The sequence below is a fragment of the Janthinobacterium sp. genome, assembly GCF_009923995.1.
In the GTDB taxonomy this organism is placed as follows: domain Bacteria; phylum Pseudomonadota; class Gammaproteobacteria; order Burkholderiales; family Burkholderiaceae_D; genus Janthinobacterium.
This window is the reverse complement of the sequence record NZ_RFSK01000051.1, coordinates 1-43,316: the sequence shown is the minus strand read 5'-3', so window position 1 is coordinate 43,316 and position 43,316 is coordinate 1. Positions and strand designations below refer to the sequence as shown.

General features: G+C 67.7%; 36 protein-coding genes and 1 pseudogene. 13 read left to right on the top strand and 24 right to left on the bottom strand.

The annotated features are described in order from the left end of the window. From EBS11_RS21495 to EBS11_RS21475, 5 genes and pseudogenes are all read right to left on the bottom strand, one after another. Window positions 1–207: pseudogene (locus EBS11_RS21495) on the bottom strand (hypothetical protein); the annotation flags it as partial. Between the two features lie 2 nt (window positions 208–209). Further along, window positions 210–1,787 carry an MBOAT family protein gene (locus tag EBS11_RS21490; RefSeq protein ID WP_290606222.1) on the bottom strand — a complete coding sequence of 526 codons (1,578 nt, stop codon included), beginning with the start codon at window positions 1,785–1,787 and terminating at the stop codon, window positions 210–212. Next, entirely contained in the window at window positions 1,777–2,862 is a 1,086-nt protein-coding gene (locus EBS11_RS21485; protein ID WP_290606220.1) for a glycosyltransferase family 4 protein, read from the bottom strand. Before EBS11_RS21485 ends, EBS11_RS21490 begins: the two co-directional genes overlap by 11 nt. A gap of 36 nt (window positions 2,863–2,898) precedes the next feature. Next, window positions 2,899–4,368, bottom strand: coding sequence for a lipopolysaccharide biosynthesis protein (locus tag EBS11_RS21480; protein WP_290606218.1), 1,470 nt, complete (start codon window positions 4,366–4,368; stop codon window positions 2,899–2,901). Between the two features lie 18 nt (window positions 4,369–4,386). Beyond that, window positions 4,387–6,471: a glycosyltransferase gene (locus tag EBS11_RS21475; protein ID WP_290606216.1), complete on the bottom strand. Its 2,085-nt coding sequence runs from the start codon at window positions 6,469–6,471 to the stop codon at window positions 4,387–4,389. 174 nt (window positions 6,472–6,645) lie between these two features. Between EBS11_RS21475 and EBS11_RS21470 the strand changes: the two genes are divergently transcribed. Next, a complete protein-coding gene (locus EBS11_RS21470) occupies window positions 6,646–7,944 on the top strand; it encodes a putative O-glycosylation ligase, exosortase A system-associated (RefSeq protein ID WP_290606215.1) in 1,299 nt (432 codons plus the stop codon). Continuing rightward, on the top strand, window positions 7,941–8,879 hold the full coding sequence (locus EBS11_RS21465) for a polysaccharide deacetylase family protein (protein ID WP_290606214.1): 939 nt from the start codon (window positions 7,941–7,943) through the stop codon (window positions 8,877–8,879). The genes EBS11_RS21470 and EBS11_RS21465 overlap by 4 nt, the downstream gene beginning before the upstream one ends. Here the strand turns inward: EBS11_RS21465 and EBS11_RS21460 are convergent. From EBS11_RS21460 to EBS11_RS21450, 3 genes are read right to left on the bottom strand one after another with little or no spacing between them, the layout of a single operon-like run. Beyond that, window positions 8,788–10,887 carry an asparagine synthase-related protein gene (locus tag EBS11_RS21460; protein WP_290606212.1) on the bottom strand — a complete coding sequence of 700 codons (2,100 nt, stop codon included), beginning with the start codon at window positions 10,885–10,887 and terminating at the stop codon, window positions 8,788–8,790. The two genes, EBS11_RS21465 and EBS11_RS21460, sit on opposite strands and share 92 nt — an antisense overlap. Beyond that, window positions 10,884–12,107, bottom strand: a complete 1,224-nt coding sequence (locus tag EBS11_RS21455; protein WP_290606231.1) for a pyridoxal-dependent decarboxylase, exosortase A system-associated — start codon at window positions 12,105–12,107, stop codon at window positions 10,884–10,886. Before EBS11_RS21455 ends, EBS11_RS21460 begins: the two co-directional genes overlap by 4 nt. 26 nt (window positions 12,108–12,133) lie before the next feature. Then, entirely contained in the window at window positions 12,134–13,735 is a 1,602-nt protein-coding gene (locus EBS11_RS21450; RefSeq protein ID WP_290606210.1) for an acyl-CoA ligase (AMP-forming), exosortase A system-associated, read from the bottom strand. 196 nt (window positions 13,736–13,931) lie between these two features. On the opposite strand from EBS11_RS21450, the gene EBS11_RS21445 reads away from it, so the two are divergent. The 6 genes from EBS11_RS21445 to EBS11_RS21420 are packed head-to-tail and all read left to right on the top strand — an operon-like array spanning window position 13,932 to window position 18,707. Then, window positions 13,932–14,696, top strand: coding sequence for a hypothetical protein (locus EBS11_RS21445; RefSeq protein ID WP_290606228.1), 765 nt, complete (start codon window positions 13,932–13,934; stop codon window positions 14,694–14,696). Further along, entirely contained in the window at window positions 14,675–14,920 is a 246-nt protein-coding gene (locus EBS11_RS21440) for a phosphopantetheine-binding protein (RefSeq protein WP_290606208.1), read from the top strand. Before EBS11_RS21445 ends, EBS11_RS21440 begins: the two co-directional genes overlap by 22 nt. Further along, on the top strand, window positions 14,917–15,777 hold the full coding sequence (locus EBS11_RS21435) for a hydrolase 2, exosortase A system-associated (RefSeq protein WP_290606206.1): 861 nt from the start codon (window positions 14,917–14,919) through the stop codon (window positions 15,775–15,777). Before EBS11_RS21440 ends, EBS11_RS21435 begins: the two co-directional genes overlap by 4 nt. Further along, window positions 15,774–16,655: a hydrolase 1, exosortase A system-associated gene (locus EBS11_RS21430; RefSeq protein ID WP_290606204.1), complete on the top strand. Its 882-nt coding sequence runs from the start codon at window positions 15,774–15,776 to the stop codon at window positions 16,653–16,655. Before EBS11_RS21435 ends, EBS11_RS21430 begins: the two co-directional genes overlap by 4 nt. A gap of 55 nt (window positions 16,656–16,710) precedes the next feature. Continuing rightward, window positions 16,711–17,976: a glycosyltransferase gene (locus EBS11_RS21425; protein ID WP_290606202.1), complete on the top strand. Its 1,266-nt coding sequence runs from the start codon at window positions 16,711–16,713 to the stop codon at window positions 17,974–17,976. Then, on the top strand, window positions 17,973–18,707 hold the full coding sequence (locus EBS11_RS21420) for an ABC transporter permease (protein ID WP_290606200.1): 735 nt from the start codon (window positions 17,973–17,975) through the stop codon (window positions 18,705–18,707). Before EBS11_RS21425 ends, EBS11_RS21420 begins: the two co-directional genes overlap by 4 nt. Here the strand turns inward: EBS11_RS21420 and EBS11_RS21415 are convergent. From EBS11_RS21415 to EBS11_RS21365, 11 genes are all read right to left on the bottom strand, one after another. Next, window positions 18,694–19,431, bottom strand: coding sequence for a hypothetical protein (locus EBS11_RS21415; RefSeq protein WP_290606198.1), 738 nt, complete (start codon window positions 19,429–19,431; stop codon window positions 18,694–18,696). The genes EBS11_RS21420 and EBS11_RS21415 overlap by 14 nt on opposite strands. 138 nt (window positions 19,432–19,569) lie before the next feature. After that, a complete protein-coding gene (locus tag EBS11_RS21410; protein ID WP_290606196.1) occupies window positions 19,570–20,007 on the bottom strand; it encodes a DUF6678 family protein in 438 nt (145 codons plus the stop codon). Window positions 20,008–20,015: 8 nt separating this feature from the next. Then, window positions 20,016–21,251 carry a formate-dependent phosphoribosylglycinamide formyltransferase gene (gene purT / locus EBS11_RS21405; protein ID WP_290606194.1) on the bottom strand — a complete coding sequence of 412 codons (1,236 nt, stop codon included), beginning with the start codon at window positions 21,249–21,251 and terminating at the stop codon, window positions 20,016–20,018. 111 nt (window positions 21,252–21,362) lie between these two features. Next, window positions 21,363–21,863, bottom strand: coding sequence for a VOC family protein (locus EBS11_RS21400; protein WP_290606226.1), 501 nt, complete (start codon window positions 21,861–21,863; stop codon window positions 21,363–21,365). Between the two features lie 76 nt (window positions 21,864–21,939). Beyond that, window positions 21,940–23,358 (bottom strand): TolC family protein, encoded by a 1,419-nt coding sequence (locus EBS11_RS21395; RefSeq protein ID WP_290606192.1) that lies wholly within the window; start codon window positions 23,356–23,358, stop codon window positions 21,940–21,942. Then, window positions 23,348–24,691, bottom strand: coding sequence for an HlyD family type I secretion periplasmic adaptor subunit (locus EBS11_RS21390; protein ID WP_290606190.1), 1,344 nt, complete (start codon window positions 24,689–24,691; stop codon window positions 23,348–23,350). The genes EBS11_RS21395 and EBS11_RS21390 overlap by 11 nt, the downstream gene beginning before the upstream one ends. Further along, window positions 24,688–26,877, bottom strand: coding sequence for a type I secretion system permease/ATPase (locus EBS11_RS21385; protein ID WP_290606188.1), 2,190 nt, complete (start codon window positions 26,875–26,877; stop codon window positions 24,688–24,690). Before EBS11_RS21385 ends, EBS11_RS21390 begins: the two co-directional genes overlap by 4 nt. Before the next feature lie 100 nt (window positions 26,878–26,977). Next, complete coding sequence (locus tag EBS11_RS21380) at window positions 26,978–30,001, bottom strand: calcium-binding protein (protein ID WP_290606186.1); 3,024 nt, start codon at window positions 29,999–30,001, stop codon at window positions 26,978–26,980. Window positions 30,002–30,359: 358 nt separating this feature from the next. Further along, window positions 30,360–30,899: a hypothetical protein gene (locus EBS11_RS21375; protein ID WP_290606180.1), complete on the bottom strand. Its 540-nt coding sequence runs from the start codon at window positions 30,897–30,899 to the stop codon at window positions 30,360–30,362. 90 nt (window positions 30,900–30,989) lie between these two features. Next, window positions 30,990–32,570 (bottom strand): methyl-accepting chemotaxis protein, encoded by a 1,581-nt coding sequence (locus tag EBS11_RS21370; protein WP_290606175.1) that lies wholly within the window; start codon window positions 32,568–32,570, stop codon window positions 30,990–30,992. A gap of 250 nt (window positions 32,571–32,820) precedes the next feature. Further along, window positions 32,821–33,270 (bottom strand): hotdog fold thioesterase, encoded by a 450-nt coding sequence (locus EBS11_RS21365; protein WP_290606171.1) that lies wholly within the window; start codon window positions 33,268–33,270, stop codon window positions 32,821–32,823. Window positions 33,271–33,403: 133 nt separating this feature from the next. Here EBS11_RS21365 and lpxO point away from each other — a divergent pair, with 133 nt between their 5' ends. From lpxO to fdx, 5 genes are all read left to right on the top strand, one after another. Then, window positions 33,404–34,303: a lipid A hydroxylase LpxO gene (lpxO, locus tag EBS11_RS21360; RefSeq protein WP_290606169.1), complete on the top strand. Its 900-nt coding sequence runs from the start codon at window positions 33,404–33,406 to the stop codon at window positions 34,301–34,303. A 133-nt stretch (window positions 34,304–34,436) separates the two neighbouring features. Continuing rightward, complete coding sequence (locus EBS11_RS21355) at window positions 34,437–34,892, top strand: MarR family winged helix-turn-helix transcriptional regulator (RefSeq protein WP_290606167.1); 456 nt, start codon at window positions 34,437–34,439, stop codon at window positions 34,890–34,892. Window positions 34,893–35,163: 271 nt separating this feature from the next. Beyond that, the gene (locus EBS11_RS21350) at window positions 35,164–37,485 is read left to right on the top strand and encodes a glucose/quinate/shikimate family membrane-bound PQQ-dependent dehydrogenase (RefSeq protein WP_290606224.1); all 2,322 of its coding nucleotides are present in this window, start codon (window positions 35,164–35,166) and stop codon (window positions 37,483–37,485) included. Between the two features lie 139 nt (window positions 37,486–37,624). Continuing rightward, window positions 37,625–38,014, top strand: coding sequence for a DUF6331 family protein (locus tag EBS11_RS21345; RefSeq protein ID WP_290606165.1), 390 nt, complete (start codon window positions 37,625–37,627; stop codon window positions 38,012–38,014). 79 nt (window positions 38,015–38,093) lie between these two features. Continuing rightward, window positions 38,094–38,432 carry an ISC system 2Fe-2S type ferredoxin gene (gene fdx, locus EBS11_RS21340; RefSeq protein ID WP_290606163.1) on the top strand — a complete coding sequence of 113 codons (339 nt, stop codon included), beginning with the start codon at window positions 38,094–38,096 and terminating at the stop codon, window positions 38,430–38,432. 424 nt (window positions 38,433–38,856) lie between these two features. Here the strand turns inward: fdx and EBS11_RS21335 are convergent, their stop codons facing one another. The 5 genes from EBS11_RS21335 to EBS11_RS21315 form a co-directional block, all read right to left on the bottom strand. Continuing rightward, the gene (locus EBS11_RS21335; RefSeq protein WP_290606161.1) at window positions 38,857–39,825 is read right to left on the bottom strand and encodes a hypothetical protein; all 969 of its coding nucleotides are present in this window, start codon (window positions 39,823–39,825) and stop codon (window positions 38,857–38,859) included. A gap of 672 nt (window positions 39,826–40,497) precedes the next feature. Then, complete coding sequence (locus EBS11_RS21330; protein WP_290606156.1) at window positions 40,498–41,067, bottom strand: DUF1439 domain-containing protein; 570 nt, start codon at window positions 41,065–41,067, stop codon at window positions 40,498–40,500. 212 nt (window positions 41,068–41,279) lie between these two features. Beyond that, complete coding sequence (locus EBS11_RS21325) at window positions 41,280–42,209, bottom strand: hypothetical protein (protein WP_290606155.1); 930 nt, start codon at window positions 42,207–42,209, stop codon at window positions 41,280–41,282. Window positions 42,210–42,248: 39 nt separating this feature from the next. Next, window positions 42,249–42,692 carry a hemerythrin domain-containing protein gene (locus tag EBS11_RS21320; protein ID WP_290606153.1) on the bottom strand — a complete coding sequence of 148 codons (444 nt, stop codon included), beginning with the start codon at window positions 42,690–42,692 and terminating at the stop codon, window positions 42,249–42,251. A gap of 116 nt (window positions 42,693–42,808) precedes the next feature. Then, window positions 42,809–43,316: helix-turn-helix domain-containing protein (locus EBS11_RS21315; RefSeq protein WP_290606151.1), on the bottom strand; the 508-nt coding region annotated here is incomplete at its 5' end.

Here is a 43,316-nt window from a genome sequence, read left to right as displayed (position 1 = left end):
GACGGCGGGCCGGTAGCGCGCCACGGCATAGGTCTTGGCCCAGGCACCGAGCTTTTCATTGAGCTGGCGCGGGCGCTGCACCAGGGGGCTGTCCCACTGGTGCAGCAGGTAGGGATCGACCTGGTAGTTGAGGAACGAGACGGCGCCCAGCGCGAGGCCGATGCAGGCGAGAAAGCCGGCGAGGTAGCGGCGGGCGGCGGCGTCCATGGTCAGAACTGGAAATAGAGGAATTCGGTGACCCGGTTCATGCCGAAGACGCAGGCGACGAACAGCGCGGCCAGGCCCACGCTCCAGCGGCGCGTGGGACGCCAGCTGACGTTCCAGCGTCCGGCAGGCTGAAAGATTCTTTCAATGGCAGGCTCGTAGAGAAAGAATATTTCTTGCGTGTTCGGCGCCCTGAAGGCCAGCAGCATGGCGCCCAGCAGCACGGGCAAGCCCGGCCCCACCAGTTCGATCCAGCGGATGCCGTCGAAGGCGGGATGCAGGCCCCACTGCGCCAGGGTGGCGCCGTGGCTGGCCAGGCCGCGCGGCAGGCTGATGCCGTTCGCCCCCACGAGCGCGCCCGCGATGTCCCAAGCCGTGGCCACGTCGGGCGCGCGGAAAAAGATCCAGGCGAGCATGACGGCAAGAAAGGTCAGCAAGCCCGGCCACCAGCGCAGCCAGCGGTACCCCGGCGCCGTGCCGAAGAACCTTTGCCACGCCTGCTGCAGCACCAGGTACAGGCCGTGCAGGCCGCCCCAGATGACGAAGGTCCAGCCGGCGCCGTGCCACAGGCCGCCCAGCAGCATGGTCAGCATCAGGTTGCGGTAGCGCATGGCCTCGCCGCGCCGGCTGCCGCCCAGGGGAATGTACAGATAGTCGCGCAGGAAGCGCGACAAGGTCATGTGCCAGCGGCGCCAGAAGTCCGCGATATTGGCCGCCTTGTACGGCGAATTGAAGTTCAGCGGCAATTTCACGCCGAACAGGCGCGACAGGCCGATGGCCATGTCCGAATAGCCGGAAAAGTCGAAATACAGCTGGAAGGTGTAGGCCAGCACGCCGATCCATGCCTCGATCAGCGTGGGCGCGGCGTCGGCCGCGAAGACGGGGATGGCCAGCGGCGACAGGTTGTCGGCGATCAGCACCTTCTTGGCCAGGCCGATGGTGAAGATGGACAGGCCGACGGCGAAATTGGCCGCGCGCGGGCGCGCGTTGGCGGGGTCGGCGAACTGCGGCATCATGTCGCGGTGGTGCAGCACGGGACCGGCGATCAGGTGGGGGAAATAGCTGACGAACAGCAGGTAATGGAGGAAGCGGTATTCGCGCACCTCGCCCCGGTAGCAATCGACGAGGAAGGCGATCTGCGTGAAGGTGAAGAACGAAATACCGATCGGCAAGATGATGTCGAGGCCATGCCACGGCAGGCTGGCAGCGCCAGCACCGGCGGCCGTCGCTACGGCATGGACGCTGTCGATGAAGAAATTGGCATACTTGTAGTACGCGAGCAGGCCCAGGTTCAGCGCCAGAGCCGCCACCAGCACGCGCTTGCGGGCCGCGCCCGCGCGGGCACCGATCAGGCGCCCGGCGGCATAATTGACGCAGATCGAGGCCAGCAGCAGCGGCAGGTAGCGCGCATCCCACCACGCATAGAAGAACAGGGAGGCGCCGCCCAGCCAGGCGGCCGGTGCCAGGCGGCGCCAGCTGGCGGCCGCACGGGCGCCGGCGGGCGCCCAGCGGTCCAGCAGGAAGTAGCCGACCAGCACGATGGGCAGGAAGGCGAACAGGAAGGCGAAGGAATTAAACAGCATGGCGGCTCCTTGCCGGGTGCGCGGCCGTGGCGGCGTGCGCCTGGCCGTAGCACTCGGCGATCTGCGCCGCCACGCGCTCCCACGTAAAACGCTCCACCAAGGCCCGCACCCGCGCCCGTTCCGGGGCCAGCGCCAGCAGCCCGGTGATGGCCAGGCGCTGCGCGGGGCCGTCGTCCCAGCGCACCTTGCGCAGCGCAAAGGCGGAATCGGGCAAGTCCAGCGCGCTTTGCGATGTCATGACGACGGGCGTGCCGGCCGCCAGCGCTTCGAGCACGCTCAGGGGAAATACTTCACCCTGGCTGGGCAAGGCCGCCACGGCCGCCGCATGGTAGGCGCTGGCCAGCAGCGGGTCGGCGTGGTCCAGCGCGCCCAGCCAGCGCACGTGGGGCAAGTCCAGCAGCTGCTGCAGGTAGGCTTGCTGCTCGCGCGGCGCGGCGCCGATCAGCACCACGGGCACGCCGCTGCCGGCCAGCGCCTGCGCCAGCCCCAGCTGGTTTTTATAGGGTGAAATGCTGCCCACCATCAGCACGAAGGGCACGGCGATGCCCGTCTCGCGCCGGAACAGGTCGCCGTTGGCCGTGAAGAAATGCGGATTGATCCCGTTCGGCAGGACACGGATGGCCTCGCCCGCCAGGCCGAAGCCGTGCACGAGGGCATCGCGCTCGGCCTCGCCCAGGGCGATGACACGCGTGGCCAGGTGCAGGGCGCGCCGCGTCTGCGCGTAGCTCGTCTGCACCATCCACTCCGTCAGCCGTCCCGCCAGCCGGTCGGCCAGCCGGGCGCGCCAGGCACTGCCCCGGTTCCAGCTGGGCGCCAGCAGCGGCGACAGCACCACGGGCACGCCCAGTTCGCTGGCCGTCTCCAGGATGCGGTAGGTGCCGTTGCTCGCCGAAAACACGTGCAGCACGTCGAAATCGGCCAGCCGCTCGTGGTTGGCGTCCACCAGCTGCACCGCCAGGGGCCGCGCCGGGTTGGCCGGCAGCCGGTTCAGGGCGGCCACGGTTTCGCGCACCTGCACCTGCAAGCCGCCGTCGCGCTGGAACAGCATGGGATAGGACAAGATACCGACACGCATGGTCTTCCTTTCTGGCCGCCGCGCCCGCGCAAGCCGTCAGTACTGCGACTTGACGGCCAGCCAGCGGCCCAGCAGCTTGCGTTGCACGAACTGAAACTCCACGGCGATTTCGTGTTTCAACAGAAAAATCCCGGCGATCCAGCACAGCAGGGTCGCCAGCGCCGTGCCTGCCAGCGCCAGCAGCGGGATGGCATGCGGCATGTCGGCCGGCATCCACAGCAGCATGCACAGCGGCGGCGGACTGCTGATGGCGCACAGGGCCAGGCTCTTGCGCAGGACGGGCAGCAGGATGCGCCAGTCGAGACCGCTGAAGCGCCGCAGGCAGCGGTAGATCAGCCAGCTGCGCAACAGCGTGCTGAAGACCACGGCCCAGGCCACGGCCACCAGGCCGAAGGGCGCCGCCAGCAGCAGCGCCGCCACCTTCAGGCCGCCCGCCCACGCATCGAGCCCCGCCTGCACGCGCATCCGGCCCGTCGCCACGAACAGGTAGCGGGCCATGCTGAACATGCTATACACGGCCGAGGACAGGCACATGATGCGTATCAAGGGCGTACACGCGCTCCATTGGGGTCCGTACAACACTTTGACGAGGGGCAAGGCCATGCAGGCGAGAAACAGGAAAAACGGCCAGGCCAGCGCCGTCATGTAGCTGACCGTGCGCAGGTAGACGGGTCCCGCCCCGCCCTCCTCGCGGTCGCGCGCCGCGAACAGGGGAAACACCACGGGCGAGATGGCACTCGTGATGGCCTGGTTGAAAATGCTCAGCATGCTTTGCGTCTTGCCGAACAGGGCCAGGCTCTCGATATCGATCATCTTGCCGATCACCAGGTCCGGCGCCACCACGCCCGCCTCGTCCACCAGCCCGCCCCCCGTCGCATAGGCGCCGAAGGAGACGATGGCCCGCACGCCCCGCCGTCCCGGCAGCCACGGCAGTTCGCGGGGACGCACGACCAGGCTCGTCAGCAGCGAGGCGGTGGAGCCGGCCAGCACGGCCGCCACCAGGCTCATGTAACTGTGGCCCAGCAGCGCCATGCTCACCCCCACCAGCAGGTTGGTGACGCTGTTGGCCGCGTTGATCGCATAGATGGCGCGAAAGCGCAGTTGCCGCCGCAGGAGGGGCAAGGTCAGCGCGCTGAACGGAATCAGCAGGAAGTTGATCGACAGCAGCTGCAGCACCAGGTGCAGGCGCGGCTCGTCGTAGAAGCGGGCCAGCGGGCCGCTGGCGGCCAGCACCAGCGCCGCCAGCAGCCAGGCCACCACCAGGCTCGTCGTCAGGGCGGCGCGCAGTTTCTCCGTCGTCAGCACCTTTTCCTGGATCAGGTACTGGCCCACGCCGAAATCGCGCACCACCTGGGCCATGGCCACCAGCACGGCGCCCAGCGAATACACGCCCACCTCGGCCGGCGTCAGCAGGCGCGACAGGATCATCGTGGACACGATACTCAGCAGCAGCACCGTGTATTTTTCGGCGAAGGAAAAGAAGAAGGAATGGCGCGTGGCATTCATGCGGGGCAGCTCCTGGCGCTACACGAGACCGGCATAGAACTGCTGCAGCTGCCGCTCCAGGCGCTGCATGGAATAGTGCTGCTCCGCCTCCAGGCGGGCCTGCTGCCCCATGCGCCGGCGCCGGGCCGGGTCGCGCAGCAGCCCGGCCACAGCCCGGCAGGCGGCCTCCTCGTCGTCCAGCGGCAGCAGCAGGCCGCCGCCGCTGCCGTGCAGGATGTCGCGGGTGCCCGGCACGTCCGTGCCCACGGCCGGCACGCCGCACGCCATGGCCTCGATGGTGGCGATGCCGAAACCTTCGTTCTTGCTCAGCAGCAGATGCAGGTCGAAGGCGGGCATCAGCAGGTCGATGCGGGGCTGGAATCCCGCCAGCAGCACCCGCCCCTGCAATCCCGCCGCCCGCACCTGTTCACGCAGCAAGTCTTCCAGCGGCCCCGTGCCCGCCAGCACCAGGTACAGGCGGGGAAACTGGGGCAGCAGACGGGCGAACAGGGCCAGCAGGGCTTGCGGCCGCTTTTGCGCGGACAGGCGGGCCACGCAGCCGATCACCAGCGCGTCCGGCGGCAGCCCCAGCTGCTGACGCGCCTGCAGCCGCCGTTGCGGCGAGACGGTGAAGGCATCCGTATCGACGCCGTTCGGGATCACGGCCAGCCGCGTGGCCGGCGCCAGCATGCCGCGGTACAGGTCGAGGAAATGCCGCATGGCCGACGGCGACACGGCATACACGCCCTTCACGCCGCGGAACGCTTCCTGCAGCAGGGGCCGCTGCCAGGCGCTCAGCGGTTCCAGGGGAAACGCGTTGTGCACGCTGACCACGGCCGGCAGGCGGCAGCGCCGCGCCAGCCACAGGATCGAGGCGCCATAGGTGGTCCAGCAGAAAGCCACGTGCACCAGGTCGGGCCGCAGCCGCCGCAGCGGCCGGGCGCCCGCGAGCCGCGCGCGCAGCAGGTTCCAGCGCCGCCAGGCCCAGTGCTCGACGAACAGGGGCGGTTCATACACTTCCACGCGCAGCTGCCGCCGCCGCAGGCCCTGCGCCCAGGCGGCGAAGCCGGGGAAGCGGCGCAGCCCCAGCACGCTGTCGTAGCCGGCCTTGCCCAGCAGCTGCGCCTCCTGCGCCATGCGCAGCTCCATGCCGCCCAGTTCGCCGGAATAGCTGGTGATGAGGACGCGCGGCAGGCGCTTGCGCCGCCCGCGCCACGCTTCGTGGAAATAGCCCTGCAGCCATGCCAGTTCCCAGCTGCGCAGGAACAGGGTTTCCCGGTCCCGCCGCAGCCAGGCGCCCACGGCCGCCACGCCGTCGCGCAGGTAGCGGCCCAGCATCCAGCGGGGCACGCCCAGCCATTCCACGCTGGGCGCCGGCACCGCCAGCCGGCACTGGCCCCGGCCGAACAGGAAGGAGCGCCGCAGGACCCAGTCGCGCTGCACCTGCTGCACGCGGATGATGTGCGCCACCCTGGCCTGCGGGCAGAACCACGACGGGTTGCCGGCCCGGTAGATATCCAGGTTCAACTTGGTTTCACTGCCCATGGCATAGCTGCGGCCCTGGGGGCCGATGCTTTCGTCATAGCGGGCGCCCGCCTCGAAGAGACGGCGGCGGATGGCCATGTTGGCGCCCCAGACGAGGCCGGGATACACGGGACCGTCGCGCAGCTCGGGACTGGTGATGCCCCACGTCAGGCCGACGGGTGTCAGGCGCAGCAGCCAGTCGGCCGGCGTTTCGCGCCAGGCGGGCACGATGGCGCCGCCGAACAGGCCGTGGCCGGGATGGCTGCGCGCACACGCCTGCAAACGGCACAGCCAGTCCGGCGCGGGCATGGCATCGTCGTCGCCAAAGACGAACAGCTCGCTGCCGTCGCCGCCGCGGCGCAGGGCGTACTCAACGGCGCCGTTCAGGGCGGGACTGCGGCCGCGCCGCGCCACGTACACGGAACTCAAGGGCAGGCGGCCACGGAAGGCGGCGATCACCTGCGCCGTGGCGTCGGTGCTGCCATTGTCGGCGATGACGAGGCGCCAGCCGCCCGCGGGCGGGTGCAGGCCCATGTAGGCGCGCAATACCTGGGGCAAGGTGCTGGCGCCATTGTAGGTCGCCATGAGAACGGTCAACAAGGACATGCCTCCTTGGTCTTACCATGACAAAACTGATGTACAGATTCAATAACGGCGCCAGCCCCGTGGAGCAAGGCCCGGCCGTGTTGATCCAGTGTACTGAGCCTGCCCGCCAGCCCGTTGAGCGGCATCAAGGCCCGGTCCCGTCCGCTACCACAAGGAGCGTCCTCTTTCATGCGCGACATACTCGTTACCGTCATCATCCTGGGTTCGCTGCCCTTCATCCTGAAGGCGCCGTCCATCGGCGGCCTGATGTGGGTCTGGGTCAGCGTCATGAATCCCCACACCCAGGGCTGGGGCTTCGCCACCCACATGCCGTTCGCCTTCATCATCGCCGTCGCCACCGTGCTGGGCCTCGTCATGACGCGCGAGCCGAAAAGCCTGCCGCTCACCCCCGTCAGCGTGCTGCTGCTGCTGTTCGTCGCGTGGATGAACGTGACGGCGCCGTTCGCCCTGCTGCCGGAGTCGTCGTGGGAACAATGGAACAAGGTCATGAAGATCATGCTGATGACCTTTGTCGTGATGATGGTGATACGCACGCGGCGCGACATCGTGCGCCTGGTGTGGGTGCTGGTCGGCTCGATCGGCTATTACGGCGTGAAAGGCGGCATCTTCACCATCCGCAGCGGCGGCACGGAGCGGGTCTGGGGGCCGGAAGACACCTTTATCGGCGACAACAATTCGCTGGCCCTGGCCCTCATCATCACCATTCCCCTCATGTATTACCTGCAGCAGAACAGCGACCGGCGCTGGCACCGCCATGGCCTGTCGGCGGCGATGCTGCTGTCGGCGCTGGCCGCCCTGGGCTCGTATTCGCGCGGCGCGCTGCTGGCCATCGCCGCCATGGTGCTGTTCATGTGGCTCAAGAGCGACCGCAAGCTGATGCTGGGCGCGCTGCTGGCCGCCGTCACGCCCCTGCTGCTCGCCTTCATGCCCGAGCGCTGGGCCGAGCGCATGGACACCATCAATACCTACGAGGAAGACAGTTCCGCGATGGGCCGCCTGAATGCGTGGCGCATGGCGTGGAACCTGGCGCGCGACCGCTTCCTCGGCGGCGGCTTCGACGTGTCCGACGCCAGCATCTTTGCCCGCTACGCGCCCAATCCCCTGGACGTGCACGCGGCACACAGCATCTATTTCCAGGTGCTGGGCGAGCACGGCTTCGTCGGCCTGTTCCTCTACCTGGCGCTGGGCATGGCCACCTGGCATACGGCCAGCGTCATCATCCGCCGCACGCGGGGCCAGGCCGAGCTGCGCTGGGCGCACGGCCTGGCCACCATGAGCCAGGCCAGCCTGATCGGCTTTGCCGTGGGCGGCGCCTTCCTCAGCCTGCTGTATTTCGACATGCCCTACTACCTGATGGCGGCCCTGATCGCCACGCGCATCGTCGTCGAGCGGCAGTTGCGGCAAGCCCTGCCCCGGCATGCGCGGGCGCGCGGCAAGGATGCCAAGGCCGTCGCGGAGCAGCCATGACGCCGGCCAGCCTGTCCATCCTCATCTACCACCGTGTGCTGGCCCGGCCCGATCCCCTGTTTCCCGGCGAAGTCGATGCGCGCCTGTTCGAGCGCCAGCTGCGCCTGCTGCGGCGCTTCCATGCACCGCTGCCGCTGGCCGAGGCCGTCCAGCGCCTGCGCGACGGCAGCCTGCCGCCGCGCGCCGTCGCCATCACCTTCGACGACGGCTATGCGGACAATGCGCAGGTGGCCCTGCCGCTGCTGCAGCGGCACGCCCTGCATGCCACCTTCTTTATCGCCACGGGCTACCTGGACGGCGGCCAGATGTGGAACGACAGCGTCATCGAAGGCGTGCGCCATGCGCCCGGCGCGCAGCTGGACTTGCGGGCACATGGCCTGGGCTGCCTGCCCGTCGCCAGCCTGGCGCAGCGGCGCGCCGCCATCGCCACCCTGCTGGGGCAGCTCAAGTACCTGCCGTTCGCCCAGCGCCAGCGCCTGGCCCTGCACATCCGCCGGCTGGCCGGTCCCCGCCGGCACGCCTCGCCCATGCTGAGCAGCGCCCAGCTGCGGGAACTGCAGGCGGCGGGCATGGGGCTGGGCGCGCACACGGCCAGCCACCCCATCCTGTCGACCCTGTCGGCGACGGCGGCGCGGCGCGACATCGCCAATGGCAAGCGCCAGCTGGAAGAGGCGCTGCAGGCGCCCGTGCCGCTGTTCGCCTATCCGAACGGCAAGGCCGGGCGCGACTATGGCGCCGCCCACGTGGACATCGTCAGGAGCCTGGGTTTCACGGCGGCCGTCGCCACGGACTGGGGCGTGGCGCGCCCGGGCGACGGCACCGACCTGCTGCAGCTGCCCCGCTTTACGCCGTGGGATCGAGGACGGCTGGCGTTTCTGTGGCGCATGCGGCAAAACCGCCTGCAAGCGCCCCCAGCGCCGCAGGATGGCAGCTGAGCCACTGTTCCAGCATCATCAGCAGCCACACCATGGTGCCGTGATAGGCCGGGTGCTCCGCCAGCAGGCGGCCCTGCAGGTCGTCGATGAAGGCGGGCCGCACGATGCCCCGTCCGCGCAGCTGCGTCAGGTTGTCGAAGGCAAAGTCGCGCAGGGGCGCGTGGCTGTGCAGCCACTGGCCGAACGGCAGGCCGAAGCCGTGCTTCTTCTTGCGCACGATGGCCGGCGGCAGGATGTCCGCCAGGGCCCGCTTGAAGAAGGGCCGCAGCCGCGTACCGTCGAGCTTGTCGCGGGGCGCCAGGCGGGCCGCGAACGCCACCATCGCGTCGTGCAGGAAGGGAAATGCGGCCTCCACGCCGGCCAGCTCGCAGGCCTTGCGCACCTTCACCAGGTCGTTGTCGGCCAGGGTGAAGCGCATGTCCAGCGCCAGCAGCTCATTGATCTGGCTCAAGCCCTGCCCCTGGCGCTGCCAGTACGCGCCGTTCACGCAGCCGGGCGCCATGCCGGGATCGACGGATTTGAGGAAGTCCGCCTCCAGCACCGTGCGGCAGCCATGGCGCAGCAGCAGGTTGTAGCTGTCCAGGCGGGCCGGCAGCGGCAGGCTGGCCTGCTCGATGTAGCGGCGCGCCTTGTCCGCCAGGCGCCACGGCTTGCCCGCCCGTTCGCGGAACAGCAGCGGCTCGATGAGGAGCTGGCGCAGCATGGCGGGCAGGCGCTCATAACGCGACAGCAGGGCCTGGTGGACATAGCGTTCATTGCCACCAAACAATTCGTCGCCGCCGTCGCCGCCCAGCAGGCGGATCACGCCATCCTCGCGCGCCATCTGCGCGCAGTAGAAGGCGGGGATGGCCGAGGCATTGCCGAAGGGCTGGTCGAAGACGGCCGCCATGGCGGGAATGGCGGCCAGCACGTCGGCCGGCGTGACGTAGCGCTCGTGGTGGATGCTGCCCGCATGGCTGGCGGCCAGGCGCGCATACGCCATCTCGTCGTAGCCGGGCGCGTCGAAGCCGATGGAATACGTGCGCGCGGCGCGGCCCGTCACCTGGCCCATGATGGCGGCCAGGGTGGAACTGTCCGTGCCGCCGCTGAGAAAAGCGCCCGTGGCGTCGGCATCCGCGCCCAGGCTGTTTTCCACGCACTGCCGCAGCAGGCGCAGGAATTCCTGGCGCTTGGCGGCAAAGCTGGCCGGCGTGCGCGCATACGCGTGCTCCTGGAAGGCCAGCTGCCAGTAGCTGCCCTTGCACTGCTTGCCGCCCCGCACGTGCAGGTATTCGCCGGGCAGCAGGCGCTGCTGGCCCACGTAGGCCGTGCCCGGGCCGGGCACCATGTGGAAGAACAGGTAGTGATACAGGGCCTGCGGGTCGAGCGCGCCGCGCACGCCGGGATGGGCCAGCAAGGCGTCCGCCGAGGAGGCGAAGACAAGGCCCTGCGCCAGGCGCGCGTAGCTGAGCGGGTGGATGCCGGCCCGGTCCACGGCCAGCAGGGCCGAACCGGAAAAGGCATCGAGGATGGCCAGGCAGAACGGCCCCGACAGGCAGGCGCAGGCGGCCACGCCCCGGCTCAGCCACAGGGACGCGAGGCGGCGCGCCACGTCGTCGGGCGAACCGTCCAGTTCCGGCCGGCCCCAGATCGCCACCTGCAAGCCATCCTGCTGGTACAGGTGGCGGCTGCCGTCGATGGCGGCCACGGCCACGCCGCCCACTTCGCCCACGCAGGCGGCCAGGGGCGCGCCATCATGGCGCGACAGCGGCGCCGCCATGCGCGCCAGCAGCGCCTCGGGGCCGCCGGCGGGCCGGGCGCCGGCGGCGTCCTGGCCGGAAACGCCGCCCGGCGCGGGAGCGGCGATGTTGCCGGGGATGCCGGGGATGGTCGCGGAGATGCCGCCCGGCACGCCCGGCGCGGCGGGCACGTCCGCGCTGCACGCCAGGGGCGCGACGGCGGCGCAGTCCGGCGCAAGGCCGCCGGCCACGCCCGTGCCGGCCAGCAGCCAGCCGCACAGGCCGCTCATACGAGCACCTCGGCCGGCAGCGGATGGCCGAGAAACGCCGTCGGGCTGGCCGTCAAGCCATAGGCGCCCGACTGGAACACCACCACCAGGTCGCCTTCCCCGGCCCGCGCCAGTTCCATCTGGTCGGCCAGCAGGTCGAGCGGCGTGCACAATGGCCCCACGACGGAAGCCACTTCCCGCTCTCCTCCGTGCAGGCGGTTGCCGATGGCGACGGGATAGTTCTTGCGGATCAGCTGGCCGAAATTGCCCGAGGCCGCCAGATGGTGGTGCAGCCCGCCGTCCGTGACGAGGAATACCTGGCCATGCGACAGCTTGCGTTCGAGCACCTTGCACACATAAATCCCCGCCTCGGCCACGAGGTAGCGACCCAGTTCCAGGTTCAGCCGCACGCCGGGCGCGGCGCTGCCGAGCAGATCGAGCTGCGCCTGCAAGCCCTCGGCCACGGGCGCCAGGTCGAGCGGCCGGTCGCCGGGGAAGTACGGCACGCCGAAGCCGCCGCCGATATTGAGCGTGCGCAAGGGACCGGGCGCGCTGTCGGCCAGCTGCAAGGCCAGCCGCACACTGTGGGACTGGGCTTCCGCCAGGGCCGTGGCGCACAGGTTTTGCGCGCCCGCAAACAGGTGGAAGCCGTGAAAGTCGAGGCCCAGCTCGCCGATGCGGGCCAGCAGGGCCGGCACCTGCGCCGCATCGACGCCGAACGGCTGCGCGCCGCCGCCCATGCGCATGCCTGCCCGGCGCAGGGCAAAGTCGGGATTCACGCGCACGGCCACGCGGGCCGCCACGCCCAGCCGCTCGCTGGCCAGCGCAGTCTTTTCCAGCTGGACCCGCGATTCCACATTGACCAGCACGCCCGCCGCCACGGCCCGCGCCAGTTCCCCCTCGCGCTTGCCCGGCCCCGCAAAACTGATGCAGTGCGCCGGCAGGGGCGTGTCGAGCGCCGTCGCCAGCTCGCCGCCCGAGGCCACGTCGATGCCATCAACCAGGCCCGCCAGCAGCTGCACCACGGCCGGCATGGGATTGGCCTTCATGGCGTAATGCAGGTGCACGCCGGCCGGCAAGGCGGCGCGCAGCTGCGCCACGCGGCGCACGATGTGGCTGCGTTCATAGGCGTAGAACGGCGTGCTGCCCACGCGCTGGGCCAGGCGGGACAGTGGCAGGCCGCCCAGCTGCAGCATGTCGTCCGCCACGGCAAACTCGTGCATGGCCGCATGCACGGGCATGGCCGTGTCTTTCAGACCGGGGCCGTTCATGCCGCGCCTCCCGATTGGACCGCATGGGCTTGCGCCAGTTCCCGCGCCAGCAGCGCGCGGTCGATCTTGCCGTTCGGATTGCGCGGCAAGGAGTCGGCGCGGATCTCGATCCACAGGGGCACCATGTAGCCGGGCAGGCGCGCGCGGCAGGCGGCCAGCACGGCGTCGCGCAGCAATTCCACGCCCGGCGCGGGCGTGACGAGCAAGGCGATGGCCTGGCCCAGCACGGCATGGGGCATGCCCAGCGCGGCCGCTTCGCCCACCAGGCCGCTCGCATACGCCACTTCTTCCACTTCCGCCGGGCTGACCCGGTAGCCGGACGTCTTGATCATGTCGTCGCTGCGGCCGACGAAATACAGATAGCCTTCCCCGTCGCGGCGCACCGTGTCGCCGGACCACACGGCCAGTTCCGGCAGCACCAGCCCGCCCGCCTGGGGCGGCAGGGGCTTGAAGCGCTCGGCCGTGCGCGCCGCATCGTTCCAGTAGCCCAGCGCCACCAGCGCGCCCCGGTGCACCAGTTCGCCCGGCTCGTCGGCGTCGCAGACGCTGCCGTCAGGGCGCAGCACCAGCACGTCCGCGTTGGGAATCGCTTGCCCGATGGAATCGGGGCGCCGCTCCAGCTGCTCCGGCGGCAGATAGGTGGAGCGGAACGCTTCCGTCAGTCCGTACATGAGGAAGACCTGCGCGCGCGGCAGGGCCAGGCGCAGCTTGTCGAGCGTACTGCGCTGCATCACGCCGCCCGAATTGGTGATGTAGCGCAAGGGCGTGGACAAGGGCCAGCTCAGCTGCGACAGCTGCACCCACAGGGGCGGCACGGCGGCCAGCCCCGTGATGGCTTCCTGCTCCACGGCTTCGACGATGTCGCGCAGCAGCAGATAATTCATCAGCACGGCGCAGGCGCCGCTGGCGAAGGCCGTCGTCAGCTGGCTCAGGCCGTAGTCAAAACTGAGCGGCAGCACGCACAGGATGCGGTCCTGCGGCGTGTTGCCCAGGTAGCCGGACACGCTGAGCGCGCCCGCCAGCATGTTCCGGTGCGACAGGACCACGCCTTTCGGACTGCCCGTGCTGCCCGAGGTGTACAGGATGGCGGCCATGTCCGTGTCGATCACCCGGTGCGGCGCGGGCGGGCGCAGGGCGGCGCCGGCCAGCGCGGCGCCCCACGACAGCAGCCGCGCGGCGCCCAGGCGGCCCTCCGGCCCCGGCTCGCCCGTCAGCAGCACCGTCTGCAGGTCCGGGCAGGCGGCCAGGGCCGGGCCCAGCTGCGCCAGCCGCTCGCGCGACGTGACGAGGATGGCGACGTTGCAGTCGGCCAGGATATAGGCCACCTGTTCCGGCTTGAGCAGGGGATTGACGGGCACGAAGACGCCGCCGGCCGCCGCCGCGCCGAACATGGCGCTGACGTTTTCCGGACGCTTTTCCAGGTAGACGGCCACGCGCGCGCCGCGCCGCAAGCCCAGGGCCAGCAGGGCCCGGGCGCAGTCGCGCACGGACTGGGCCAGCGCGCCATACGCCAGCGCCTCGCCCTGCCAGGACAGGGCCGGCGCCTCGGGCGTACGCCGTGCCGCGTCGAAGATCAGTTCGTGTATCAGTGTTGCCATCGTATCGCCCCCGCGTTGTCATGATTGCCATGCATCCCCCATGATTCAGACAAACGGACACAGCTGTCTTGATTTTTATCAAGCAAGCGGCGCGGCAAGACAGTTGCAGCAACACTTGAGGCGGCGCAAGATCGGCGCCGGCCGCTGCGTTCTAATGGACAGCGTTGGCTGCATAGCCGCCCCATCCGTGACCGCCATGGCCCTGTCCGCGCATTTTCCCCTGCTGCAGCGCATCGCCGCCAGTCTCCGCCAGCTGGGCTGGCGCGACAGCGCGTGGCTGGCCGTGGCGCGCCTGCTGGCGCGCGTGCCGCGCCAGCGTTGCGCCCTGTACCGCTACCAGTTCGTGGCGCAGGCCGTGGCGCCCGGCTCGCTGTGCCGCGGGCGCGGACGCAACATCACCGTCACGCCGTGCCTGGCGGAGGCGGACCTGCCGCCCGGCCCCGTGCGCCGCCCCGGCGTGCTGCGCGCGCGCTACGGCCAGGGCGCGCAATGCCTGGTGGCGCGCCACGCGCAGGCGCCCGCGCAGATGGCCGGCTGGCTGTGGCTGCTGCGCCATGGCTGCCAGGAAGACGAGGTGCGCGCCCGCTATGCGCTGGCGTCAAGCCAGTCGTCGTGGGACCTGGACGTGTGGGTGGCACCCGGGCAGCGCGGCAGCCTCGTCTTCGCCCGCCTGTGGGAAGAAGCCAACGCCGTGCTGCACGCACAAGGCGTGCGCTGGACGTGCAGCCGCATCTCGCGCTTCAACCCGGCCTCGCTGGCGGCCCATTCGCGCCTGGGCACGCACGGGCTGGGCACGGCCACCTTTCTCCGCTGCGGGCGCTGGCAATGGATGGTCGCCAGCCTGCCGCCCTACCTGCACCTGTCGCGCCATCCCGGCGACGTGCCCTGCCTGGCCTTCGACACGTCGTCCCTGCCGCACTACCCTTCCCTGGAGCTGACATGCCGCATCTTGAAGCAGTAAAGCACATCCTCGATACCACCCTGGGCCTGAACGGCCGGGTGCTGGAAGCCCACACGCCGCTGCTGGGCAGCGTGCCGGAGCTCGATTCGATGGCCGTGATCGGCGTGATCGCCGCGCTGGAAGAGCATTTCGGCATCGAAGTGGCCGACGAGGACATCCACGCGCGCCATTTCAGCACGGTGGGCACCCTGCACGACTTCGTCTTTGCAAAGCTGCGGCCATGACCCGCGCCGCCACCGACACCCTGCCCCTGCTGCCCTTCTTCCTGCCGGCCAGCGGCGGCCAGCGCTACTGCCTGCTGCACCTGCCGCCGCCGGGCCGCAACGCGCGCGGCGGCATCGTCTACCTGCACCCGCTGGCGGAAGAACTGAACAAGAGCCGCCATGTGGCCGCCGCGCAGGCGCGCGCCTTTGCCGCCGCCGGCTACAGCGTGCTGCAGATCGACCTGTATGGCTGCGGCGACAGCAGCGGCGACTTCGGCGACGCGCGCTGGCCCATCTGGCACAACGACCTGCACCTGGCCTGCGCCTGGCTGGCGCAGCGCGTCGACGGCCCGCTGACCCTGTGGGGCTTGCGCCTGGGCGCCCTGCTGGCCCTCGATTTCGCCAGCCGCGCCCAGCTGCCGCTGGCGCGCCTGCTGCTGTGGCAGCCCGAGCTGGACGGGCGGCGCTGCATCGACCGCTTCCTGCGCCTGCGCCTGGCGGCGCGCCTGCTCGATGGCGGCGCGCCGGACGCGCCCGGCCAGGCGCGCGCCGAACTGGCCAACGGCCGCCCCGTGGAAGTGGCGGGCTACCTGCTGGCCAGCGCCCTGGCGCACGCCATCGACGACATCCATGCCGGCGCCCTGCTGCCCGCCGTGCCCGTGTACTGGCTCGATTACCGCGCGCCGCAGCAGGCGGGCGCCGCGCCGCCGCGCCAGCTGGCGCAGCAGTGGCGCAGCCAGGGCGCAGCCGTGCACATGGCCACCTTCGGCGACGGCCCCTTCTGGCACAGCGGCGAGCTGCTGGCCTGCCCGCAGCTGCTCGACGCCACGCGCCGGCTGTGCCGCGACTGGCTGGCCGACGACGGGGACGCGCCATGAAGCGCGACGGCGCGCAGGCGCAGGCCGTGCGCCAGCTGGCGCTGCGCTTTCGCAGCGCGGCCGGGGACGACGACGCCGACGCGCAGGCGCGCATGGTGGGCATCCTCAGCCTGCCCGAGGCGCCCGGTCCGCGCGGCGTCCTCGTCGTCACGGGCGGGCCGCAGTACCGCGTGGGCAGCCACCGCCAGTTCACCCTGCTGGCGGCCGCCCTGGCCGCGCGCGGCCTGCCCGTGCTGCGCTTCGACCTGCGCGGCATGGGCGACAGCGAAGGCAGCGCGCGCGATTACCGCGCCGCCGGTCCCGACATCGCCGGCGCGCTGGCGCAATTCTTCGCCGCCGTGCCATCCCTGCGCGAAGTGGTGCTGTGGGGCTTGTGCGACGGTGCCACGGCCGCCGCCTGCCATGCGCCGCACGATGCGCGCGTCCAGGCCCTGGTCCTGCTCAACCCCTGGGTACGCAGCGAGGCGGGCCTGGCGCGCGCCACCCTGCGCCACTATTATTTGCCGCGCCTGCTGCAGCCGGCCTTCTGGCGCAAGCTGGCGCGCGGCGGCGTGCGCCTGGGCGCCAGCCTCGCCTCGCTGCGCCAGGTGGCGGCGGCCAGCCAGGGCGCGGCGGCGCAGGAGCCCGACGCTCCCGCGCCGGCCATGCTGCGGGCCCTGACGCAATTCCAGGGCAAGGTCCTGCTCATCCTCAGCGGCGACGACCTGGGCGCGCGCGAATGGAGCGCGCTGCTGGCCGCCGACGCGCGCTGGCGCGCCGTGGCCGCCCGCGCCCAGTGGACGCAGGCGCAGGTCGATGGCGCCAACCATACCTTCGCCAGCGCCGCCTGGCGCGCCGACGTGGAGCAGCTGTGCGCGCGCTGGCTGCAGTCATGGTAGCGGGCGCGCCGACCGGGGCGCGGCCGGATGCAGCCGGGTCGATCGCGGCCCGGTGATGGTGGCGTATCACTTCCCGCCCATGGCGGGCGGCAGCGCCATCCTGCGCACCCTGGGCTTTGCGCGCCACCTGCCCGACTGCGGATGGCAGCCGCTGGTGCTCAGCCCCGGCCCGCTGGCCTACGCGCAGCACGGCGGCTCGCAACTGGCGCGCATCGGCGCGCAGACCACCGTGCGCCGCACGCTGGCGCTGGACGCGGCGCGCCACCTGGCCATCGCCGGGCGCTATCCCCGCTGCCTGGCGCTGCCGGACCGCTGGAGTTCCTGGTGGCTCAGCGCCGTGCCGGCCGGCCTGCGGCTGATCCGCCAGTACCGCCCGGACGCCATCTGGTCCACCTATCCCATCGCCACGGCGCACCTGATCGCCCTGACCCTGCAAAAACTCAGCGGCCTGCCGTGGATCGCCGACCAGCGCGACCCCATGCTGGACGACAGCGACCCGCTGGCGCCGTATCCGCCCGACCCTCGCCTGCACAGCATGCACGCGTGGATCGAGCAGCGCATCGCGGCGCGCAGCGCGGCCATCGTCTGCACCACGCCGGGCGCCATGGATGCGCACCGGCGGCGCCTGGCGCAGCTGCCGCGCGACCGCTTTGCGCTGATCGAAAACGGCCATGACGACGAACTCGATGGCGAGGATGCTGCGCCGACGCCGCAAGGGCTGCCGGGGCCGCAGGGCCACCGCCGCCGCTTCCTGCTGCTGCACAGCGGCGTGGTCTACCCGTCCGAACGCGATCCCCGGCCCCTGTTCCAGGCCCTGGCCCGGCTGCGCCGCGACGGCGTGCTGGACGCGCGCACCTTCCAGCTGGTGCTGCGCGCCACGGGCCACGACGCGTGGCTGGCCGGCCTGCTGGCCGACTACGGCATCGCCGACGTGGTGCGCCTGGCGCCGTTGCTGCCGCACGCCGAGGCGCTGCGGGAAATGCAGGGCGCCGACGGCTTGCTGCTGCTGCAGGCGGCCAACTGCAATGCGCAGATCCCCGCCAAGCTGTATGAATACCTGCGCAGCCGCCGCCCCATCCTGGCGCTGACGGACCTGGCCGGCGACAGCGCGGCCAAGCTGCGCCACTGCGGCATCGACACGCTCGGCCAGCTGGCCTCGAGCAGCGACTGCGCGCGCGCCCTGCAGCGCTTCCTGGAACTGGCGCGCCAGGGCCGCGCGCCGCTGGCCAGCCCCGCCACCATCGCCCTGCAATCGCGGCAAGCCCGCAGCAATGCCCTGGCCGACTTGCTGGACCAGGTCAGCCACAGGAGTACGCCATGAAACACCTGATCCTCGCCTGCACCCTGGCCGCCGGCGGCGGCAGCGCCATGGCGGCGGCCGACTGCCCGCCCTACGTCAAGCACACGCCGGGCGGCGACTACACGAGCGCGGAAGACCGCGGCGGCCTGTCCGTGGTCGAGAAATTCCATTTTTCGCGGGCCGTGGAAACCCTGGCCCAGGGCATGACGGGCAGCCTGGGCGCCGACATCGGCTACACGCTGGAACACTTCCCGAACCACCACCGTGCCCTGGCGTCGATGGCCAAGCTGGGCCTGCGCCTGAAAAGCCCGCAGCCGCCCGGCGCCCGCTATACGGTCAGCTGCTTCTTCGAGCGCGCCATCGCCTACGCCCCGCACGACGTGACGGCGCGCATGGTGTACGGCAGCTATCTGCTGGCCATGGGCCAGGATGCGGCGGCGCTGGAACAGCTGGACGCGGCCAGCCGCCTGGCGCCCGAACAGGCCACCATCCAGTACAACCTGGGCCTGATGTATATCAAGAAGAAGGAATACGACAAGGCCAGCGCGCACGCGCAAAAAGCCTACGCCCTGGGCTTTCCCCTGCCGGGGCTGAAGAACAAGCTGAAGGCGGCGGGCAAGTGGCGCGAACCGGAACCGGCACCGGCCGCCATCGACGCGCAGGATGGGCAGGAGCCGCCGGCACCGCCAGTGCCGCCAACATCCGCCCCCGACCCCGCTGAAAAAACTAGCGAAAAGACTAGCGGGGAATGACGGCCGGCCGGCTGGCCACGCTCCAGTGCCCCGTCGGTGAGGCCCCCAGCGCGGCGGCCAGGTCGCGCCGCGATTGCGCCTTGTCGGCGGCCTCGCCGATATGCGCCATTTCCGCCGGCTGCAGCACGGTGGCCGTGAGCAGCATCACCGCGCCATACGGCGTGGCCAGGGAGGGGGGTATGGTGGCCGTGCCCTGGGCCAGCAGCACGCCCACCTGTGCGTTTTCATCTTCCAGTCCCATGGGTGCATCCTGCACCTCCAGCGCCATCGACACGCTGCCGTGGCGCTGCACCAGCAAATCGATGGAGCCATGGTCGGCCACGTTCTGGCTGACCTGGTAAATCACGTCGAACAGCCACGATGCCTGTACTGCGCCGCCGTCAAAGGCGGACAGCGGCGCTTCGATGCACACTTCCAGCAGGTGGCCGCGCGGCACGAAGACGTCGTCGTCATCCTCGAACGGGTCGCTCAGGCCGTCGCTGGCGATGAGGATGGAATCGGCGCGGCGGATCACGCGCCAGGCCTGGCGCAGCGATGGCCAGCGGGGGCCGCCCGTGAAGGCGGGATTGACGAGCGGCGCCAGCACGTCGGCGTCGACCTCTCCCAGGGTGGCATAAAAGGCGTCGCGCGCGGCGCAGGCCGTGGCCAGCATCTGCGCGCCCGCTTCCTTGCCGACGACGGCGTCGTCCGGTTGCGGCACTTGTGGAATATCGTGTTCAGGCATGTTATCAATCTATTATTAACGACACCTGACAAAACCGTAGCGAGCGGAAGGGAGAGGTGGCCAGGAAGCGCAACCGTACTCCAGTACGGTGAGCATCGCAGGCCGCCTGTAGCGACGCGCAGCAGGGTTGGTCGGGTGTCAATCAGCAGGTGGAAAGTCGTGATAATTGCGGGGCAAATACGCCCAGATGCGCGCCACCCGGTCGCGCACTTCGAAATCGAAGCCGATGCGTTCCAGTTCCGGCACGATCCACACGCCGTGGTCGATGACGGTCTTCGGCAGCAGCATGCCCACGTGTTCTTCCGCATACAGGCCGATGTCGAACCATTCCACGCCCAGGAACGGGAACGGCGGGTGGTAATCCCATTCCGTGTCCCAGCCCGAGACGTAGCCGGACACGGAACCGTAGCGGTACGAGGGCACCCACTCCGTGCGCCCGCGCATGCAGGCCAGCAGCTCGTTCCACTTGCAGTCGTTGGCGGCTCCCGCCAGGTTGCGCCGCGCAATGTGGCCGCGCAGCTTGCGCTTGACGGCGTCGCCGCCGGCGTCGGCCTGCGGCAGGGCGGCATCGGCCATCGAGGCCATCAACGGGCGACGGGCTTGACTTTCGAGGCGGCCAGCACGGCGCGCGCGCGGGCCGTGTCGGTATCGTCGGCCGTCGCCAGCGCCACGCCCATGCGGCGGCGGGCGAACGATTCCGGCTTGCCGAACAGGCGCAGGTCGGCGCCCGGCACGTTCAAGGCTTCCGCCACGCCCTCGAAGGCGATGCCCTTCGCCTCCACCTGGCCATAGATGACGGCCGAGGCGGCGGGCGAGCGCAGGGCCACGTTGACGGGCAGGCCCAGGATGGCTTTGGCGTGCAGTTCGAATTCGCTCTGCGCCTGGCTGGCCATGGTGACCATGCCCGTGTCGTGCGGACGGGGACTCACTTCCGAGAACCACACCATGTCGTCCTTGACGAACAGCTCCACGCCGAACAGGCCCAGGCCGCCCAGGTCGTCCGTCACCTTGCGGGCGATGTCGCGCGCGCGCTCGAGCGCCAGCGGCGCCATGCGGGCCGGCTGCCACGATTCCACGTAGTCGCCCTGCACCTGCAGGTGGCCGATCGGTTCGCAGAACTGCGTCTCGACATGCCCCGAGGCGCCCACGGCACGCACCGTCAGCAAGGTGATTTCGTAGTCGAAGTCGATGAAGCCCTCGACGATGACGCGGCCCGTGTCGACCCGGCCGCCGCTGGCCGCATAGGCCCACGCCGTTTCCACGTCCTGCGGGCCGTCCAGCTTGGACTGGCCCTTGCCCGAGGAGGACATGACGGGTTTCACGACGCAGGGGAAGCCGATCTCCTGGCACGCCAGCTGCAATTCCTGCAGGCTGCTGGCGAAGCGGTAGGGCGACGTCGCCACGCCCAGGGTCTCGGCGGCCAGGGTGCGGATGCCTTCGCGGTTCATGGTCAGCACGGCGGCGCGCGCGTTGGGGATGCAGGTGACCTGCCCCGCCGCTTCCAGCGCGGCCAGGGTATCGGTGGCGATGGCTTCGATCTCGGGCACGATCAGGTCCGGCTTTTCCAGGTCGATCAGGGCGGCCAGGGCCACGCCGTCGCTCATGTCGATCACGTGCGAGCGGTGCGCCACGGGGTGGCCCGGCGCGTTCGGGTAACGGTCGACGGCGATCACTTCCACGCCCAGGCGCTGCAGCGAAATGATCACTTCCTTGCCCAGTTCGCCGGAGCCGAGCAGCATGACCTTGATGGCGGTGGAAGACAGGGGCGTGCCGAAAGTGCGCGGCGCGATGGTGCCGGTAGGAATGGTGCTGGTAGTCATGGGCAGGGTCTGTTGGGGGATGGAAAGATGGCTGGGACTATAACAAATGCCGGCCATCTTGGACAGGGCGCACGGCTGGCGTGCGCCCCGCGCCCTGCCCCGCGCGCCAGGCTAGCCCGCGTAGGCGCGCTTGATGGCGTCGATGTCGATCTTTTTCATGCCCATCATGGCTTGCATCACGCGCTGCGCCTTGGCGGGGTCGGGGTCCGTCAGCAGCTTGATCATGATGGTGGGCACGATTTGCCACGACACCCCGAACTGGTCCTTGAGCCAGCCGCACTGCTGCGCCTCCAGCGGCCCGCCTTCGGACAGCTGGGTCCAGTAATGGTCGACCTCGTCCTGCGTCTCGCAATTGACCTGGAAGGAGATGGCTTCGGAAAACTGGAACAGGGGGCCGCCGTTCAGGCCCGTGAAGGTCTGGCCGTCCAGCTCGAACGCCACCGTCAGCACGCTGCCCGGCTCCTGGCCGTGGATTTCCCGGCCTTCCTCGCCGTAGCGCAGGATCTGGCCGACTTTCGAATTGGGGAAAATCCCCGTATAAAACAGGGCCGCCGCCTCGGCGTGGCCGTTGAACCATAAACACGGGGTAATCTTCTGGATGCTGTGCATGATGTCTCCCTTGGTCGGTGTGGATCAGACGCCTTAATATAGTCACTTTTGCAGCGCCGTGGCGCGCGGATTGCGCCAGTTACCGCCCTGCAATCGCCTCCCGTCCCAGCACGCCGGCGCTGGCCAGCAGCCGCAGGCGGGCCGCGCGCCACTCCCCCTGGCAGCGGATGCGCTCCTGCTGCGCTTCCAGCAGCGCCGACTGCGTGGCCAGCATTTCCAGGATGTCCGCCGCGCCCAGGCCGAACTTGCGCTGCACGCTGGCCTGCGCCTCCTGCGCCGCGTCCAGCCAGGTGCGCGAGGCCGCCAGGTTGGCCAGCGCCATGTCCGCTTCCGCGTGCGCTTTCACCAGCTCCATCAGGGTCTGCTGCTGCGTTTCCTGCGCCTCGGCCTCCTTTTGCGCCACCTGCGCCTGCGCGCCGCGCACCTTGTAGCCGCGCGCGTAGCCGTCGAACAGGGGAATGTTCAGCGACACGCCGACCAGGGTTTCGCGTGTCGACGCGGGCGACAAGCCCTGGTTCGGGCGGCCGTTCTGGTAGAAATTGGCCGTCAGGTCCATGCTGGGACGGCCCTCCGAGCGGGCCACGGCCACCCGTTCGCGTGCCGCCGCCACCTGCGCCTGCGCCGCCACGATGGCGGGATGGCGGACCTGCGCCTGCGCCAGCCAGGCCTGCAAGTCCTCGCGCAGGCCGGACGCCGGCGCATCCGCGTCGTCCCCCACGGTCACGCCGGCGCCGGCCGGCAAGCCCAGGATATAAATGAGGACCGCGCGCGCCTTGTCGTCTTCGCCGCCGGCGCGGCTGGCGCCGAGCGCCGCCTTGGCCAGCGCGCTTTCCGCCTGCAGGGTGTCGCTGTGCGAGCCCAGTCCCCGCTGCGCGCGGCGCCGCGTCGCCGCCACCGTGTCCTGCGCCAGCGCCTGGTATTCCCGCCGCATCCGCGCAGTCGCTTGCGCCGTTTGCGCGTCAAAATACGCGCCGACGGCCGCCGCCAGGGTCTTTTGCAGCACCGCGTCGCGGTTGGCCAGGGCCGCGTCCAGCAGCGCCGTGGCGCCGCGCTGGCCCGCCGCGCGGCCGCCGAAGTCGAACAGCCGCCAGGAAAAGCTCACCGAGCCCGTATTGCTGTTCAAGCTGCTGGAAGCGCTGGCGGCGCCCGGATAGGCCGTGCGGTCGTGCACGCGGCTCAGGCCCACATTCAGGGTCGGCAGGTAGGCGGCCCTCGCTTCGCCCAGGCCGGCCGCCTGCAGCTGGATGCCGGCCCAGGCGCCGCGCACCTGCGCGTTGTGGCACAAGGCCAGGTCGATGGCCGCCGGCAGGCTCAGGGGCATGGCTGCGTCGTACGACGGCGGGCATGGGGCGGCGACGCTGTCGCCCGGCAGCAGGCGGCCGCCATCGGGCAAGCGCGGCTGCGCGCGCAGGGGATCGTCGCGCCAGCCGGCGTGCGCCGGCAGCGCGCACAGCAGCAAGCCGGCGCTGAACACGGCGGCGCGAGCGCTAGCGTTCATGCAGCGCCTCCTTCTGGTGCTGCACCAGCGGCGAGAGCACGTATTCGATCACCCGCCTCGTGCCCGTGCGGATTTCCGCGCGCACGGCCATGCCGGCCGACAGCTGCACCACTCTGCCGTCGATGACGATGGCCGGCTGGCGCAGCGTGATCCTGACGGCATACACGAGGCCTTTCTTGTCATCCTCGACGGCATCGCGCGAGACGCTGCTGACGACGGCGGGCACAGTGCCGTATTTCGTGAAGTCGAAGGCGTCGACCTTGATGGCGACCGCCTGCCCTTCCTGCACGAAACCGACGTCGCGGTTTTCCAGCACGGCGTCGATTTCCAGCCGGCCCTGGCGCGGCACGATCTGCATCAGCGCCTGCGCGGCCGGCACCACGCCGCCCACCGTGTGCAGCTTGAGCTGCTGCACCGTGCCGTCGACGGGCGCCGTCAGGCGCAGCAGGCTGCCGCGGGCACCGGCGCGGCGCGCGTCCTGGCCGCTGGCGGCCGCCACCCGCGCGCCTTCCGCCAGCGCATCGTAGGCATCCTTGCGCGTCTGCGCCAGCAGGGCGGCGCGCTCGCTGCGGGCCGATGCCAGCTGGCCAGCCAGGTCGATGCGCGCCTGTTCCTTTTCCAGCCAGGCATGTTCGGCCACGTCGCGCGTGTCGGCCAGGGCCCGGTAGTCGGCGGCCCGCTGCGCCGCCAGCGGCAGCGCCTGCGCATAGCGGGCGATTTCCCCGTCGATGTGGGCAAGCCGGGTGCGGAAAGCGGCATACTGGCCATCCAGGTGGCCCTGCGCCTCTTCCCGCTGGGCGGCGGAGGCGGCGGGCGGCGCCACCAGCTTCGGCATGGCCAGGGAGTCGACGGCGCCGATCAGCGCGCGCGAACGGGCCACTTGCAGCGCGGCCGCCACGGCGTCGCCGGCAGCCCTGTCACGCTCGGCATCGGGGCCGCGGCTGTCCAGCTCCACGAGCAGCTCGCCCGCCTTGACGGCCTGCCCTTCGCGCACATGCAGGGCGCGCACGGCCGCCACGTCGACGGAAGCGATGGTCTTGCTGTTGCCCGACGGGATGATCTTGCCGGCCGCATTGACGATGATGTCGACCCGGCCGAAGATGGCCCACAGCAGCACGCAAGCGACCAGCAGCATCAGCACGCGCGCCGTGACGCGCAAGGTGGGCGACACGGGCCGCTCCTGCAGCGCCAGCGCGGCCGGCAGGAAGGCCGCTTCGTCTTCGCTGAGCACGGGTCCGCTCATGGCGGCGCGGTGGCGCCAGCTGTGCCGCAGCACTGCGGCATAGCGTTTGAACAAGTCGGCGTAGGCCGCCAGGCGGTGGCCGGCGCTCATGCCGCGCTCCCGCTGCTGCCCTGCTGCAGGCCGTGCAGGTGGGCGTAGATACCGCCCGGCAACGCCAGCAGCGCCGCATGGCTGCCGATCTCGGCCACCTGGCCCCGTTCCATGACGACGATGCGGTGCGCCTCGCGCACGGCCGACAGGCGGTGGGCGATGATCAGCACGGTGCGTCCCGCGCAAATGCCGCGCATATTGTCCTGGATGGTTTTTTCCGATTCATAATCGAGTGCGCTGGTCGCCTCGTCAAAGATCAGGATGCGCGGATTGCCGATGAGGGCGCGGGCGATGGCGATGCGCTGGCGCTGGCCGCCCGACAGGCCCGTGCCATGCTCGCCCACCATGGTGTCGTAGCCTTCCGGTAATTCGCAAATAAAGTCGTGGGCGCCCGCCAGTTTCGCCACGGCGATGACGGCGTCGATGGGCAGCGCCGGGTCGCTGAGGGCGATGTTGTCGCGCACGGAGCGGTTGAAGAGGATATTTTCCTGCAGCACCACACCGATCTGGCGCCGCAGCGACGCCGTGTCGATGACGGCGATGTCCTGCCCGTCGATCAGCACCTTGCCCCGCTCGGGGATGTACAGGCGCTGCGCCAGCCGCGTCAGGGTGCTCTTGCCGGAACCGGAACGCCCGACGATGCCGATCACTTCGCCGGGCGCGATGGCCACCGACACATCGCGCAGCACCTCGGCCGCGTCGGGCCGGTAGCGGAAGCCCACTTGCTGGAAGTCGATGGCGCCGGCGATGCGCGGCAGGCGCGCCTTCTGGCTGCCCCCGCCATGGCTGCCCGGTTCCGTCCGCGCGTTGAGGATATCGCCCAGCCGGCTCATGGAAATGCCCACTTGCTGGAAATCATTCCACAGCTGCGCCAGGCGCAGGATGGGCGAGGCCACCTGCCCGGCCAGCATGTTGAACGCCACCAGTTCGCCCACCGTCATCCTGCCGTCGATGACGAGGGTGGCGCCCCACCACATGATGGCTGCCGTCACCAGTTTGCTGACGAGCGTGACGCCGCCGCTGGCCAGCATGCCGATGTTATTCGCCGACAAGCCCGCCGACACGTAGCCGGCCAGCTGCTTTTCCCATTGCTGCTGCCAGCGCGGCTCCACGGCCATGGCCTTGACCGTGTCGACGCCGCTGATGGTTTCGACCAGGAAAGACTGGTTTTCCGCGCTGCGGTTGAATTTCTCGTTCAGGCGGCCCCGCAGCACGGGCGTGAGCAGCATCGACAGGGCCGCGTAGACGGGAATCGAGGCCAGCACGACGACGCTGAGCGCGGCGCTGTACCACAGCATGGCGGCGATGAAGATGAAGGAAAACAGCAAGTCCAGCACGAGGGTCATGGCATTGCCGGTGAGAAAAGAGCGGATGTTTTCCAGCTCGTGGATGCGCGCCACGGAATCGCCCACCCGGCGCGCCTGGAAATACGCGATCGGCAGGGCCAGCAGGTGGCGGAACAGGCGCGCGCCCAGCTCCACGTCGATCTTGCTGCTGGTGCGCGCGAAAACATAGGTGCGGATGAGGCTGAGCACGGCTTCGAAGACGATGGCGCAGACCAGGCCGATGGCCACCACGTGCAGGGTTTGCATGGCGTGGTTGACCAGCACCTTGTCCATTACCACCTGGAAAAACAGGGGCGTGACCAGGCCGATCAGCTGCAGCACGCAGGAAATCAGCAGTACTTCGCCCAGCAGCCGGCGGTACTTGACGACGGCGGGGATGAACCAGCTGAAGTCGAAGCGGGCCGTCTCGCCCGCGAAACTGGCCTTGCTGGTGAAAAAGATCATTTCGCCCGACCAGGCGGCGAGAAAGACATCGCGGCCCAGTATCTGCGGCGGCTGGCCCGGATGCTGGATCAGCACCTTGCTGACGCCGCCATCGCCCGTCTCGACCTTGCCAAGAATAAAGAAGCGCCCGTCGGCGGTGATGGCGATGGCCGGCAGCGGCGCCTGCGCCAGCCGTTCAGGAGGCTGGCGCACCAGCCTGGCCGTCAAGCCCAGCTGGCGGGCGGCCAGCACGATGGTTTGCCGCGTGAACACGGCCTGGCCGAAAGCGTGCCTGAGCTGGGCGCCATCGGCGGCGATGCCATGCAGGCTGGCCATCAGCAGCAGCGACTGCAAGCCCGTGTCGGGCGGCGTTTTGTCAAGGGGCGGCGGATCGTTGCTGTATGGGAGTGCGGTCATCGGATCATGTCAAAAATTCAATGACGCAGCCAGGCCGCGACGAAAGTATCGGGCTGGCTGCGTGCGGGTGGATCTAGTTGCTCAAGGAATTAATACGGGATTAATGCGCTGCCGCCAGCTGGATCTGCGCGACTTGGCCGCCATGGGCCGACCACGGCGCCGACGCCGACGCCGGCACGGCAAAGCCGGCCATGGCTTGCACCAGCTGCGACGGATCGGCTTGCCAACTGCCGCTGGCCGCCTGGCTGGCGGCGCCGAACGTCTGGCCGGCGCGCCAGTTCTGCGCCAGCACGGGCGCCAGGGTGGCGGCCGTGCCGGCAGGCAAGGTCAGCTGGCCCAGGGGCGGCGGCGTCAGGCCCGCCATCGCCTGCACCAGCTTTTGCACATTGCTGCCCAGCAGCACGCGGCCATCGGCCATGCGGAATTCCTCGATGCTCGCCCCCGTGGCCGCATACCAGCCTGTGATGCTGATCTTGTCCGTGGTGCCGATGGTGCTCACCTCCAGATTCGTGCCCACCTGGCGGAACCACAGCTGCTCGGCGCTGACGCCGGCCAGGAAGGCCACCACGTCGTGGCTGCCCGCCTCGTTGACCTCATTGATCACGTCAACGCCGTCGCCGCGGGCAAAGATGTAGGTGTCGTTGCCCAGGGCGCCGGACAGGATGTCGTCGCCCTTGCCGCCTTGCAGGGTATCGTTGCCCAGGGCGCCCACCAGGATATTCTTCAGCTCGTTGCCGGTCAGCACATCATCGAACTTGCTGCCGACCACGGCATTGAAGTTGGCCAGTACGTCGACGCCCGCGCGCGCTGCCAGCGGCGTGCCGACAGGCGCGAAAACGGCCGTCACGCCCGTGCTGGCGCCGGCGTAATTGACGGCGTTGCCCTCGCCGGCGCCATCGAGCACATTGCCGCCAGGGGTCTCGACGAAAAAGACGTTATTCGTGTAGGCGCTGCCCGTCACCGTCAGGCCCGGGCCGTTGAGGCGCACGCGTTCGACATTGTCGGCCACCGTGTAGTCGACGCTGGTGTACACGGTGTCGGTGCCGCCATTGCCCCGTTCGACGATGAAGTCGCCGCTGTGGTTGACGTAATACGTGTCGTCGCCGCCCAGGCCTTCCATCAGGTCGGCGCCCGCGGAGCCTGTGATGATATCGGCATTCGCCGTGCCGGTGAAGGTTTGCCCCGTCGGCTGCGTGGGACCGTTGAAGTGCCAGGCCTGGGCCAGCACGGGCGCCAGGATGGCAGCCGTGCCGGCAGGCAGGGTCAGCTGGCCCAGCGGCGGCGGCGTCAGGTTCGCCATCGCCTGCACCAGCAGCTGCACGTCGGCGCCGCGCAGGATGTGGCCGGCGGCCGTGCGGAATTCCTCGATATTCGGCACGGCCCCGTTCCAGGCGCGGATGGTGATCTTGTCGGTGGTGCCGATGGTGCTCACCTCCAGGTCATTGCCCACCTGGCGGAACCACAGCTGGTCGATGTTGACGCCGGCGAGGAAAGCGATGGCATCGTAACCGGCATCGGCGGAGGCTTCGAGTACGAGGTCGTCGCCGTCGCCGCGGCCAAAGACATAGATATCATCGCCCAGGCCGCCGGTCAGCACGTCGTCGCCCTTGCCGCCTTGCAAGGTATCGTTGCCGAGGCCGCCGGACAGGGTGTTGGCCCGCTCGTTGCCTGACAGCACGTCGTCATAGGCGCTGCCTTCCACGCTGCTGAAATTGACGAGCACGTCGCTGCCGGGGGCCGCCGTGGGCGTGCCGTTGATGGAGTACAGCGTGGCCACGGCGCCCGTTTTGGCGCCGGCATAGGTGGCGACATTGTCGAGTCCGGCGCCCAGCAGCAGGTTGCCGCCGCTGACGTCGACATGGAAACGCTGGTCGTTACTGCTGCCGGTGACCGTCAGGCCCGATGCGCTGACATGCACCTCCTCGACATGCGCGGCCACCGTGTAATTGGCGCTGACGTAGACAGTGTCGCGTCCGCCGCCCGCCTGTTCAACCACGAGGTCGCCGCTGTGGTTGACATAATAGATGTCGTCGCCAGCCAGGCCGATCATCACGTCGGCGCCCGCCGTGCCCTTGATGATGTCCGCGTTCGCCGTGCCGGTGAAGCTGCCATTGCTGGGCTGGCCCGGGCCTTCCGTGCGCCAGTTCTGCGCCAGCGCCGGTGCCAGGGCGGCCGCCGTGCCGGCAGGCAGGGTCAGCTGTCCCAGCGGCGGCAGGGCCAGGCCCGCCATCGCCTGCACAAGCTTTTGCACGTCACTGCCCAGCAGCACGCGGCCATCGGCCGTGCGGAACTGTTCGATGCGCGGCCCCGTGCCGGAGAACCAGGCATTGATGGTGACCTTGTCCGTCGTGCCGATGGTGCTCACTTCCAGGTTCGCGCCCACCTGGCGGAACCACAGCTGGTCGGCGCCGATGCCGGCCAGGAAGGAGACGATGTTGTGGCTGCCGGCTTCTTCCGTCTCGACGATGACGTCGGCGCCATCGCCACGGGCAAAGATATACGTGTCGTCGCCCTGCATGCCGGCCAGGGTATCGTCGCCCTTGCCTCCACGCAAGGTATCGTTGCCGAAGCCGCCGATGAGAGCATTCTTGAGTTCATTGCCGGTCAGGACGTCGTCGAATTTGCTGCCAACCATGCTCATCAGGTTGACCAGCACGTCGCTGCCCGCAGGCGCCGCCAGCGGGTCATTCGCCCCCAGCAGCGTCGCCGTCACGCCCCTGTCGGAAGCTACGTAGTTGACCGAGTTGCCGGTGCCGCCGCCATCGATCCGGTTGCCGCCGGCCACACTGACGTGAAAGACATTATTGGTGTTGGCGCTGCCCGTCACCGTCAGGCCGGCGGCCGTCAGGCGCACGTTCTCGACATTGTCCGGCACCGCGTAGTCGACGCTGGTGTACACGGTATCCGTGCCGCCGTTGGCCAGCTCGACGATCACGTCGCCGCTGTGGTTGACGTAATACGTGTCGTCGCCGGCCAGGCCTTCGAGCACGTCGGCGCCCGTGGTGCCCGTGAGGACATCGGCGTTCGCCGTGCCGACAAAGCGCTGCGGGGCCGCCAGCGCGGCGCTGTTCAGGTAAGCATCGATGGCGGAGACGCTGGTGTCGGATGCAATTTTTTCAGTCATGTTGCCGTTTCCTGTCGTTAAACTTCAAACCAAGATGGAATATGCCGGCGCAGGCCGGCATGCCAGGCAAAAGCCCCTGCAGCATGAGCGGGCACCGCGGCGTGCACCGTCAAGGCTCAGGCACTTTCGGCGCATGGACGAAGCGGGTTGATCCGCCGCGTCCGATGCGCCTGATACTGACGTTCAAGGAAGGGAAACACTGTTATTTGTCATGCAAATGTCATGAAGGACGCGCCTGAGCGCCCAGGCGGCATGGCCGCGCATCAAACGAACAAGGCGGGAATGGGCAGTGCGCTGGCGGGGCGCTGGCGCGACTGCTACTGTCTTGATTGAGAACGGGGACGAGAAGCCGACCGGCTCAGGCGTCGAAGCCGTAGAACACGGCCACGAGGATGGCGATGTTGTTGCAGGCGCGGGAAAACGCCGTCGTCGTGTAGGCGGCGGCCACGCCCGGTCCCCGGCAGCGCAGGTAGACTAGGCTGAACATGGCGCCGGAACCCAGCGCGACGATGGCATGCAGCAAGCCGCCGCTGATGTAATGCACGATGCCCCACAGGACGGCGCCGACAAAGATGCTCAGGCGGCGGCCCGCGCCCAGGCGCTTGAGGATTTCCAGCGGCAGCAGCTGGCCGAGGAAGGTTTCCAGGATGGGAGAATAGATGACCACCCAGAAGACCAGCATGGGCAGCGACACTTCGCGCTTGAATTTGGCCAGGCCCGTATGCGCGCCCCAGTATTCGGGCGGCAGCAGCCATTTGGTGAGGTACAGGATGATAAAGCACAGCAGACAGGTCAGCAGTCCCCAGCCCAGGCCGGCCAGGGCTTGCTGCAGCACGGGCGGCGCCGGCTTGTCGGCATCGTCCGGGCTGGACATATCGTGGCTGCTGCGCACTTGCATGGAAAGTCCTGGCGGTGGTCCAGCTTTCATTGTAGCGCGTAAAAGCACACCCGGCACGCGGCGTGTCGCGTGCCCCGTGCCTGCCCCGCGTCAGGCCGCCAGGCGCAGGGGGCCGCTGGCCGGCCTGGCCAGCTTGAAGATGCCCACTTCCTGCTCCAGCTGCGCCGCCTGCTGCTGCAGCTCGTGCGCGGCGGCCGCCGCCTGTTCCACCAGGGCCGCGTTCTGCTGGGTCACCCGGTCCATGTCGACGATGGCGCGGTTGACCTGCTCGATGCCGGCGCCCTGCTCCTGCGTGGCATGGCTGATCTCGGCCATGATGCCCGTCACGCGGCCGATGCCGGCCACCACGTCGTGCATGGTGGCGCCCGCCTGCTCGACGAGCACGGTGCCCGTGCCCACCTTGCTGACGGAATCGTCGATCAGCGCCTTGATTTCACGGGCGGCGGCGCTGGAGCGCTGCGCCAGGCTGCGCACTTCCGTGGCCACGACGGCGAAGCCGCGTCCCTGCTCGCCCGCGCGCGCCGCTTCCACGGCCGCGTTCAGGGCCAGGATATTCGTCTGGAAGGCGATGCTGTCGATCACGCCGATGATGTCGACGATCTTGTTCGAGGAGGCATTGATCAGGCCCATGGTATGCACCACTTCGGCCACGGCCTTGCCGCCCTGCTCCGACACGTGCGACGCCTCGCGCGCCAGGCGGTTGGCCTGCTGCGCGTTGTCCGCATTCTGGCGCACGGCGGAAATCAGTTCTTCCATCGACGAGGCCACCTCTTCCAGCGAACCGGCCTGCTGCTCCGTGCGCTGCGACAGGTCGCGGTTGCCCGAGGCGATTTCCGTGGACGCCGTGGCGATGCTTTCCGTACCGTGGCGCACCTTGCCGACGATGGCGGCCAGGTTGTCGCGCATGGTCTTGATGGCAAACAATAAACTGCTGTCGTCGCCGTCGCGCGTGTGCACGTCGATGGCCAGTTCGCCCTGCGCGATGCGGCCCGCGATGGCGGCCGCGTACGCCGGTTCGCCGCCCAGCTGGCGCAGCAGGCCCCGCGTGATGAAGGTGGCGACGAAGATGCACACCAGTATGCTCAGCGCGGCCAGCACGCCGATCCATCGCAGCGACTGGGCGTGGATGGCGCGCGCATCCGCACTCGCCTGTTCCGACTCCCGCTGCACGGATTTGAGCACGGCATCGATATCGGCGACGATCTGCCGCCGCAGGGGGCTGCACTCGTCGACGAGGAAGGTGCCGTACTGCTCCATCTGTCCCGCCGCGCGGAACTGGCGCGGACGCTGCAGTTCCAGCGCCATGGCCTGCAAGCCCTTGCTGACCTTGTCGAACATGGCATCGCCGGCGAACCTGGGCGCCAGGCGGGCCAGCGCGTCCAGGTACAGCGCCTTCTGGCTGTCGAGGATATCCAGCTCCTTCGCGGCGGCGGCCTGGTCATGGAAGATGTAGGCGTTGCGCGCCGCCAGGCCCGTCTGGTCCAGCGCTTCGCGCGCCACGTACAGCGGTTCGAGTTTTTCCAGCTGGACTTTTTCCTGCGCCTCCATGGCGCCGGCGATGGCGCCCATGCGCAGCAGCGCAAAGGCGGCCAGCACCAGCATCAGGAGGACCAGCGCGGCAAAGCCTGCGCTCAGGCGTGCGCCTATCGTCAGGCGATTGAATGACTTCATTGTTGTTATTGCCCTGTGTAAAGTTGATTGTTTGCCGGTCCAGCGGGACCGGCGGTCTGCTCGCCGTCGTCTTGCCAGTCCTGCATGGCGCAGGCCGGGCATCTAACTGGCGTTTTTTGGGCAGTCAGCTTCTATTTCGGGGCAATGTGGACGCGCGCGGAAGTTCCGCGCGGCTCATGAGCACACTGAATTATAAGCGAACAGCGTTCTGGATGATTCCACGCGTTCACTTCGGATGCCTTGACCCAAGTCAAGAAGTACCATCGCCGCCTGCGCCGGGCGCATCGATGACGGCCATGGTGATGCGCGAAATGCAGCACAGCCTGCCCTGCTCGTCGACGATGCGGATTTCCCATACCTGGCTGGTGCGGCCACGGTGGATGGGCGTGGCGCGGCCCGTGACGTGGCCGCCGCGCACGCCGCGCACGTGGTTGGCATTGATTTCCTGGCCCACGCTCACCTGCCGGCGGCTGTCGAGGCAGGCATTCGCCGCCATGCTGCCCAGGGTCTCGGCCAGCAGCACGGAGGCGCCCCCATGCAGCAGCTTGAACGGCTGCATGGTGCGGTGGTCGACGGGCATGCTTGCCTCGATCCAGTCCGGCCCGAAGGCCGTGAAGGCGATGCCCAGGTGGCGCATGGCCGTGCCTTCGCTGGCGGCGTTGAGCGTGGCCAGGTCGAGCGGTGCGTGCCAGATTTCCATACTTATCCCTCGTCAGTGGTGAAAGTGAGGTATTGTAGCCCTGCGCGCCGCTTCATGATTCCTTCACCCAGGTGCAGGAGGCCATGTCATTAACTGGTTATAATTGCCGCATTCTTTACAATCGGGGTTAGGTATGAAGTGGGCCTTGCTGGGCATTTTTGTGTTTTCCGTCTTACATATTCATTTTCGGGGCAAGGTGCGCCTGCCGTTCCGCCGCCAGATCTTCGATCACTCCTCGTTCATGTCGCCGCTGAACCTGTTCATGCACACCTTTTCCAAGGTGCCGGCCACGCCATATCTGTCCGTCGAGCAATTCCCGGAACTGGCGCCGCTGCAGCAGAACTGGCAGGTCATCCGCGATGAAGCGCTGCGCATGCAGGAAATGAAAAAGATCAAGGCGGCCGAGAAGAACAATGACGTGGGCTTCAATTCCTTCTTCAAGTATGGCTGGAAGCGTTTCTACCTGAAATGGTATGACGCGAATCACCCGTCGGCGCAGCAGATGTGCCCGCAGACCTATGCCCTGCTGCAATCGATTCCCTCGATCAAGGCGGCCATGTTCGCGGAACTGCCGCAAGGCGGCAAGCTCAACCCGCACCGCGACCCGTTCGCCGGTTCCCTGCGCTACCACCTGGGCTTGCAGACGCCGAACGACGACCGCTGCTTCATCGACGTCGATGGCGAACGCCACAGCTGGCGCGACGGCCAGGCCGTGATGTTCGACGAAACGTATATCCACTGGGCCCGCAACGACGCCGACAGCGACCGCATCATCCTGTTCTGCGACATCGAGCGCCCCATGCGCTACCGCTGGGCGCAGGCCCTGAACCGCTGGCTGGGCCGCACCCTGATGACGGCCGCCGCCTCGCCCAACGAACTGGGCGACCAGGTGGGCGGCGTGAGCAAGCTGTTCCAGATTTCCTGGACCATGGGCCAGTACCGCCGCCGCTTCAAGGCGTGGAACAAGACGGCTTACCAGGTCACGCGCGTGGCGCTGGTGGTGGGCATCATCGCCTTGATCTATTTCATTTAGTGCCAGCTTCCGGCATGAAAAAACCGCCTGCGGGCGGTTTTTTTGCGTTTACGGGCCGGATGAAAAATACATAGCCTGCTATACATGATCAAATTATGATAGCATGCTATATTGTTTTCGCCGAAAGCTTCCCATGATCGACTTCCAGAAAGCGCAGTCCGCCGGCCACATGACCAGCCGGGCGGCACGCCTCTTTGCCAGGGTCATCGAGCGCAAGCTCAAGCCCGTCGGCATGGCGCCCGGCCAGTTGCCCGTGTTCTACGAACTGGCCAACGGCGCGCTGCTGACGCAGAAAGCATTGACAGCCGCCGCTGCCGTCGAGCAGCCGACCATGGCGGCCACCCTGGCCCGCATGGAACGTGACGGCCTGGTCAGCCGCCAGGCGGACCCCGGCGATGGGCGCAGCAGCCTGTTCGGCCTTACCCCGGCCGCCCTGCAGCAATCGTCCCTGATCAAGGAGGCCATTCATGCCAGCAACCGCGCCGCCCTCGCCGGTTTCAGCGCCGAGGAAGAACGCGCCTTGCTGTCCATGCTCAGCCGCATCATCGCCAATCTCGACAGCAAGAGCGCCACGCCCGGTTCGGGCTGACGGACGGGCCGGCGTGCGCCGGGGCCGGTCCGATTGCGCTAGATTGTGTCCAGCCGACATGGCCATGCCGCCCGCCGCACCCGGCCTGCTCCGGCCGCGCCACGCCCGGCGCGGCTGGCGACTCTTGCTGAGTTAGCACCATGGCCAGCACCAGCGGGCAGCACCTGGCCGCCCGCTCAACAACACAAAAGGAATCATCGTGAACCCCAACAGTTCATCCCCACCTGCAGCCGCCGCGTCGCCGCTGCGCTACCTGCCGGCCCTGCTGCTCATGGCATCCGGCTTCTTCCTCGCCATCGGCGGCGCCTGCCTCGCTTACCTGGGCGGCAGCTGGTTTTACTTGCCGATGGGCATAGCCACCCTGGCATCGGGCGTGCTCGTCTGGCGCAGCAAGCCGGCCGGCGCCCTGCTGTTCGGCGCCGCCTTCATCGTCGCCCTGATCTGGGCACCCATCGACGCGGGCTGGAACTTCTGGCCCCTCGTGTCGCGCCTGTTCGTCTTCGGCGTACTGGCCCTGCTGGTGGCGCTCGCCTATCCTGGCATGCGCCGCGCCGCCGGCTTGCCTGCTGGCAAGGGTGCGCACGCGCTGGCGGGCCTGATCGCCGTCTGCCTGGCCGTCACGGGCGTCAATTTCTTCCTGCCCAAGTCCGTCATCGAGGCGGACGTGGTGGCGGGCGTGACGCCCGTCGCGCCCGGCAAGGAACAGAAAAACTGGCTGCACTGGGGCAATACCACCGCCGGCAACCGCTTCGCCGCCCTGGACCAGATCAACAAGGGCAACGTCGGCCAGCTGACCCTGGCCTGGACGGCGCACACGGGCGACGTGCCGCAAAGCAATGGCTCCGGCGCGGAAGACCAGAACACCCCGCTGCAGGTGGGCGACACCCTGTACGTCTGCACGGCCTACGGCAAGGTGCTGGCCCTGGACGCGGACACGGGCGCCGAGCGGTGGAAGTACGACCCGCAAGGTTCCGCGCCGAACTGGCAGCGCTGCCGCGGCCTGGGCTACCATGAAGCGCCCGCCGCGCAATCGCTGCCCGCCACGGCGTCCGCCGGCGCCGCGCCGGCCGCCTGCCGCAAGCGCATCTTCCTGCCCACCATCGATGCGCGCCTGATCGCGCTCGACGCGGCCACGGGCCAGCCGTGCGCCGATTTCGGCGACCGCGGCATCGTCGACCTGAAGGTGGGCATGGGCGAAGTCAAGCCCGGCTACTACCAGCAAACGTCGACGCCGCTGATCGCGGGCGACCTGGTCGTCGTCGGCGGCCGCGTGGCCGACAATTTCTCCACGGGCGAGCCGCCCGGCGTCGTGCGCGCGTACGACGTGCGCACGGGCGAACTGGCCTGGGCCTGGGACCCGGGCAATCCGGCCATCACGAAACTGCCGCCGCCGGGCGAAACCTACACGCGCGGCACGCCGAACGTGTGGTCGGCCATGTCGTATGACGCCCAGCTGGAAACCATCTACCTGCCGACCGGCAATGCGACGCCCGACTTCTTCGGCGGCACGCGCACGGCGCTCGACGACAAGTACAGCTCGTCCATCGTCGCCGTCAACGCGAAAACGGGCCAGGTGCGCTGGACCTTCCAGACCACCCACCACGACCTGTGGGACTTCGACCTGCCGGCCCAGCCGCTGCTGTACGATATTCCTGACGGCAAGGGCGGCACCCTGCCCGCGCTGGCGCAGGTGACGAAACAGGGCGAGATCTTCCTCATCAACCGGGTCACGGGCCAGCCCATCGCCCCCGTGGAAGAGCGTCCCGTGCCGCAAGGCAACGTGCCCGGCGAGCGCTATTCGCCCACGCAGCCGTTTTCCGTCGGCATGCCGTCGATCGGCAATGCCACCCTGCACGAGTCCGACATGTGGGGCGGCACGGTCTTTGACCAGCTGCTGTGCCGCATCGAATTCAAGGGCATGCGCCACGAAGGCGTGTACACGCCGCCGGGCCTGGACCGTTCGCTGCAATTCCCCGGCTCGCTGGGCGGCATGAACTGGGGCAGCGTCTCCGTCGACCCGACCACCAATTACATGTTCGTCAACGACATGCGCCTGGGCCTGGCCAACTACATGATTCCCCGCGCCGCCATTCCGAAAGGCGCCAGCGGCATCGAGATGGGCGTCGTGCCGCAGGAAGGCACGCCATTTGGCGCCATGCGCGAACGTTTCCTCTCGAAAGCGGGCATTCCTTGCCAGAAACCACCCTTCGGCACCATGTCGGCCATCGACCTGAAAACCCGCAAGCTCGTCTGGCAAGTGCCCGTCGGCACGGTGCAGGACACGGGGCCGATGGGCATCCGCATGAAAATGCCGATCCCGATCGGCATGCCGACCCTGGGCGCGTCGATGTCGACGCAATCGGGCCTGCTGTTCTTTGCCGGCACGCAGGATTTCTACCTGCGCGCCTTCGACAGCGCCACCGGCAAGGAAATCTGGAAGCAGCGCCTGCCCGTGGGCAGCCAGTCCGGCCCCATGACCTATGTATCGCCGAAGACGGGCAAGCAGTACATCGTCGTCAGCGCCGGCGGCGCGCGCCAGTCGCCGGACCGCGGCGACTACGTGCTCGCTTACGCCTTGCCTGACAAGAAATAGGCGGCAGCCGCAGCGCCCGTAAAAAAACCGCCTCCGGGCGGTTTTTTCATGCCCCGCCACATTGTGTGCCGGGCGCCGCCCCGCTTGCGGTACGATGGCGCCTGTGCCGGACAGGCACTGCACTTGCGGATAAGGACACATGACGGAACGCGACCACAAATACGATATCCGGATAGGCGAGGATGCCTGGATCGAAAACATCGACATCGCCGGGCGCTATGCGCAAGCCGTCGACATCGACGCCCACATGGCCGGCCTGTGGCCCCTGCTGGAGCGCCTGGAAACCGAGTGCGTGGCCGACTGCTGCGGCTTCGACGCCTACGATTTCACGCGCGAAGGCATCGCCGCGGCCCTGCCGGGGCTGGAGCCGGCGCAGCTGCATGCGGCGTATGCGGCCGCCACGCGCGCCCTGGCGGCGCTGCCGGGCGACGTGATCCTGAGCAGCAGGATGAACAACCTGGCGCACAAGCGCATGCTGCTGCGCCTGCTCGAACACATCGATAGCTGCATTCCCCCTGCCGGCGCGTGAAACACGGCCGGCGCCAGCCGGAGCTTGACCTTGTCCCCACGGGAAGGTCCAAGGTGATGCTCTTCAAGGAGAGGATCACATGCCCACCATCACCGTACTGCCCCACCCCGACCTGGCGCCCGACGGCGCCGTATTCGACGCGCCCGAGGCCACCAGCCTGTGCGACGCATTGCTGCAGCATCAGATTGAAATGGAACACGCCTGCGGCCAGGTGGGCGCCTGCTCCACCTGCCACGTGATCGTGGTGCAGGGTTTCGGCTCGCTCAGCGGCCTGGGCGATTATGAGGAAGACATGCTCGACCAGGCCTGGGGCTTGCAGCCCCGGTCACGCCTGGCGTGCCAGGCGCGCCTGAGTACGCAGGACGTGACGCTGGAACTGCCCAGGTACACCTTGAATCATGCCAGGGAGAAGAATTAAAAATTCCGATCGCTACGCTGATTCAGCCACGTCCATGCGCCAAATGGTCTACCAGCGCGCAAAACAATGAGATTTGACACGACGTTTCGCGCCTTTGCAGTGAAGAATGCGTACGCAATTTCGCAGCATTGAAACATTTGCCGGCCGACGTCAGGCTGGCAAACGCTTCAACGGGCCTGTCAGCGAAATTATCGGCCTGTCCCGACCCTGTTCTGCAGCAGAATTCGAATTAGTACCGCGCCAGCGCCTTGCCCCGTATTGGCACTCAAAAAACGGCAGGAAAGAAGTCGGAGGTGAGTCGTGCTACAAGCAAGCGTCCCCTCCCCCCGGAGCGTGATCAGCGCCTGCCCACGTCACTGCATTATTTCTTTCTTACTGCCGCAATGGTCGTCTTTTTGAAAAAATAAAATCACTTGAATAATATTTATTCCGAGACGATCGTATTGGCCATGAATGACAACAAACCAGCCGATTTAGGATAATTATTGCGATTAAGCGTAACCGCAACATCAAATCTCCAGTTCATAATATAAATCACTGGCGAATTCTTATGGATATTAATAAAATCCCAATATAATTGAATCTGATCATGCAATTGTTGATCTGTCATTCCATACGGAGTAGATGGTGGCACCAATACCCATTTTTGACCACTGATATTACCTATCGGAGCGACGCGGTTATACGATGCCCACATATCCGCCACAGACCAGTTATAATTATCGATACCTACCCAATCAGGGCTGCTCTTGTCAGTCGCAGGACAGGCTGAAATCGGCGCACCGTTTTGAATTTCTTTTATATAAGCAACCTCCTTTGATTGCCCATAAGACAATACAGTATAAATCGGTATGCTAAGCCCGTACGCCTTCATTGCTTGTCGAAGCGTACATACATAACTTGCGTATTGGTACTGCACATAAGTTTGGCTCGATTGCAATGCAGGATTTCCAAATGGCTCATCAATAAAATATATTGCCGAAGGCAAATTTGATGAAGTGCCTATATTGAATGCGATGCTCCAGATATTGGACCATGACCCCATCGACTGACATTGAATACTATTAACTGCACCAGGACAGATATCAAGTACGGGAGACTCGCCAGGCACACCTGATCCAGCACTGATAGAAACGGCACATTTACCGCCTGAACATGCGGAGGAATTGAGATTCTTCACCGTATGTACCACATTCAAGTTTGTAGTACTGAATCCAGTGGTGGAAATGATATTTAAGGCATCCACCGCGCTATAAGATGGCTGATCATTCTGATAGAAATCCAGCCAATCATAGCCATAATATTTTATATTCAAGTTCGGCCCACCTGCAAATGCAGTGCCACACAAAAAAGGCAGAGATGCCGATAACGCAACAACCCACTTCAATCTCATTTTCACTCCCTTGCTGATTTATCATATCAAACAAAATATTTTTCGATGAAAAGCAGAAGCGATAAATATCAATTTAATAAAACCGCAATCCATCAGTATTTATCAATACAATATCATCAATAGCCTGCTGACCGATTATTTTTTTGCACAGCATTGCACACCGGGTGATGCATCAGCGCAGCAAACAACAATAGTCGTAGCCAGTTTGACGCGATGTAAGGCACCAGTTTACAGGCAGCATGGCCTGCGCGATCTCGTGACTTAAAGCATATGGCTGCAAGCATCAGGTTGAGCAGGTGAAACGCTAACAGCTGTGTCGTGTTTACGGTCATGCTGCCATATCGGTTTCTACGAGTTTCGAACAGGAGCCTATCTTGGATACCATCACGCTGTCGAAACTAGGCCTGGCATCTTGAACAAGTCCGTCGCGAAATTCGTCCCCTGCTGTTACGCCGTATCCACCAGCGAGCCGGGCGTTGCAGGGGCATCGCTGGCGGCATGCTTGAAATAATTGTAGTCGAGTTGAATCCTGTCTTTCTGATTTCATCATCTCGGAAGATATCGGCGCGGACGCTCCGTGCGGCTAGCTGGCCGACATGCTCCATGAACAGACGACGCCGTGCAACAGCAAGACCAGGCTGGTCGCTGCGCCCGCACCCTGACTGGCGCAGCCTATTTCACCGGCTCGAACGTCACCGTCAAGCCGCTGCCCGTGGTGCGGATCTGCGTCGGCACGAATTGCACGCCCGCGTAGCGCAGTTCTTCCGGCTTGAAGGTGTAGATGGGTGTTTCATGCATGAGCTGGTCGGCCACGAGGCTGGCCACCTTGGCGAACTGGCGCTGCTGCGACTCATCCATGCCGTCGATGCTGACCTTGTCCACGCTCGCTTCGCTCAGGTAGACGGCGTTGCGCTGGGGATCGAGCACGAGGCGGCCGGACATGGCCAGGTTGCCGCGCCAGTTCTGGCGGATGAAGGGCGGTGCGACGCTGGCATCGATGCTGAGGGCGACGCGCTCGCGTTCGGGCTGCAGCGACAGTTGCGGATGCGTCAGCTTGACGTCCAGCACGGACAGCACGCGCTTGTCGATGGGAAAGCGGCGCTCCAGGCCTTGCTGCATCTTGGCGAGCGACACGTTCACGTCGCGCGGGCCGATCAGGGTGGAGCACGAAGCCAGCACGGCGCAGGCAGCGGCGGCGATGACAGTGCTTTTCAGCAAGGGGCGGATGGCGGTCAAGTTCATGGCGGGATTCAGAGAAAAGATGCGCTATCTTACACATGCGCCCGCTTACACACAAAAAAACCGGCCCCGCCTTGCAGCGGACGCCGGTTTTTTTTTACGCTTGCCCGCTTAACGCACGAACAGGGCGATCAGGATCACGATGGGCAACGGGATGCCCAGCAGCAGCAAGAGGATGGAACGCATGGCAGACTCCTTGAATGATGGGGGGATGATTAAATGGTGACGTGGCGCAGCACGCGCTCATGGTCGCGCTGGCGGCCGCCAAACGTTGCCGCCAGGCTGGCCACGAAGGCGCCCAGCAGCAGGGCCACGAACATCCACAGGGCCGTATGGGCGCCCGCCTTGCGCGCCGTTTCAGCAGCTTGCTGGGCGGCAGCCTTGGCATCGGCGGCGGCCTTGGCGGCGCGGCCATACACGGCGTCGACGCGCGCTTCCGCTTCCGCCTGGGTCAGGCCCGTGCGCTTGGCCACGAGCTGGCCCAGGTAGGCGCGGTCATCGGCGCTCAGGCTGCCGGTGGACAGGCCCGTGGCAAAGATCTTGCCGATCTCGACGCGCTGGTCGGCGACCGTCACGCCGGAGTCCGTGACGGCTGGCGTGCCGGCAGCGGCAGGCGCCGGGGCGGCGCGCAGCAGCATGTCGGAGAAATAGTCGAGCGGATTGGCACTGCTGCCCTCGCCCGCCTTGGCGCCGGCCGCACCGGCACCGGCCGCCGCCACCGGGCTGACCGCCGCCGCCACGCCGCTGCCCGCATCGATGGCGCCGCTCAGCACGGCGCGCGTGCCGCCCGCCAGCAGGGCCACGGTGACCAGGGTCGCGACGGCCCAGGCCAGCAAACCGTGCGCCGTATCGCGGAAATGCACTTCATCCGTATGGATGGCGCTCCATTTCACGCGCAGGCGGCCCGCCATGTAGCCGCCGATGCCGGACGCGGCCAGCTGCATGAAGGCCAGCCAGGCGATGGTGGACACGCCGATGGCCGTCGCGTTGAACGACCATGGCGACACGGACGACAGGCCCAGGCCCACGCCGAGGATCAGCAGGATGAAGGACAGGGCGGCCGCCGCGGCGGCGCCCGCCAGCACGGCGCCCCAGGAAACGCCCGGATTGTTCAGGTCCGAAACGGACAATTGTGTAGCTTGCATGGAATACTCCCTTGGTTGGTAATTGGTTTTATGCAGTGCTCAGGCAGGTGCGCCCATCAGCTGCTCCTTGCGCGCCGCCATCTCCTGGCCCAGCGCGTCGAGGTCGACGGCCGTGTGGCGCACCTTGGGAAACATATCGTTTTCCTCTTCCTTGACGTGGTGCTCGATCTGCTCGGACAGCACCTTGACCTTGGCGTCATACAGGTCGTCGGCCGGGTCCATCGCTGCGATCTGGGCGATGAGTTCCTTGGCGCTGGCGTGCTCGACGACGGCTTCGTCCATCAGGTCGCCATCGTGGATGGGACGGCGCACGGCCGGATAGAAGATTTCTTCCTCCAGCTGCGTGTGCACGGTGAGTTCCTGGCAGATCTGGTCGGCCAGCTTTTTCTTGGTCGCAAAGGAGCGGTCGCTCAAGCCTTCGTACTGGGCAAACAGGGCCTTGACGGCCTTGTGGTCCTTCATCAATAAACTGATCGCATTCATGGCGCCTCCTCGGTGTGGATGAGGCTAGGATGCGCCGCGGCGGCGCCAGCGTATGTGCGCCGCCATACACAATCTTGATATTTAATCCATATCAATGCGCGCCGTCCCCCGCGCGCCTACTTGATGCCGTGATGGCCCATCAGGTCGTACAGGGTGGGCCGGCTCACGCCCAGCAGTTCGGCGGCCCTGGCGATATTGCCGTCGGCCCGCGCCAGGGCGCGCACCATGACCTTGTATTCGGCCGCGTCGCGCGCCTGGCGCAGGTTCAGCGGTTCATCCGCGGGCACCGCCTGGGCGCTGGCGGGCAAGCCCAGGTCGTCGGCCGCGATCTGCGGGCCGTCGCACATGATGACGGCCCGCTTGATGCAGTTTTCCACCTCGCGCACATTGCCGGGCCAGCCGTACGCCTCGATCAGCTGCAGCGCGCCGGCGCTGAAATGCAGGGCGCCCCGTCCTTCGCTGGCGCAGAACTTGTTCTTGAAATGCTGGGCCAGCAGGGCGGCGTCGCCGGCCCGCTCGCGCAGCGGCGGGATGCGCAGGACGATTTCGCTGAGGCGGTAGAACAGGTCTTCGCGGAAACGCCCCTGTTCCGCCAGCAGCTTCAGGTCCTGGTGCGTGGCGCAG

Bases quoted from the DNA above. Each gene is read 5' to 3' on its own strand.
- EBS11_RS21350 (WP_290606224.1), top strand. From the start codon at position 35,164: ATGGCATCCGGCTTCTTCCTCGCCATCGGCGGCGCCTGCCTCGCTTAC.
- EBS11_RS21420 (WP_290606200.1), top strand. From the start codon at position 17,973: ATGAAACACCTGATCCTCGCCTGCACCCTGGCCGCCGGCGGCGGCAGC.
- EBS11_RS21355 (WP_290606167.1), top strand. From the start codon at position 34,437: ATGATCGACTTCCAGAAAGCGCAGTCCGCCGGCCACATGACCAGCCGG.
- EBS11_RS21390 (WP_290606190.1), bottom strand. From the start codon at position 24,691: ATGAGCGCCGGCCACCGCCTGGCGGCCTACGCCGACTTGTTCAAACGC.
- EBS11_RS21345 (WP_290606165.1), top strand. From the start codon at position 37,625: ATGACGGAACGCGACCACAAATACGATATCCGGATAGGCGAGGATGCC.
- lpxO (WP_290606169.1), top strand. From the start codon at position 33,404: ATGAAGTGGGCCTTGCTGGGCATTTTTGTGTTTTCCGTCTTACATATT.
- EBS11_RS21320 (WP_290606153.1), bottom strand. From the start codon at position 42,692: ATGAATGCGATCAGTTTATTGATGAAGGACCACAAGGCCGTCAAGGCC.
- EBS11_RS21455 (WP_290606231.1), bottom strand. From the start codon at position 12,107: ATGCCCGTGCATGCGGCCATGCACGAGTTTGCCGTGGCGGACGACATG.
- EBS11_RS21380 (WP_290606186.1), bottom strand. From the start codon at position 30,001: ATGACTGAAAAAATTGCATCCGACACCAGCGTCTCCGCCATCGATGCT.
- EBS11_RS21410 (WP_290606196.1), bottom strand. From the start codon at position 20,007: ATGGCCGATGCCGCCCTGCCGCAGGCCGACGCCGGCGGCGACGCCGTC.
- EBS11_RS21385 (WP_290606188.1), bottom strand. From the start codon at position 26,877: ATGACCGCACTCCCATACAGCAACGATCCGCCGCCCCTTGACAAAACG.
- EBS11_RS21440 (WP_290606208.1), top strand. From the start codon at position 14,675: ATGCCGCATCTTGAAGCAGTAAAGCACATCCTCGATACCACCCTGGGC.
- EBS11_RS21415 (WP_290606198.1), bottom strand. From the start codon at position 19,431: ATGCCTGAACACGATATTCCACAAGTGCCGCAACCGGACGACGCCGTC.
- EBS11_RS21330 (WP_290606156.1), bottom strand. From the start codon at position 41,067: ATGAACTTGACCGCCATCCGCCCCTTGCTGAAAAGCACTGTCATCGCC.
- EBS11_RS21460 (WP_290606212.1), bottom strand. From the start codon at position 10,887: ATGAGCGGCCTGTGCGGCTGGCTGCTGGCCGGCACGGGCGTGGCCGGC.
- purT (WP_290606194.1), bottom strand. From the start codon at position 21,251: ATGACTACCAGCACCATTCCTACCGGCACCATCGCGCCGCGCACTTTC.
- fdx (WP_290606163.1), top strand. From the start codon at position 38,094: ATGCCCACCATCACCGTACTGCCCCACCCCGACCTGGCGCCCGACGGC.
- EBS11_RS21485 (WP_290606220.1), bottom strand. From the start codon at position 2,862: ATGCGTGTCGGTATCTTGTCCTATCCCATGCTGTTCCAGCGCGACGGC.
- EBS11_RS21435 (WP_290606206.1), top strand. From the start codon at position 14,917: ATGACCCGCGCCGCCACCGACACCCTGCCCCTGCTGCCCTTCTTCCTG.
- EBS11_RS21325 (WP_290606155.1), bottom strand. From the start codon at position 42,209: ATGCAAGCTACACAATTGTCCGTTTCGGACCTGAACAATCCGGGCGTT.
- EBS11_RS21490 (WP_290606222.1), bottom strand. From the start codon at position 1,787: ATGCTGTTTAATTCCTTCGCCTTCCTGTTCGCCTTCCTGCCCATCGTG.
- EBS11_RS21335 (WP_290606161.1), bottom strand. From the start codon at position 39,825: ATGAGATTGAAGTGGGTTGTTGCGTTATCGGCATCTCTGCCTTTTTTG.
- EBS11_RS21465 (WP_290606214.1), top strand. From the start codon at position 7,941: ATGACGCCGGCCAGCCTGTCCATCCTCATCTACCACCGTGTGCTGGCC.
- EBS11_RS21375 (WP_290606180.1), bottom strand. From the start codon at position 30,899: ATGCAAGTGCGCAGCAGCCACGATATGTCCAGCCCGGACGATGCCGAC.
- EBS11_RS21470 (WP_290606215.1), top strand. From the start codon at position 6,646: ATGCGCGACATACTCGTTACCGTCATCATCCTGGGTTCGCTGCCCTTC.
- EBS11_RS21430 (WP_290606204.1), top strand. From the start codon at position 15,774: ATGAAGCGCGACGGCGCGCAGGCGCAGGCCGTGCGCCAGCTGGCGCTG.
- EBS11_RS21370 (WP_290606175.1), bottom strand. From the start codon at position 32,570: ATGAAGTCATTCAATCGCCTGACGATAGGCGCACGCCTGAGCGCAGGC.
- EBS11_RS21480 (WP_290606218.1), bottom strand. From the start codon at position 4,368: ATGAATGCCACGCGCCATTCCTTCTTCTTTTCCTTCGCCGAAAAATAC.
- EBS11_RS21425 (WP_290606202.1), top strand. From the start codon at position 16,711: ATGGTGGCGTATCACTTCCCGCCCATGGCGGGCGGCAGCGCCATCCTG.
- EBS11_RS21450 (WP_290606210.1), bottom strand. From the start codon at position 13,735: ATGGCAACACTGATACACGAACTGATCTTCGACGCGGCACGGCGTACG.
- EBS11_RS21365 (WP_290606171.1), bottom strand. From the start codon at position 33,270: ATGGAAATCTGGCACGCACCGCTCGACCTGGCCACGCTCAACGCCGCC.
- EBS11_RS21395 (WP_290606192.1), bottom strand. From the start codon at position 23,358: ATGAACGCTAGCGCTCGCGCCGCCGTGTTCAGCGCCGGCTTGCTGCTG.
- EBS11_RS21445 (WP_290606228.1), top strand. From the start codon at position 13,932: ATGGCCCTGTCCGCGCATTTTCCCCTGCTGCAGCGCATCGCCGCCAGT.